This is a genomic window from Actinocorallia sp. A-T 12471, from assembly GCF_033875155.1.
Classification (GTDB): Bacteria; Actinomycetota; Actinomycetes; order Streptosporangiales; family Streptosporangiaceae; genus Actinocorallia.
The window spans coordinates 1-57,671 of record NZ_JAWZTE010000019.1; the positions used below are offsets into that span (position 1 = coordinate 1).

General features: G+C 71.6%; 49 protein-coding genes and 1 pseudogene (1 of these 50 running past the window's edge). 25 read left to right on the forward strand and 25 right to left on the reverse strand.

The window, feature by feature from the left end; genetic code table 11:
* Positions 1-490 precede the first annotated feature (490 nt).
* Positions 491-1,189 (forward strand): hypothetical protein, encoded by a 699-nt coding sequence (locus R9X44_RS33565; protein WP_319818403.1) that lies wholly within the window; start codon positions 491-493, stop codon positions 1,187-1,189.
* A 70-nt stretch (positions 1,190-1,259) separates the two neighbouring features.
* On the opposite strand, the gene R9X44_RS33570 is transcribed toward R9X44_RS33565, so the two are convergent.
* The 3 genes from R9X44_RS33570 to trxA all read right to left on the reverse strand — a co-directional run bounded on the left by R9X44_RS33570 (position 1,260) and on the right by trxA (position 3,088).
* Positions 1,260-1,748 (reverse strand): HAD domain-containing protein, encoded by a 489-nt coding sequence (locus R9X44_RS33570; RefSeq protein ID WP_319818404.1) that lies wholly within the window; start codon positions 1,746-1,748, stop codon positions 1,260-1,262.
* Positions 1,749-1,779: 31 nt separating this feature from the next.
* Complete coding sequence (locus tag R9X44_RS33575; protein ID WP_319818405.1) at positions 1,780-2,607, reverse strand: putative RNA methyltransferase; 828 nt, start codon at positions 2,605-2,607, stop codon at positions 1,780-1,782.
* Positions 2,608-2,680: 73 nt separating this feature from the next.
* Positions 2,681-3,088 (reverse strand): thioredoxin, encoded by a 408-nt coding sequence (gene trxA, locus R9X44_RS33580; protein WP_413775004.1) that lies wholly within the window; start codon positions 3,086-3,088, stop codon positions 2,681-2,683.
* Between the two features lie 109 nt (positions 3,089-3,197).
* Between trxA and R9X44_RS33585 the strand changes: the two genes are divergently transcribed.
* Both R9X44_RS33585 and R9X44_RS33590 read left to right on the forward strand, forming a co-directional pair.
* Positions 3,198-4,175 carry an RNA polymerase sigma factor RpoD/SigA gene (locus R9X44_RS33585; protein ID WP_319818407.1) on the forward strand — a complete coding sequence of 326 codons (978 nt, stop codon included), beginning with the start codon at positions 3,198-3,200 and terminating at the stop codon, positions 4,173-4,175.
* Between the two features lie 43 nt (positions 4,176-4,218).
* Positions 4,219-5,565: a class II 3-deoxy-7-phosphoheptulonate synthase gene (locus R9X44_RS33590; protein ID WP_319818408.1), complete on the forward strand. Its 1,347-nt coding sequence runs from the start codon at positions 4,219-4,221 to the stop codon at positions 5,563-5,565.
* Between the two features lie 4 nt (positions 5,566-5,569).
* Here R9X44_RS33590 and R9X44_RS33595 read toward each other — a convergent pair whose 3' ends face one another.
* The 3 genes from R9X44_RS33595 to R9X44_RS33605 are packed head-to-tail and all read right to left on the reverse strand — an operon-like array spanning position 5,570 to position 7,498.
* Positions 5,570-5,971: an ATP-binding protein gene (locus R9X44_RS33595; RefSeq protein ID WP_319818409.1), complete on the reverse strand. Its 402-nt coding sequence runs from the start codon at positions 5,969-5,971 to the stop codon at positions 5,570-5,572.
* Positions 5,972-5,987: 16 nt separating this feature from the next.
* Positions 5,988-6,299: an STAS domain-containing protein gene (locus tag R9X44_RS33600; RefSeq protein ID WP_319818410.1), complete on the reverse strand. Its 312-nt coding sequence runs from the start codon at positions 6,297-6,299 to the stop codon at positions 5,988-5,990.
* A 17-nt stretch (positions 6,300-6,316) separates the two neighbouring features.
* Complete coding sequence (locus R9X44_RS33605) at positions 6,317-7,498, reverse strand: GAF domain-containing SpoIIE family protein phosphatase (RefSeq protein WP_319818411.1); 1,182 nt, start codon at positions 7,496-7,498, stop codon at positions 6,317-6,319.
* A gap of 68 nt (positions 7,499-7,566) precedes the next feature.
* Between R9X44_RS33605 and R9X44_RS33610 the strand changes: the two genes are divergently transcribed.
* The 5 genes and pseudogenes from R9X44_RS33610 to R9X44_RS33630 all read left to right on the forward strand — a co-directional run bounded on the left by R9X44_RS33610 (position 7,567) and on the right by R9X44_RS33630 (position 16,163).
* Positions 7,567-11,682, forward strand: a complete 4,116-nt coding sequence (locus R9X44_RS33610) for a HAMP domain-containing protein (protein ID WP_319818412.1) — start codon at positions 7,567-7,569, stop codon at positions 11,680-11,682.
* An 8-nt stretch (positions 11,683-11,690) separates the two neighbouring features.
* Positions 11,691-12,164: pseudogene (locus tag R9X44_RS33615) on the forward strand (two-component system response regulator); the annotation flags it as partial.
* 49 nt (positions 12,165-12,213) lie between these two features.
* Positions 12,214-13,263 (forward strand): DUF3616 domain-containing protein, encoded by a 1,050-nt coding sequence (locus R9X44_RS33620; protein ID WP_319818413.1) that lies wholly within the window; start codon positions 12,214-12,216, stop codon positions 13,261-13,263.
* Between the two features lie 111 nt (positions 13,264-13,374).
* The gene (locus tag R9X44_RS33625) at positions 13,375-14,298 is read left to right on the forward strand and encodes a sulfite exporter TauE/SafE family protein (RefSeq protein ID WP_319818414.1); all 924 of its coding nucleotides are present in this window, start codon (positions 13,375-13,377) and stop codon (positions 14,296-14,298) included.
* A gap of 122 nt (positions 14,299-14,420) precedes the next feature.
* Positions 14,421-16,163, forward strand: coding sequence for a pyruvate dehydrogenase (locus R9X44_RS33630; RefSeq protein WP_319818415.1), 1,743 nt, complete (start codon positions 14,421-14,423; stop codon positions 16,161-16,163).
* A gap of 51 nt (positions 16,164-16,214) precedes the next feature.
* On the opposite strand, the gene R9X44_RS33635 is transcribed toward R9X44_RS33630, so the two are convergent.
* The 7 genes from R9X44_RS33635 to R9X44_RS33665 all read right to left on the reverse strand — a co-directional run bounded on the left by R9X44_RS33635 (position 16,215) and on the right by R9X44_RS33665 (position 21,920).
* Positions 16,215-17,267: a phosphotransferase gene (locus tag R9X44_RS33635; RefSeq protein WP_319818416.1), complete on the reverse strand. Its 1,053-nt coding sequence runs from the start codon at positions 17,265-17,267 to the stop codon at positions 16,215-16,217.
* Positions 17,264-18,187 (reverse strand): hypothetical protein, encoded by a 924-nt coding sequence (locus tag R9X44_RS33640; RefSeq protein ID WP_319818417.1) that lies wholly within the window; start codon positions 18,185-18,187, stop codon positions 17,264-17,266. The genes R9X44_RS33635 and R9X44_RS33640 overlap by 4 nt, the downstream gene beginning before the upstream one ends.
* Before the next feature lie 160 nt (positions 18,188-18,347).
* On the reverse strand, positions 18,348-19,595 hold the full coding sequence (locus R9X44_RS33645) for a styrene monooxygenase/indole monooxygenase family protein (protein ID WP_319818418.1): 1,248 nt from the start codon (positions 19,593-19,595) through the stop codon (positions 18,348-18,350).
* Between the two features lie 25 nt (positions 19,596-19,620).
* Positions 19,621-20,193: a GTP-binding protein gene (locus tag R9X44_RS33650; protein WP_319818419.1), complete on the reverse strand. Its 573-nt coding sequence runs from the start codon at positions 20,191-20,193 to the stop codon at positions 19,621-19,623.
* A complete protein-coding gene (locus tag R9X44_RS33655; RefSeq protein WP_319818420.1) occupies positions 20,174-20,518 on the reverse strand; it encodes a DUF742 domain-containing protein in 345 nt (114 codons plus the stop codon). The genes R9X44_RS33650 and R9X44_RS33655 overlap by 20 nt, the downstream gene beginning before the upstream one ends.
* Positions 20,515-20,898 (reverse strand): roadblock/LC7 domain-containing protein, encoded by a 384-nt coding sequence (locus tag R9X44_RS33660; RefSeq protein ID WP_319818421.1) that lies wholly within the window; start codon positions 20,896-20,898, stop codon positions 20,515-20,517. Before R9X44_RS33660 ends, R9X44_RS33655 begins: the two co-directional genes overlap by 4 nt.
* 47 nt (positions 20,899-20,945) lie before the next feature.
* Positions 20,946-21,920: an ATP-binding protein gene (locus R9X44_RS33665; protein WP_319818422.1), complete on the reverse strand. Its 975-nt coding sequence runs from the start codon at positions 21,918-21,920 to the stop codon at positions 20,946-20,948.
* 196 nt (positions 21,921-22,116) lie between these two features.
* Between R9X44_RS33665 and R9X44_RS33670 the strand changes: the two genes are divergently transcribed.
* From R9X44_RS33670 to R9X44_RS33680, 3 genes are all read left to right on the forward strand, one after another.
* Positions 22,117-23,490, forward strand: coding sequence for a helix-turn-helix transcriptional regulator (locus R9X44_RS33670; protein WP_319818423.1), 1,374 nt, complete (start codon positions 22,117-22,119; stop codon positions 23,488-23,490).
* A gap of 266 nt (positions 23,491-23,756) precedes the next feature.
* Entirely contained in the window at positions 23,757-24,197 is a 441-nt protein-coding gene (locus tag R9X44_RS33675; protein WP_319818424.1) for a cold shock domain-containing protein, read from the forward strand.
* A 640-nt stretch (positions 24,198-24,837) separates the two neighbouring features.
* On the forward strand, positions 24,838-26,241 hold the full coding sequence (locus tag R9X44_RS33680; RefSeq protein ID WP_319818425.1) for an MFS transporter: 1,404 nt from the start codon (positions 24,838-24,840) through the stop codon (positions 26,239-26,241).
* Positions 26,242-26,278: 37 nt separating this feature from the next.
* Here R9X44_RS33680 and R9X44_RS33685 read toward each other — a convergent pair whose 3' ends face one another.
* Genes R9X44_RS33685 through R9X44_RS33700 form a run of 4 tightly spaced genes read right to left on the reverse strand, consistent with a single transcriptional unit; the run spans position 26,279 to position 30,069 of the window.
* Positions 26,279-27,313: an ABC transporter ATP-binding protein gene (locus R9X44_RS33685; RefSeq protein WP_319818426.1), complete on the reverse strand. Its 1,035-nt coding sequence runs from the start codon at positions 27,311-27,313 to the stop codon at positions 26,279-26,281.
* Positions 27,314-27,345: 32 nt separating this feature from the next.
* A complete protein-coding gene (locus R9X44_RS33690; RefSeq protein WP_319818427.1) occupies positions 27,346-28,116 on the reverse strand; it encodes an ABC transporter permease in 771 nt (256 codons plus the stop codon).
* Complete coding sequence (locus tag R9X44_RS33695) at positions 28,109-28,981, reverse strand: ABC transporter permease (RefSeq protein ID WP_319818428.1); 873 nt, start codon at positions 28,979-28,981, stop codon at positions 28,109-28,111. Before R9X44_RS33695 ends, R9X44_RS33690 begins: the two co-directional genes overlap by 8 nt.
* Entirely contained in the window at positions 28,978-30,069 is a 1,092-nt protein-coding gene (locus tag R9X44_RS33700) for a spermidine/putrescine ABC transporter substrate-binding protein (protein ID WP_319818429.1), read from the reverse strand. The genes R9X44_RS33695 and R9X44_RS33700 overlap by 4 nt, the downstream gene beginning before the upstream one ends.
* Before the next feature lie 137 nt (positions 30,070-30,206).
* Between R9X44_RS33700 and R9X44_RS33705 the strand changes: the two genes are divergently transcribed.
* Positions 30,207-31,208, forward strand: a complete 1,002-nt coding sequence (locus R9X44_RS33705; protein ID WP_319818430.1) for a hypothetical protein — start codon at positions 30,207-30,209, stop codon at positions 31,206-31,208.
* Positions 31,208-32,137, forward strand: a complete 930-nt coding sequence (locus R9X44_RS33710; RefSeq protein WP_319818431.1) for an SIS domain-containing protein — start codon at positions 31,208-31,210, stop codon at positions 32,135-32,137. The genes R9X44_RS33705 and R9X44_RS33710 overlap by 1 nt, the downstream gene beginning before the upstream one ends.
* Positions 32,138-32,247: 110 nt before the next feature.
* Here R9X44_RS33710 and R9X44_RS33715 read toward each other — a convergent pair whose 3' ends face one another.
* On the reverse strand, positions 32,248-32,919 hold the full coding sequence (locus tag R9X44_RS33715; RefSeq protein ID WP_319818432.1) for a helix-turn-helix domain-containing protein: 672 nt from the start codon (positions 32,917-32,919) through the stop codon (positions 32,248-32,250).
* Between the two features lie 108 nt (positions 32,920-33,027).
* Between R9X44_RS33715 and R9X44_RS33720 the strand changes: the two genes are divergently transcribed.
* From R9X44_RS33720 to R9X44_RS33730, 3 genes are read left to right on the forward strand one after another with little or no spacing between them, the layout of a single operon-like run.
* On the forward strand, positions 33,028-34,326 hold the full coding sequence (locus R9X44_RS33720; RefSeq protein ID WP_319818433.1) for a glycosyltransferase: 1,299 nt from the start codon (positions 33,028-33,030) through the stop codon (positions 34,324-34,326).
* Entirely contained in the window at positions 34,323-35,705 is a 1,383-nt protein-coding gene (locus tag R9X44_RS33725; protein WP_319818434.1) for an FAD-dependent oxidoreductase, read from the forward strand. The genes R9X44_RS33720 and R9X44_RS33725 overlap by 4 nt, the downstream gene beginning before the upstream one ends.
* A gap of 18 nt (positions 35,706-35,723) precedes the next feature.
* Positions 35,724-37,130 (forward strand): aminobutyraldehyde dehydrogenase, encoded by a 1,407-nt coding sequence (locus tag R9X44_RS33730; RefSeq protein WP_319818435.1) that lies wholly within the window; start codon positions 35,724-35,726, stop codon positions 37,128-37,130.
* A gap of 12 nt (positions 37,131-37,142) precedes the next feature.
* Here the strand turns inward: R9X44_RS33730 and R9X44_RS33735 are convergent, their stop codons facing one another.
* A complete protein-coding gene (locus tag R9X44_RS33735; RefSeq protein ID WP_319818436.1) occupies positions 37,143-39,827 on the reverse strand; it encodes an HAD-IC family P-type ATPase in 2,685 nt (894 codons plus the stop codon).
* 255 nt (positions 39,828-40,082) lie between these two features.
* Here R9X44_RS33735 and R9X44_RS33740 point away from each other — a divergent pair, with 255 nt between their 5' ends.
* Positions 40,083-40,976 (forward strand): alpha/beta hydrolase, encoded by an 894-nt coding sequence (locus R9X44_RS33740; RefSeq protein ID WP_319818437.1) that lies wholly within the window; start codon positions 40,083-40,085, stop codon positions 40,974-40,976.
* 12 nt (positions 40,977-40,988) lie between these two features.
* Here R9X44_RS33740 and R9X44_RS33745 read toward each other — a convergent pair whose 3' ends face one another.
* Entirely contained in the window at positions 40,989-41,405 is a 417-nt protein-coding gene (locus tag R9X44_RS33745; protein WP_319818438.1) for a DUF4259 domain-containing protein, read from the reverse strand.
* A 113-nt stretch (positions 41,406-41,518) separates the two neighbouring features.
* Positions 41,519-42,037, reverse strand: coding sequence for a gluconokinase (locus R9X44_RS33750; protein ID WP_319818439.1), 519 nt, complete (start codon positions 42,035-42,037; stop codon positions 41,519-41,521).
* A 215-nt stretch (positions 42,038-42,252) separates the two neighbouring features.
* Here R9X44_RS33750 and speB point away from each other — a divergent pair, with 215 nt between their 5' ends.
* From speB to R9X44_RS33785, 7 genes are all read left to right on the forward strand, one after another.
* Entirely contained in the window at positions 42,253-43,203 is a 951-nt protein-coding gene (gene speB, locus R9X44_RS33755) for an agmatinase (protein ID WP_319818440.1), read from the forward strand.
* A gap of 2 nt (positions 43,204-43,205) precedes the next feature.
* A complete protein-coding gene (locus R9X44_RS33760; RefSeq protein ID WP_319818441.1) occupies positions 43,206-44,822 on the forward strand; it encodes a N,N-dimethylformamidase beta subunit family domain-containing protein in 1,617 nt (538 codons plus the stop codon).
* Positions 44,823-44,863: 41 nt separating this feature from the next.
* Entirely contained in the window at positions 44,864-46,330 is a 1,467-nt protein-coding gene (locus tag R9X44_RS33765; RefSeq protein ID WP_319818442.1) for a PucR family transcriptional regulator, read from the forward strand.
* Between the two features lie 110 nt (positions 46,331-46,440).
* Positions 46,441-47,892 (forward strand): APC family permease, encoded by a 1,452-nt coding sequence (locus R9X44_RS33770; RefSeq protein WP_319818443.1) that lies wholly within the window; start codon positions 46,441-46,443, stop codon positions 47,890-47,892.
* Positions 47,889-50,381: a CehA/McbA family metallohydrolase gene (locus tag R9X44_RS33775; protein ID WP_319818444.1), complete on the forward strand. Its 2,493-nt coding sequence runs from the start codon at positions 47,889-47,891 to the stop codon at positions 50,379-50,381. The genes R9X44_RS33770 and R9X44_RS33775 overlap by 4 nt, the downstream gene beginning before the upstream one ends.
* A gap of 227 nt (positions 50,382-50,608) precedes the next feature.
* Positions 50,609-51,451, forward strand: coding sequence for an undecaprenyl-diphosphate phosphatase (locus R9X44_RS33780; protein WP_319818445.1), 843 nt, complete (start codon positions 50,609-50,611; stop codon positions 51,449-51,451).
* A 185-nt stretch (positions 51,452-51,636) separates the two neighbouring features.
* Entirely contained in the window at positions 51,637-52,122 is a 486-nt protein-coding gene (locus tag R9X44_RS33785) for a DinB family protein (RefSeq protein WP_319818446.1), read from the forward strand.
* Positions 52,123-52,175: 53 nt separating this feature from the next.
* On the opposite strand, the gene R9X44_RS33790 is transcribed toward R9X44_RS33785, so the two are convergent.
* Positions 52,176-52,502 carry a multidrug efflux SMR transporter gene (locus R9X44_RS33790; RefSeq protein ID WP_319818447.1) on the reverse strand — a complete coding sequence of 109 codons (327 nt, stop codon included), beginning with the start codon at positions 52,500-52,502 and terminating at the stop codon, positions 52,176-52,178.
* A gap of 94 nt (positions 52,503-52,596) precedes the next feature.
* Positions 52,597-53,163: a TetR/AcrR family transcriptional regulator gene (locus R9X44_RS33795; protein WP_319818448.1), complete on the reverse strand. Its 567-nt coding sequence runs from the start codon at positions 53,161-53,163 to the stop codon at positions 52,597-52,599.
* Between the two features lie 141 nt (positions 53,164-53,304).
* Here R9X44_RS33795 and R9X44_RS33800 point away from each other — a divergent pair, with 141 nt between their 5' ends.
* The gene (locus tag R9X44_RS33800) at positions 53,305-55,650 is read left to right on the forward strand and encodes a glycoside hydrolase family 3 protein (protein ID WP_319818449.1); all 2,346 of its coding nucleotides are present in this window, start codon (positions 53,305-53,307) and stop codon (positions 55,648-55,650) included.
* Between the two features lie 378 nt (positions 55,651-56,028).
* Here R9X44_RS33800 and R9X44_RS33805 read toward each other — a convergent pair whose 3' ends face one another.
* Both R9X44_RS33805 and R9X44_RS33810 read right to left on the reverse strand, forming a co-directional pair.
* Complete coding sequence (locus R9X44_RS33805) at positions 56,029-56,721, reverse strand: response regulator transcription factor (protein WP_319818450.1); 693 nt, start codon at positions 56,719-56,721, stop codon at positions 56,029-56,031.
* A protein-coding gene (locus R9X44_RS33810) for a sensor histidine kinase (RefSeq protein WP_319818451.1) crosses the window boundary here: on the reverse strand, positions 56,714-57,671 show its 3' portion. The gene runs 1,124 nt beyond the window's last position; 958 of the gene's 2,082 nt are visible here — the last part of the coding sequence; its start codon lies off the right edge, out of view; the stop codon is at positions 56,714-56,716. The genes R9X44_RS33805 and R9X44_RS33810 overlap by 8 nt, the downstream gene beginning before the upstream one ends.

Consider the following 57,671-nt stretch of genomic DNA (forward strand, 5'->3'; position numbering starts at 1 on the left):
GTTCGTTTCGCGCCTTTCGGCGTTTCCCTCGCTGCGATGTCTTTAATTTAGCAGACCCTTTGAGAGTGTCAAACCGGCGCGTTTTCCGTGCTGATTTCACGCTCTCGGCCCATTTCCACACAGCAGTAACCCCGAACTACGAAGAGTTCGCGCTTTCCAGCTGAAGTGGAGTCCCACCGGGGCCGGCCGCCTCTCGGCGTCCTGCATCCCCGCAACGGGCCGACCTGACCAGGGTAACCCGGGAGCACTGACGCTCGCACAGGTTTTTCCGGATCGGCTCGCTGAGCTTACGCACCGGTTCGCGAGGGGTCAAACCGGCGGAGGGTGGCGCCGGACACATCCGATTCTGTACCTTCTGCCCCATCCCATGGGTGCAATACCCGGGGATATGCCGGGAAAGTCGCGATGACCTCGGTGTTCGCGCGGGCCGGTCCGCGCGGGGCCTGTCATCCGGGTCCGTGGGCCACCGCCCGCGGGGAGAGGGGTCGCGGTGCCGTCGGCGGCCGTCGCGGGCGCGCTCAACGAGCGGAACGCAAGCCGATTTGTGGTCGCCGGAGCGCTCGCCCCCGCGCTCCCCGAGATCCGCGGGGCCCGCCTGGTCGCGCTCCCCGGAACCGTGGAGGTCCACGCCGACCGCTCACGCATCCCCGCGACCGGGGACCCCAGGGGCCGCGCCCTCCATCTCAGCGCCGGGGCCGCCCTGGTCAACCTCCGGCTGTCCGCCGCGCAGGTCGGCTGCGAACCCGTCGTCCGCCTCCTGCCGGACCGCACCCACCCGACCCTGCTCGCCTCGGTCCGCCTAACGGGCCCCCACCGCTCCCGCCCAGAGGAACGCCTCCTCTACGCCGCGAGCCTACAACCCCTCCCCACCCGCCACCCCTACGGCGACCAGCGCCCGCCACTCCCCGTCCTCCAGGAACTCACCGAAGCCGCCCGCCTGGAAGGCACCACCCTCCACCTCCTCCCCCAGAGCGGCGGCCCCCAGACCGCCATCCTCACCACCCCTCAGGACGGCCCACCCGCCTGGCTCAGAGCAGGCCAAGCCCTCCAAAGCCTCCTCCTGAACGCCACCCTCCGCGCAGTCTCCCTCTCCTTCGTCCTGGACATCACCCGCATCACCCACCCGCCCACCGCCTCCCCCGGCGAGTCCCCCCAACTCCTCCTAGAACTAGCCCGCACCACCCGCTAACCCCCCGCACCGCGCTCGGCAGCTTCAGACACCTCCCATGGCTTCCGCTGGGGTATGCGTCATGGCGTCTCTACGGATTCGGCAGCGCGTGCAGCCAGGCGGCGACGGCGCGGTAGTCGGCCTGGGCGAGGCCGCGGCGCGGGTCGACCCTGTGCAGGAGAGCCGGGGCGGGGTGGTGGTCTGTCACCCAGGCGACGTCGGGAGGGCGGATCTCGTCGTCCACCCAGACGAAGGGCCTGCCCGCCGCGCGGGCCACGAGGGCGCGGGTCTTCCAGTGGAGTGCGGTGTTCTCGTCGGGATCATCGGGCCAGGCGGCGACGGGCAGTGGCGGGAGGCCGAGGCGCGGAGCCACCGTCGTGTTGGCGTCCTGTCCCCAGGTGGTCGCCCAGACGAGTTCGCAGGGCAGGGCGCGCAGGCGCGGCCCGTGCGCGGGGTCGATCCTGCCGAGCAGGGGGTGCGCGTCCTCGGGGGTGGCCGGTGGATAGGTCCGATAGGGACCGCCGCCGAAGGGGATGAGGGGGCCGTCGACGTCGAGGAAGAGCAGGGGGAGCGCGCTCACGTGGGGAGCCTAACGACGGCGGTGGGTGGGGTTAGGTGGGGAGGTAGGTGGCCAGGCGGATGTGGGCGGTGGTGGTGATCGTGGGGGTGGAGGGGAGGCGGGTTTGGATTTCGGGCTCGGGGATGTGGTGGGCGCTGGGGGTCATGGAGATGAGGGTGACGGCCTCGGGGCGGGTGAGGGTCAGGGGGATGGTGAGGGGGGTGGCGTCGGCGAGGGTGAAGGCGCCCGCCAGGGAGTCGGCGAGGCGGCGGTCCTTGTGGGGGTCCACTGAGAGGAGGCCCAGGGGACCGACTAGTTCGGCGAGGTGGTCGGGGCCGGGGGTGGCGACGAGGAGGCGGCCGCCGGGGCGGAGGACGCGGCGGTACTCGGCGGGGTTCCGTGGCGCGAAGACGTTGAGAACGGTGTCGGCGACGGCGTCGCGTATGGGGAGCGGCTTCCACAGGTCGGCTACCACCGCGCCCACGCGGGGGATGCGGGCGGCTCGGCGGGTCGCGTGTTTGGAGAGGTCGAGGGCCAGCCCGACAGATCCTCTAGAAGAGGCAGAAGAGTCGGCGCGTAGGCAGGCCGCGAGGTAGTGGCCGGTGCCTGCGCCCGCGTCCAGGACGGTGCCGGAGGCGAGGTCGGCGAGGGCGACGGCAAGGGGCGCGTAGTGGCCGGCGTCCAGGAAGGCGGCGCGGGCGGCGACCATGGCGGCGGTGTCGGCGGTGCCGGTGTGGGCGCCTCCGGGCAGGAGGCTTACGTAGCCCTGCTTGGCGACGTCGAAGGAGTGCCGTGACGGGCAGCGCAGCACGGGCCCGTCGAGGGTGAGGCCGTCCGCGCAGATCGGACAGGCGAGAAGGTCAACGACGTCGCTCAGCACGCCCTAAGGCTAGGGCCGTCCTTCGGACGCCTCTCCCACCGGGACGGCGCAGCCCGGACGGCCCAGCGAGAGATCAGCCCTCGGCGAGGCGCTTCTTGACGTCGTCCATGTCGAGGTCGCGCACCTGGCGGATGATGTCCTCGAGGGCGTCCTCGGGGAGCGCGCCGGGCTCGGCGTAGACGATGACGCCGTCGCGCACGGCCATGATCGTGGGGATGGACCGCACCTCGAAGCGGGCGGCGAGGCCCTGCTCTGCCTCGGTGTCGACCTTGCCGAAGGTGATGTCCTCGTGCTTGGCGGACACCTTTTCGTACACTGGGGCGAACCGGACACAGGGGCCGCACCAGGAGGCCCAGAAGTCGATCAACACGATGCCGTCGCTCTGCGCCACCTCGTCAAAGGTGGTCTCGGTCAACGCAACCGTCGCCATGGTGTGGTTCTCCCGTTCTGGGCGGTATTGGAAGGCCCTCTCAGTGGGCACCCCGTAGAGCAGCGGTACGGCACTTGGCTATTCCCTGACGAAAACGGGAATCACAGAGCCGTAATTAACGTTGGCAGTGTAGGGAACCCTCAAGCAGAGAAGGGCCGGGATGGCTGCAACTCGTGGCGCGACAGTGGACACCCCCGACAAGGACCTCGTCGGCGCCTACCTCGACAGGATCGGGCGCCGCCCCCTCCTCGACGCGGTCGAGGAGGTCGAACTGGCCAAGGCCATCGAAGCAGGCTTGTTCGCCCAGCAGTTGGTCGACGCGGTGCTCGTCGACGGTGACACGCTGCCCGAGGGCGTCGTGCTGGAGGAGCTCCAGGAGATCGCCGAGCAGGGCCTCGTCGCCAAGCAGCGGTTCGTGGAGGCGAACCTCCGCCTTGTGGTCTCGATAGCGCGCAAGTACCCCACGGAGTCGCTTCCGCTGATCGACCTCATCCAGGAGGGCAACCTCGGGTTGATGCGCGCGGTGGAGAAGTTCGACTACCAGCGCGGATACAAGTTCTCCACCTACGCCACGTGGTGGATCAGGCAGGCGATCGGGCGGGGCCTGAGCCACACCGCGCGCGCCATCCGGCTGCCCGTGCACGTGGAGGAGGAGCTGTCGCGGTTGCGCCGCGCGGAGCGGACGCTGGGCCGTGAGCTGGGCCGCGACCCGAACCGCGAGGAGCTCGCCGGGGCGCTGGACACCAGCCCCGAGCACGTGGACGAGCTGCTCGGCTGGCGGCGTGATCCGGCGAGCCTCGACGCGAGCGTCGACGAGGAGGGCGAGACCCCGATGGGCACGCTGCTCCAGGACCCCGACGCGATCACCCCGGAGACGGAGGTCGTGGCGGCCGACGATCTCGAGGGGCTGGCGCGGATGCTGGAACGGCTTCCGGCGCGTGAGCAGGCGATCCTGCGGGCGCGGTTCGGGATGGACAACGGGGAGCCGCAGTCGTACGCGCAGATCGGCCAGCGGTACGGGCTCAGCCACAACCGGGTCAGGCAGATCACCGACAGGTCGCTGCGCAGGTTGCGCCAGCTCGTCCTGGACTCGACCGTGGAGCGCCATGTGGACGCCAAGACCCCCGCAGCGGCGTAGCGCCGCCGTGACGAGCACGGCGGGCCTGATCTAACCTGTGTCGGTGAGCACTCAGAGCACCCCGACGCCCGACCTCGACGCGTGGCGGAAACTGACAGCCCTCCAGCAGCCCGAGTGGGCTGACCCGGCAGAACTCGACGCGGTCGTCGCGGAGCTCGCGGCGCAGCCGCCGCTGGTGTTCGCCGGCGAGTGCGACCAGCTCAAGGAGCGGCTGGCCGCGGTGACGCGGGGCGAGGCGTTCGTGCTCCAGGGCGGTGACTGCGCGGAGACCTTCGAGGGCTCGAACGCCGACGCCGTCCGCAACAAGATCAAGACGCTGCTCCAGATGGCGGTCGTCCTGACGTATGCCGGGCGTGTCCCGGTGGTGAAGATCGGCCGGATGGCCGGCCAGTTCGCCAAGCCGCGCTCCAAGCCGACCGAGACCCGGGGCGACGTGACGCTTCCCGCCTACCGGGGCGACATGGTCAACAGCCTGGAGTTCACCCCTGAGGCGCGGCGCAACGACGCGCGCAGGCTGCTGCGCGCCTACTACTCGGCGGCCACGACGCTGAACCTCACCCGCGCGTTCACCAAGGGCGGCTACGCCGACCTGCGGCAGGTGCACGCCTGGAACCAGGACTTCGTGGCGGCGAGCCCGGCGGGCCGGCGGTACGACCTGCTGGCCGCGGAGATCGACCGGGCGCTGGCGTTCATGAAGGCGTGCGGGATCGAGCCCGAGGAGTTCTCCGAGGTCGATTTCTTCTCCAGCCACGAGGCGCTGCTGCTGGACTACGAGCGGGCGCTGACCAGGATCGACGCGCGCACCGGCAACCCGTACGACGTGTCCGCGCACTACCTGTGGATCGGCGAGCGGACCCGGCAGATCGACGGCGCGCACGTCGAGTTCCTGCGGCACATCAAGAACCCGATCGGCGTGAAGCTCGGCCCGACGACCACGGCCGACGACGCGCTCGCGCTGATCGACCGGCTGAACCCCGACGGCGAGCCCGGCAGGCTGTCGTTCATCACCCGGATGGGCGCGGGCAAGATCCGCGAGGTGCTTCCCGAGCTCGTGGAGAAGGTCACCAGGTCCGGCGCGCCGATCGCGTGGATCTGCGACCCGATGCACGGCAACACCTTCGAGGCGCCTTCCGGCCACAAGACGCGGCACCTGAACGACGTCGTGGACGAGGTCGCGGGCTTCTTCGAGGTGCACCGCGCGCTGGGCACCCACCCGGGCGGCGTCCACCTGGAGTTCACCGGCGACGACGTCACCGAGTGCGTGGGCGGCGCGTTCGAGATCGCCGAGAGCGACCTGCACGAGCGTTACGAGACTGCCTGCGACCCGCGCCTGAACCGGCAGCAGTCGCTGGACCTGGCGTTCATGGTCGCGGAGATGTACCGGGGCTGACGCCTCAGCCGTGCCGGCCGGGGTCGGCTTCGACGTCGACCTCGGCCCACACGACCTTGCCGCCGCCCGGCGCGCCCTCGGCCCCCCAGCGGGTGGAGTAGACCTCGACGAGGAACATGCCGCGGCCGCCTTCGGCGAGGATGTCGGCGGTCCTGGGGACCGGCAGGCGGTCGTCGCGGTCGCGGACCTCGATGCGCACCCTGCCGTCGAGCAGGGCGAGGCGCAGCTCGAGCGGGGTGCAGGCGTGCTGCACGACGTTGGCGACGAGTTCGGCGACGATCGCGGTCACCGCCTCCTCGGCCTTGAGCAGGTTCCACGAGCGCATGGTGCGGGCCGCGAGGCGGCGGGTGAGTTCGACGGCCTCGGTGCTCGGTGCGGCGCGGAGGCTGGTCTCCGTCGTCGGCATAGGACGCCTCCCCGGGCTAGCTCTGACGGATGAGGAAGCGGTCCAGGCCGGTGGTGCGCAGGACGTTCTCAACGCGCCCGTAAGCGCCTGTGACGGTCAGCACGGCATTGACGGCGCGGGCGTGCTTGTAGGCCCGCACCAGCACGTTCAGGCCCGAGGAGTCACAGAAGTCGACCGCGGTGAGGTCGAGGGTGATCTCGGTGTGGCCGGAGTCGACGAGCTCGACCAGGCAGCCGCGGAGGCTCTCCGAGGAGTGCAGGTCGATGGAGCCGCGCGCGGTCACCACTGCCCGGTCGTCGGTACGTGTCGTCTGCAAGGCCAAACCCACGGGACCAACATATCCCGTCATCGGTTGGCCCGCAGAACCACGATCGCCATATCGTCGTGGCCGGGTTCGGAGGAGAAGCCGTCCACGGCCCTTTCGACGGCGGCGGCGACCGCCCCGGCGCTGAGGCCCGCGCAGGAGGCCAGGAGGCGTTCCAGGCCGTCTCCGTCGCCCAGCAGGACGTCTCCGTCGCGGCGTTCGGTGACGCCGTCGGTGCAGGAGAAGAGCACGTGGCCGGGTTTGAGCGCGAGGACGTCGGCGGTGAACTCGATGTCGTCTATCACGCCGAGCAGGGGCTGCGGGGTGGCCGGGTCGGTGATGGAGCCGTCGGGGGCGAGGATCAGGGGCGGCGGGTGCCCGGCGCACACGAGGGTGAGCGCGCCTGACTCGGTGATCTCGCCGTGCAGGAGGGTGAGGAGCTTGCCGCGGCTGCCCTCGTCGATGATCAGCTGGTTGAGCCGCTCCACGACGTCGGGCAGCGGCATTCCCTCGCCGCCGAGGATGCGCAGGGCGTGGCGGGCGAGGCCGGTGACGGCGGCGGCCTCGGGGCCGGTGCCGCACACGTCGCCGATGGCGAAGCGCCAGCGCAGTTCGCCGTCGGGGCCGGGCGGGCAGGAGAACACGTCGTAGAAGTCGCCGCCTACTTCCGCGCCTTCCCCTGCGGGGCGGTACCCGACGGCGAGGTCGAAGCCCGGCAGATCGGGCAGTTCCGGCGGCAGCAGGCTGCGCTGCAGAGCGAGGCTCGTCGCCTTCTGCTCCGCGTACAGCAGCGCGTTGTCGAGGGACAGGGCCGCCCTGCGGACGATCTCCTCGGCGAGCTCGTAATGGTCGGGCGGGAACTTGACGGCCCTGCCGACGCAGATCGCGCCGAGGGTCCTGCCGCGCGCGACCAGGGGTATCGTGCAGGCGAGATCCGTGTTCCCCCAGGGCACGGGCGGGCCCTCCGAGGGGCGGCCTTCGGCGGCCAGGAGCTCCTTCAGGGCATCGGACTGGTCTTCGTCGGTATGCCAGACGTACACCGGGGACGTACTTTCGGTGGTATAGGCGACACACCAGTCGGCCAGGCGTGGCACGACGATCTGCGCCGTGAGGGCGACGATTCCGCCGGGGTCGAGGGTCCCGGCGAGCAGTTCGCTGGCCTCGGCGACGTAGGTCATCCACCCGCGCCAGGTCCGGTCGGCGAGTTCCGCCGAAGTCGTCATGGTTCGGTCCCGTCGTCGACTCGATCAGTGGCAGACTGCCTAACTGGACTTCTTAGGAGCTTCAGCCTATGCCTCGGACCACCGCTTTGGACTCACGGCTCGACCGGAGCCCCCGGTACAGTGACGCGGATCTGGAGCCGTTGCTTCTCGCGCTGACCCGGCTGCGGGACGGGGACTTCCGGGAGCACGCGGCGGCGCCCGCAGCCGAGGGCGCGATCGCGGCCGGGATGCGGCTCGCCGACCAGATCCGGGAGCGCGCCGCGCACCAGAACCACGAGTTGGTACGGGTGCGCAAGGAGGTCTCGCGTGAGGGCCGCATCGAAGAGCGGCTCGCGCAAGGCCCCGGCGTGGGTTCGTGGGCGGCCTCGGTGGACGCCACCAACGCTCTCCTGGACACCCTGACGGGCCAGTCGACGGCGATGGCCAGGGTCGTGGAGGCCGTCGCGGCCGGCGACCTGTCGCAGAAGGTGGAGCTGCGCTGGGGCGGCCGTCAGCTGCGCGGCGAGCTGCTGCGGATGGCGCGCTCGGTGAACCTGATGGTGGACCAGCTCGACGAGTTCACCTCCGAGGTCACGCAGGTGGCCCGCGAGGTCGGGATCGAGGGCAGGCTGGGCGGCCAGGCGTCGCTGCGCGGCATGTCGGGCCGCTGGCGCGACGTCACCAGCGCGGTGAACACGATGGCGGGCCGCCTCACCGCGCAGGTCCGCGACATCGCGGTGGTGACGACGGCGGTCGCCAAGGGCGACCTGACCCGTCAGGTGACGGTCGAGGCGGCGGGCGAGCTGCAGGAGCTGAAGCTCACGGTCAACACGATGGTCGACCAGCTCTCGGCGTTCGCAGACGAGGTCACCCGCGTCGCCCGAGAGGTCGGCACCGAGGGTCGGCTGGGAGGGCAGGCGAACGTACGCGGCGTGTCGGGCGTGTGGAAGGACCTCACCGACAACGTCAACAACATGGCGTCCAACCTGACGAGCCAGGTGCGCGGGATCGCGGGCGTGGCGACGGCGGTCGCCAAGGGCGACCTGAGCCGGAAGATCACCGTAGACGCCCAGGGCGAGATCCTGGAACTGAAGCTCACCCTGAACACGATGGTCGACCAGCTGTCGGCGTTCGCAGACGAGGTCACCCGCGTCGCCCGAGAAGTCGGCACCGAAGGCAACCTGGGCGGACAGGCTCAGGTACGCGGCGTGTCCGGCGTGTGGAAGGACCTCACCGACAACGTCAACTTCATGGCGACGAACCTGACCTACCAGGTGCGCAACATCGCCCAGGTCACCAAGGCGGTCGCGTACGGCGACCTGTCCAAGAAGATCACGGTGAACGCGCAGGGCGAGATCCTCGAGCTGAAGGACACCGTGAACACCATGGTGGACACGCTCTCGGCGTTCGCGGACGAGGTCACCCGCGTGGCCCGAGAGGTCGGCACGGAAGGCAACCTCGGCGGGCAGGCCAACGTACGCGGCGTCTCGGGGGTCTGGAAGGACCTCACCGAGAACGTCAACAACATGGCGACGAACCTGACGGGCCAGGTCCGCAGCATCGCCCAGGTCGCCACCGCGGTCGCACAGGGCGACCTCACCCGCAAGATCGACGTCGACGCCCAGGGCGAGATCCTCCAGCTCAAGCTGACGCTGAACACCATGGTCGACCAGCTCTCGGCGTTCGCAGACGAGGTCACCCGTGTGGCCCGAGAGGTCGGCACCGAGGGACGGCTCGGCGGACAGGCCCAGGTACGCGGCGTCTCCGGGGTCTGGAAGGACCTGACGGAGAACGTCAACAACATGGCCACGAACCTCACCGGCCAGGTCCGCAACATCGCCCAGGTCACCACGGCCGTCGCGCACGGCGACCTCACCCGCAAGATCGACGTCGACGCGCGCGGGGAGATCCTCGAGCTGAAGACGACGATCAACACGATGGTGGACACGCTGTCGTCGTTCGCGTCCGAGGTCACCCGCGTGGCCCGTGAGGTCGGCTCCGAGGGGCGGCTCGGCGGCCAGGCCGAGGTCGCGGGCGTGTCGGGGACGTGGAAGCGGCTCACCGAGAGCGTCAACGAGCTCGCGTCCAACCTGACCACCCAGGTCCGCGCGATCGCCGAGGTCGCGTCCGGCGTGGCGAGCGGCGACCTGACCCGCGAGATCGACGTGGCGGCGCGCGGCGAGGTCGCGGAGCTGAAGGACAACGTCAACCTCATGGTGGCGAACCTCCGGGAGACCACGCGCGCCAACAAGGAACAGGACTGGCTGAAGACCAACCTGGCCCGCATCACGGGCCTCATGCAGGGCCACCGCGACCTGCTCCAGGTCGCGCAGCTGATCGTCAACGAGCTGACGCCGACCGTCGGGGCCCAGTACGGGGCGCTGTACCTGGCCAAGGACGCCGAACTCGTGCTGACCGCCGGGTACGGGCTTCCCTCGGGCAGTGAGGGACGCGGCCGCTTCCAGGTCGGGGAAGGTCTCGTAGGACAGGTCGCCGAGGAGCGGCGCGCGATCCTCGTGCACAAGGTGCCGCGCGGCTACCTGCGGATCGAGTCGGGTCTGGGCGCCGCGCCTCCGGCGAGCGTGATCGTCATGCCCGTGGTGTTCGAGACCCAGCTGCTCGGCGTGATCGAGCTCGCGACGTTCGGCGGGTTCACCGACGTCCACCTCGACTTCTTCGAGCAGTTCACCGAGACGATGGGCGTCACCATCAACGCCATCATCGCCACGACGCGCACGGCGGCGCTGCTTGAGGAGTCGCAGCGGCTCACCCGCGAGCTGCAGGAGCGTTCCGACGAGCTGCAGCGCCAGCAGGCCGAGCTGCGCCGCTCCAACACCGAGCTCGAGGAGAAGGCGGCGCTGCTGGCCAAGCAGAACCGCGCGATCGAGATCCAGAACTTCGAGATCGAGCAGGCGCGCCGGACCCTCGAGGAGCGCGCCGAGCAGCTTGCCGTGTCGTCGCGTTACAAGTCGGAGTTCCTGGCGAACATGAGCCACGAGCTGCGCACGCCGTTGAACAGCCTGCTGGTGCTTGCCAAGCTGCTGTCGGAGAACGGCGAGGGCAACCTGACGGCCAAGCAGGTGGAGTTCGCGCGGACGATCCACGACTCGGGCACCGACCTGCTCCAGCTCATCAACGACATCCTCGACCTGGAGAAGGTCGAGGCGGGCAAGATGGACGTGCATCCGCAGCCGCTCGAGCTGAGCAAGCTCGTGGAGTACGTGGACGCGACGTTCCGGCCGCTGGCGGTGGACCAGGGACTCGGCTTCGACGTCCGGATAAACCCGGGCACGCCGCAGATGCTGGTGGCCGACGAGCAGCGGCTCCAGCAGGTGCTGCGCAACCTGCTGTCCAACGCGGTGAAGTTCACCGAGGACGGCGAGGTCAGCCTCGTCATCGAGGAGGCCGACACGTCCGAGGTCGCCTCCCCTGCGTTGCAGGGCGCGGAGGCGCTCGTGGCGTTCCGCATCTCCGACACCGGCATCGGCATCAGCGAGGACAAGCTCCAGCTCATCTTCGAGGCGTTCCAGCAGGCCGACGGCACCACGAGCCGCAGGTACGGCGGCACGGGACTCGGGCTGTCGATCAGCCGGAACATCGCGCGGCTGCTCAGCGGCGAGATCCGGGTGGTGAGCAGGCCGGGCGAGGGCTCGACGTTCTCGCTGTACCTGCCCGTGGAGTTCGACGGGCAGATCCCCGAGGCGCTGCCGCCGCTGCCGCCCGCGCCGCAGCCGACGTCGAGCGCGCCGACCGGGATCCCCGTGCTCACCGGCCTGCCGGACGACGAGGCCCCGGCCGACTACACCGACGTGGTCCTCACCGGCCGCAAGGTGCTGATCGTCGACGACGACGTCCGCAACGTCTTCGCGCTGACGAGCGTCCTCGAGGGCTACGGGATGGACGTCCTGTACGCCGAGGACGGGCAGGCGGGCATCGACGTGCTCCAGCACAACCCGGATGTCTCGTTGGTGCTGATGGACGTGATGATGCCGGGTCTGGATGGTTATGCCACAACCGCCGCGATCCGGGAGATGCCGCAGTTCGCCGACTTGCCGATCGTCATCATCACCGCCAAGGTGATGCAGGGGGACCGGGAGGACAGCCTGGCCTCCGGCGCGTCGGACTATGTGCCCAAACCCGTCGACGTCGACCATCTGCTGGGCGTGATGCGCACGTGGCTCCAGCGCACGGAGGCGAGCGAGTGACCGACCGCTTGAACGAGAAGGTCAAGATCCTGCTGGTCGACGACCGGGAGGAGAACCTGATCGCGCTCGAGGCGATCCTGTCGTCCCTCGACCAGGACCTCGTGCGGGCGAGATCGGGCGAGGAGGCGCTGAAGGCGCTGCTCACCGACGAGTACGCGGTGATCCTGCTCGACGTCGTGATGCCCGGGATGGACGGGTTCGAGACCGCCCGCGACATCAAGCGCCGCAAGCGCACCCGCGACGTGCCGATCATCTTCCTCACCGCGGTCAACAGCGACCCCGACTACGCGTTCCGCGGCTACCAGGCGGGCGCGGTGGACTTCATCTCCAAGCCGTTCGACCCGTGGGTGCTGCGCGCGAAGGTCTCGGTGTTCGTGGAGCTGCACAACAAGAACCGGCAGCTCGAGCGCCAGGCGGCGCAGCTGCGGGAGCAGGCGGCGCTGCTGCGGGGGCGGCTCGGTGACGAAGGACGCGCGGGCAGATAGCCCAAACGGGTTGTTCGCGTACTTTTCCGCATGGAAGCATCGCAAGGTGATAGCAGCACGTCAGATCGAGCTTGTCTTCGGCGCTGAGAGCCGGGCGGCCGAGACCCATGTCAACCTTTCCGCGGTGCGCCACGACGGCCCCTGCCTGTGGCTCGCCGGCGACGAGACCGCGACGATCGAGCGGCTGACGGAGGTGCGCGGCCCCGACGGACACGTCACGGGCTACTCCGGGCAGGTCACCTACCGGCTCGCCGACTTCGTCGAACTTCCCGCGGGGCCCGACGAGGAGGCCGACCTCGAGGGCCTGGCCAGCGGGGACGGCTGGCTGTGGGCGGTCGGGTCGCACAGCCTGAAGCGCAAACGCGTCAAACCCGAGCACTCCCCCGCGAAGTCCCGCAGACGCCTCGGCACCCTCGTGCGCGAGGAGAACCGGTACATCCTCGTGCGGATCCCCCTCGAGGTCGGGCCTGACGGGCTGCCGACGCCGGTCCGCGAGGCCGTCGACGGGCGGCGCGCGGAGGTGCTGGGCGGACGCGGCGACTCGCTCGCCGAGGTGCTGGCCGACGACCCGCATCTCGGGCCTTTCTTCGCTATCCCGTCGAAGGACAACGGGGTGGACGTCGAGGGCGTCGCCCTGCACGGCGACCGGATCTACGTCGGGTTCCGCGGGCCCGTGCTGCGCGGGTGGGCGGCGCTTGTGGAGATCTGGCCCGAGTCCGACCCCGCCGCCCCCGGACGGATGCGGCTGCGCGCGCTGAACGGCGCGCGGTACCACTCCCACTTCCTCGACCTCGACGGCCTCGGCATCCGCGACCTGTGCCCCGAGGGCGACGACCTGCTCGTGCTGGCGGGCCCGTCGATGGCGCTGAGCGGGCCCGTGCGGCTCTACCGGTGGCCCGACGCGGTCAGGGCCTCGGCCCCGGCCTTCGTGGCCGACCTGGAGCGGCTGGGCGACCTCCCCCACGGCCAGGGCGAAGACCACGCCGAAGGCATCGCCCTCGTGGACGGCTCCCTCCTCGTCGTCTACGACAGCCCCGCCCCCACCCGCCACACCCCCAACGACGGCATGCTCGCCGACCTCTTCCCCTGGCCCTGACCACCCTCGCCTCAACCCCGTGCCCGCGTAGCGCGCGGGCGGGGGGTGGCTTGGGGGTGAGAGCGGGGTGGCTTTGGGCTTGGCGGGGCGGGGGCGGGGCAGATACGGCGCGTGAGCGCTGCCGTCCTGTTCGTCACCGGGGCGGGTGCGGGGATGCTCGCGGGGGTGACCACGTGCGGGGTGCTGCACACGGGGTTGTTGGCGGGGGTGGTGCGTGAGGGCGGGTCGCCTGCGCGGCATGTCGGGGAGTTCCTGGCGGCCAAGCTCGTGGTGCACACCCTGCTCGGGGCGCTGCTCGGGCTCGTCGGGCGGGCGGTGCGGCCGAGCGCAGAGGTGCGCGGGGTGCTGCTCGTCGTGTCCGGGCTGCTCGTGCTGTACTTCGCGCTCGACTTCCTCGGGGTGCCGGTGCGGCGGCGCAGGTCGTGCGAGGAGCCGTCGCGGCTGCGCAGCGCGTGGCTGGTCGGCGCGGCGACGGTGTTCGTGCCGTGCGGGCTGACGGTCTCGGCGGAGCTGCTGGCGGTCGCGTCAGGCTCGGCGGTCCAGGGCGCGGCGGTGATGGCCGGGTTCGTGCTCGGCACCGCGCCCGTCACCGGCGTGCTCGGGCTCAGCGCGGGCCTGCTGCGCGGCCGGCTGGCCCGTGTGCTGGGCGTGGCGCTGCTGGTCGTCGCGGGGTGGACCGTCGTGGGCGGGGTGCGGCTCGGCGGCTGGCTCGACGGGCAGGGGCCGCCGCAGGCGATCGACGCGCGGTTCGTCGCCCAGGCGCCGGGAGGCGGCCAGACCATCACGGTCCACGCGCTCGACCGCGGGTACCGTCCCGCGCTGCTCGCGGCCCGCGCGGGCGTGCCGACGGTCCTCGTGCTGCGCACGGACGGGACGCGCGGCTGCACGCGCGCGTTCGAGATCCCCGACCGAGGCGTCTCGCTGCTGCTGCCGGAAAAGGGAGAACTGCGGGTCGACCTCGGCGTTCCCCGGGCCGGGCGGCTGAGGTTCGTGTGCGCGGCGGGCCACTACCCGGGCGCGATCACCTTCCGCTGACGTCCCCACGCGGCACAGGAAACACGCCGACCAGGGATCGGCCCGTCGCCGCTCCCACACGCATAGGAAAGCCGCGAAAGGGCAGGAAAGCGACGAAGGCTTTGACGATCGGGGGACGTCGCATGGCCAGGCAGACCGTCGCCGAGCAGTTCATCGCGATCCTCGTCCAGGCGGGCGTCGAGCGCGTCTACGGGGTGGTGGGCGACAGCCTGAACCCGATCACCGACGCGATCCGCAGGACCGACGGGATCGAGTGGGTCCAGGTCAGGCACGAGGAGGCCGCCGCGTTCGCCGCCTGCGCCGAAGCCCAGATCACCGGGAAGCTGACGGCCTGCGCGGGAAGCTGCGGCCCCGGCAACCTCCACCTGATCAACGGCCTGTACGACGCGCAGCGCAGCATGGCCCCCGTCCTGGCGATCGCCGCGCAGATCCCCAGCAGCGAGATCGGCACCGGCTACTTCCAGGAGACCCACCCCGACAGGCTGTTCACCGAATGCAGCCACTACTGCGAGCTGATAGCGCACCCGTCGCAGATGCCGCGGGTGCTGCAGACGGCGATCCAGCACGCGGTCGGCGAGGGCGGCGTGGCCGTCGTCGCCCTTCCCGGCGACGTCGCGGAGCAGCCCACGCCGACCAAGGGCGCGGAGCTCGCCCTGGTGACGCGCAGGCCCGCGATCCGTCCCGCCGACGAGGAGCTCGACGCGCTCGCCGGACGCGTCGACGCCGCCCGGCGCGTCACCCTGTTCTGCGGAAGCGGGACGGCCGGGGCGCACGCGGAGGTGATGGAGTTCGCCCGCCGCGTGAAGGCCCCGGTGGCGCACGCGCTGCGCGGCAAGGAGTGGATCCAGTACGACAACCCGTTCGACGTCGGCATGACCGGCCTGCTCGGATACGGGGCCGCCTACGAGGCGATGCACGAGGCCGACCTTCTGCTCCTGCTGGGCACCGACTTCCCTTACAACGCCTTCCTTCCCGACGACGTACGCATCGTGCAGGTCGACGTACGCCCGGAACGCCTGGGCCGCCGCTCGAAGCTCGACCTCGCCGTATGGGGGGACGTCAGGGAGACCCTGCGCGCGCTCATCCCGCGCGTCGCGGAGAAGGCCGACCCGTCGTTCCTGCACGGGATGCTGCGCAAGCACGCCGAAGCGCTCGGCTCTGTGGTGGACGCCTACACGCGCGACGTGCAGGACCACATGCCCATCCACCCCGAGTACGTCGCGTCGGTCATCGACGAGGAGGCGGCCGAGGACGCCGTCTTCACCGTCGACACCGGCATGTGCAATGTGTGGGCCGCGCGCTATCTGACGCCCAATGGCCGCCGCCGCGTCATCGGGTCGTTCACGCACGGGTCGATGGCCAACGCGATGCCGCACGCGCTCGGCGCGCAGTGCGCGGACCGGGGCCGTCAGGTGGTGTCGCTGTCGGGCGACGGCGGCCTGTCGATGCTGCTCGGCGATCTGCTGTCGCTGGTGCAGCACGACCTTCCGGTGAAGATCGTGCTGTTCGACAACTCCGCGCTCGGCATGGTCGACCTGGAGATGATGGTCGCGGGACTGCGGCCGCATGGCACGACCTACCAACACACGGACTACGCGGCGATAGCGCGCGCGGCCGGGCTGTTCGGGGTCCGGGTGGAACGGCCGGGCGACGTGCGGGGCGCGCTGCGCGAGGCGTTCGCGCACCCGGGCCCCGCGCTGGTCGACGTCGTCACCGACCCCGCCGCGCTCTCCCTTCCGCCCAAGATCACCGCCGACCAGCTGACCGGCTTCGCGCTGTCGGCGAGCAAGCTCGTCCTCAACGGCGGCGTCGGGCGGATGCTGCACATGGCGCGCAGCAACCTCCGCAACATCCCGCGCCCCTGACGCCGCGCCGGGCCGGGCGCGACGTCGGGCGCAGGGGTCGGGCGTGCGGGATCAGGGCAGCAGGGACAGGGCGTCGAGGTCAGCCGCGTGTGCGGCGTGGCGTGCGGTCATCGTGCAGAACATGTCGTCGCCGCGCGCGGTGCGCTCCACGAGCATCGACGCGCCTATCGCCATGACGACGCCGGTGAAGGCATGCCGTCGGTAGGCGGTCCAGCACGCCTCCCAGGGGTAGTCGACGCCCTCGGCGGCAAGGGTCGCGTGGTAGAGCCGGACCAGGGACTCCTCCTCAGCTCTGCGCACGGGGGTGGGCAGGCTGGAGGACAGGAAGTACGCGAGGTCGGCTACGGCCGCGCCGCGTGAGCACGTCTGCCAGTCGAGGATCGCCGGGCGGGGAGGGCCGAACAGCAGGTTGTCGGCCCTGAAGTCGCCGTGGACGAGGGAGCTCGGTGCGTCGTAGGGGGCGAGGTACTTCTCCAGGGAGGGCAGGAACTCCTCGATGAGGGCGAGGCCGTCGGCGGGTATGCGGTCGGCGTACCGCTCGCGGAAGCCCTCGTACATGGAGGTGACGAGGGCGGCGGTGAAGGAGCGGGAGTCGGCGTCGTCGCGGTTCAGCCACGTGAGCCCCTCGAGGAAGGGGTCCTCCCAGACGGCGGCGTGCAGGACGGCCATCTCCTTGACGGCCGAGGCCGCCTCCGCCGTCGTCAGGCCGGACAGCTGGTCGCCCGGCCTGGCGGAGGCGAAGTCCTCGAGCAGGACGGTGTAGTCGTCGGTCTCTGGGTCGTGGGCGGCGAAGTGGCAGGCCGGGACGCTCGCGGCGGGAAGGCGCGGCGCGAGCGTGCTGTAGAAGCCCGCCTCGACCTCATAGGTGCGGATCAGCTTGGCCGCCGAGCGGCTCGCCGGATCCGGTGACGGGATCTTCGCGATGAGCGTTCGCGGACCGCCGCCCGGGCGGTCGTAGGCGAGGGTGAGCCGCAGCGTCTGGGAGACCTGGCCCGTGCCGATCGGCGCGGCCCCGACCGAGACGACGGCGCGGCCTTCGAGGCCGAGCGCCCGCGTGAGGTAGTCGGGCGTGAGGTCGGCGGCGGTGGCCGCGGGCGGGGTCACTCGGACTCCCCGAGGAACGTCCAGCCGTGGTCCTTCCAGCCGGGGGGCTGGTGCCACTCGGTCCAGCCGTGGCCGACGCGTCCGTCGTCGGCCGTGAAGCGGCACAGGGCGCGCGGGAAGTGCGCCTCCTGCCCTGTGGGCGAGGTGACGTCCACGGAGGCGAACGCCAGAGGGACCGCGGTGAGCGGGGCTCCGGGTACGCGCAGCCGGGAGGAGGCGGGAAGGTCGTCGTCTCCGAATTTCGTCTCGGCGCTGAAGCCGTCGAGGTGGTACAGGTTGCCCGAGGGCGGCACCTCGAAGCAGGGCCAAGGCAGCGGGATGCCTATGTTGGCCTGCATGCCGTGGAAGAACGTGCCGTCATCGAGGCGTCCGGACGTCCACAGCCAGCTGACGTTCCACCAGTCGCGCTCACCCCAGGAGTGGTCGCGCTCGCCGAACGCCTCCACGGCGATGACCTCCTCCCCCGCCGTCACGGTGCCCGTCACCCGGCAGGGGACCTCGTAGCGCGGCAGGTCCTTGTAGGGGTAGGCGCCGCCCGCCGTCGTCCACTCGAGGTCGAACGCCAGCGGTGTGCCTGAGTCCGTGACGCCGTCGAGGACGAGGTGCGCCTTGGCGAAGTCCGCGGAGAGCGTCTGCGTCGCCCGGTAGCGGTCGGTCTTGAGCTCGGTCCCCTCGGTCGGCAAGGGCGCGAAGTTGTCGGTGAGGATGAGGGGTTCGCGGTCGGGGCCGACGAGGCAGGCCCAGTACCAGGCGCGGTCCCAGTTCGGGTAGAGGCCGAGCCGTACGTAGCCCCCGTAAGAGCCGTCGGGGGCGGCGAAGTCGTAGTAGTAGGACTCGTTCCACAGGAGTTCTGCGCCGGGGGTGTGCAGGGACTCGTCGGCAGGGGTGAGCGGCCAGGTGCCGTGGTCGACGATCTTCAATGCGGGGGCTCCTCAGGATGAATCCGAATTCGGTTCAGTCCGCGGTCCGGCATGAGTCTAGGTTCGGGGCGGCGATGTGGTCCAGCACACATTCGCGGCCCTGAGAAAGCCGGAGGGGAGGGCCGGAGCGCCCTGCCGCCCGCCCCTCCCCTCCGGACGCTCAGACGCTCTGCGCGGCGCTGCGGGACGCCAGGTAGGCGTCGGCGGCGTGCGGGTCGAAGAACCACTCGGCGAGGCTCGGCGGCACCGAGTAGCCGCGCGCGAACCGCCGCGCGACGTCGTCGTCCTGGGTGGCCGCGCCGAGGATCCGCTGGACGTGCTCGGGCAGCCCGTCGGAGATGAGCGCGTTGGTCAGCGCGGTGGACCACTGCGCGTAGTCCCAGTACCGCTCGAAGGTCTCGTGCATCCACTGCTCGTCGAAGGGCAGGTCGCCGCGCGCGACGATCGCGTCGCGGTAGACGCGGGCGCAGTGCGCGGCGTTGTTCGCGCCCTGCCCGGCGGCCGGGTCGTTGAGGACGACGACGTCGGCCATGCCGAGCACCTTCTGGGACCCGACCCTCCCGACGGGACGCCGTACCGAGGGCGTGTACGAGCCGTAGAGGGTCGACCTCGCGTCGGTCGGGACCGCCTTGGTGAACAGCTCGTGCTCCCACGGCATCCACTCCGCGAGCAACGCGCGCAGGCGCGTCAGGTGCTCGTCGGGGGTGATGCGGCGGTCGGTGAACGCGTCGAGGGGGCTGCCCGGCACCGCCTCGATCAGGACGGCGTCGCACGGCCCGGTGTTGGTGTAGGCGGGCATCAGGTACATCTCGCCCACCCCGGGCACCGCGTTGATGCGGACCTGCGGCACCGGACGCGACGGCCACGGCTCCACGCCGTGCAGGTACACCGCCGCCAGGCTGCGGCGCGGATGGTCGTAAGGCGAGCGCGCTTCGTCGCGCTCGAACAGCTCGACGAGCGGGCCCCTGCCCGCGGCGATGACGACGAGGTCGTACATCGCCGCCAGGGATTCGAGCTCGCTCGTCGCGACAGGGTGCAGCACCACCTTGCCGCCCGAACGCTCGAGCCGCTCAAGCCAGCCCGCCATCTTCACCCGCTGGTCGACGGACTGGGCTGGGGCGTCCCAGACGCCGTAGAAGTCGAGCACCTTCTGGCCGCCGGGAGCCGCGAGGGTGACGCGCTGGCCCTCGAGCCAGGGCGTCTTGTCCTCCCAGTCGTTCAGGCCGGCGTCCCGCTCGATCTGGAGGGCGGGGAAGAACATGCACTGCGTCGAGAGGACCCGGCCGTTCCGGATCTCCTCGGGCGTCTGCGCCGTCATGAGGGTGACGTCGTAGCCGCCGTGGTCTACCAGCGTCAGGGCGAGCTGGAGCCCTGCCTGGCCCGCTCCGACGATGAGGATCTTGCGCAATGGGGTCTCCGTAGGGGAACGAGGGTTACCTCGGGCGTGTACGGGTCGTGTGCAGCGTGTGCTGTACCGCCTTGACCAGCGCGCCGACGGTCTGGCCGCGCACCCGCACGTCGGCGGCCATCAGCGGCACGTCCGGGGAGATCTGGAGCGCCTCCCTGACCTTGTCCATCGGGTGCGTCGCGACGCCGTCGAAGAGGTTCACCACGACGACGAACGGCAGCGCGCGGTCGCGTTCGAAGTAGTCGACCGCCGCGAAGGACGACTCGAGGTCGCGGGTGTCGACAAGGACGACGGCCGCGCTCGCGCCGCGCGCCACGTCGTCCCACATGTGCCAGAAACGCGGCTGGCCCGGCGTGCCGAACAGGTACAGGACGAGGCCGGTCGACAGCGACAGGCGGCCGAAGTCCATCGCGACCGTCGTGCGCACCTTGCCCGGCCTGCCGGGGTCCACTCCGCGCGCCTCGGCGGTCATCCACGCGTCGGTGTTCACCGGGTCGATCTCGCTGACCGCGCCCACGAACGTGGTCTTGCCGACGCCGAAGCCGCCCGCCACCACGATCTTCGCCGAGGCGGGGGCGTCAAAGCGCGCGGAGGCCATCGAGCAGCCTTTCCAGGATGAGCGGGTCGAACGGGTCGAGGTCGGCGTGGACGGCGACGAGGCCACGGCCCGCGAGATCGCCGAGCAGGACCCGGGTGAGGCCGAGGGGCACCCCGCACGCCGCCGACAGCTCAGCGACCGTCTGAGGGCCTGCACAGACCCGCTGGTACAGCGCGCGCGCCTCCGGCTGCGGGCCGGCGGCGGCCGCCGGGAGCCGGTTGGCGGCGCTGACGAGGGTGTGCATGAGCATCCGCCACTGCGTGCCCGTCCTGCCGCCGGACAGGACGTAGGGGCGGACCCAAGGGTGACGCGGGGGCGGGCTCACGCGATCCCGCCCCCGGCCATCAGCGGCGACGGAGCGAGCCGCGCGCCCACCGCGCCGATCAGCCGCTGAAGCTCTCCCACGACCCCGGGCAGCGACGCGCCGGGCTCCACCGCGACGCCGATGCCCGCGGTGAGCCCCACCGCGCCGACCACGAAGTGGCCGCCGGAGGGGAACTGGCAGATGAGCTGGCCGCCGCGCCCGTCGCGTTCGCCGACCTCCTTGGCCAGCGCCCTGCCGGTGCCGAGCGCGGTGCAGGTGAGCGCGGCGAGGCGTTCGGCCGTGTCGCGCTCGAGCCCGGCCGACCACAGCATCGCCAGGCCGTCCATGGACAGCAGCACCACGTGACGCACGCCCGGCACCCGGGCGAAGTCGTCGATCATGAAGCTCAGGTCGGCGCCTGCTTGTCCGGGCAGAGGGGACGGTCCTGTCACTGTGGGCGCTCCCGGGGGTCGGTGGAGAAGGCGGCGGCCAGGTCGGCCAAGGTGGCTCCTTGCGTGAACGGCTCGTACGGGGGCGTGGACTCGGCGGGCCGCCCGGGGTCTTCCGCGCCCGTGTAGGCGGCCCCCGGTGTCCGGCGCGGGAGGTCGGCGGCCCCGGCGAACGCGTCGGGCGGCGTGACGGGCTCGCCGGGAGGCGGCGTCATGGCGGCCGGTATCGGGGCCGTGGGCGCGGGCTGGAGGAGGTGGGCGGGGACGAACACCGTGACGACGGTCCCCGGGGCGTCCTGTCCGGGCGGCGCTACGGACACGTTGACCTGGACGCCGTGCCGCCGCGCGAGGTGGTGGACGATGGTCAGCCCGCCGTGCCTGCCGTTCTCGGCGATGACGGGCTGGACCGTTCCCGCGAGCCAGGAGTTGACCCGTGCCATCCACTCAGGCGGACAGCCGGTACCGGTGTCGCGTACGTAGACCGCGAACGACCCGTCTTCCAGCCGGTAGACGCCTGTCGTGACGGCCCCGCCGTAGCGGGTTCCGTTGTCGAGCAGTTCGGCGAGCAGCAGGGCGAGGTCCTCCGCGAGGTGCGGCGGCGCGACGTAAGCGGCGAGATCTCCCGTCTCGTCGGTGGTGACGCGCTGGTACTGGCCGACCATCCCCGTCGCCATCGCCAGGACGTCCTGGAGCGTCGCTGCGGGGCCGCCGTAGCCGTCGGAGGAGCCGCTCAGCACCTGGAGGCCGCGCACGAGCCTGCGGGCGCGCGCGTTGCCGTGGTCGAGCCGGTAGAGCCGCTCGAGGACCTTGGGGTCGTCCTCGTCGCGCTGGAGGGTGTCGAGCGTCTCGCGCTGCTCCTCCACGACGCCGAGCAGCCGGAGCGCGAGCGCCCCCGCCACCTCGGGCGGCCAGGGGGCCGCGCCGGGCGACGCCGCCTCGGGGACAGGCTTCGCGCGCCGGTTCCACCACGCCAAGAGCGGTCCACCTCCGTTCCGAAGATCGCGCCCTAGCCCACCGCCGCGTCAGGCGGATGTGAAGAGCGTTCGGACGGGCGTTCGCGCGGCACTGGGCGTTTACCCGGCGTTTTTCGGCAAAGCGCCGGGTACCCGTGCGGGACGGCATCAGAATCAGAACCGGAAATCTCAAGAAGCGACATACGGCGGGGCGGGTGTGGACGCCAAGCAGGGACCGAGCCCCAGGCGGGCTCTGAAGGCCGCCAGGGAGCGGTTCGGCTGGGGGCAGGAGGAGGCCGCAGAAGCCGTCCGGGTATCGGTCTCCACCTGGTCGCGCTGGGAGCGCGGGGTACAGGACGTGCGTCCCGCGCACCGGGCGCGGCTCGCGGAGGTCTTCAACGCCGGGCCCGAGGAGGTCGCCAGGTGGGTGGGCGCGCAGGCGTCCGGGGAGCCTACTGCCGACCCCGCGCCCGCGTCCCCGGGCGCGACCGTCGCCGACGCCGTCTCGCTGTGGAGGGCCGACGCCGACCTCACCCGGCGCGCCGACCTCGCCGACCTCGCCGTGGACGCCTCAGCGTGGCCCGAGTGGCTGCTGCACTGGACCCTCGACCCCGGGCCTGGCCCCCTCGCCCGCGCCGGACGGCGGGTGCGCGTCGGCCCGTCGGACATCGCGCGGATCGAGGAGGCGACGCGCGCGTTCGCCGCCATGGACCGCAGGTACGGGGGCGGCATGGTGCGTCCGGCTGTCGTGGACTTCCTGCACGCCAAGGTCACCCCGCTTCTGGCGGGCACCTACGACGACGCCGTGGGCGCGTCGCTGATGTCGGCGGCGGCGACCATGACGGGCCTCGCCGGGTGGGAGGCGTACGACCTGCGGCACGACGGGCTCGCCCAGCGCCTGTACGGGCACGCCCTGGGCCTCGCCAAGGCGGCGGGCGACGCCATGACCGCCGCCTGGGTGCTGACCGTCATGGCGCAGCAGGCGATCGACCTCGCCCAGCCCGTCTGGGCGATCAGGCTCGCGCGGGCCGCGCGCGAGGCGGGCCGCGCTGCGGGCGCTCCCCCGCGCGTGCGTGCGGCGCTCGCCCTTCGCGAGGCGCGTGCGACGGCAGTACGCGCCGCCCTGTGCGACACCCCGGACAGGCACGCGGTACGCAGGGTCGAGCGGCTGCTCGGCGAGGTGGACAGGACCTTCGCCGGGGCCGCGCCCGGCGACCCCGAGCCGCACTGGATCAGCAACCTCGGCCACGCCGAGATCGCCGCCGAGGCCGGATGCGCCTGGCGGCTGATCGGCGAGCACGTACGCGCGGCGGACTGCGCGCGCACGGCGCTCGCCGGATTCGGGGCCGCCTACCCGCGCTCCGCCCAGTTCAACGTGGTCCACCACGCCCAGGCGCTGCACGGCCAGGGCGCGCTGGACGAGGCGCTGTCGGTGGCACGGCCCGCCGTGCCCATGGCCAACGGCCTGTCCTCACACCGCTCGCTGAGCCTCCTGCGCTCCTTCACCAGGTCCCTGACGCCGCACCGGGGCCACCCCCTCGTGCGCGAGTGGCGCGACTATCTCGCCGCCGAACTCGCCCCCGCCGCCTGATCCCGCCGCTTGATCGTCGGGCTCCGGAGGGGACACGCCGGGCGGCGGGTGTCCGATGCGCTCCGCGGAGCGGGTATCGTCAAAAGGTCAAGGTAGGCGCGTGCCGCGATCACGACCGACGACCACGGCCGAGAGGATCTTCCGGGCACATCACCCGGGATCATCTCAAGGGCGACCACACAGGTTCGCCACGGGGTGGGGGATTTGGCCATCGCGGGAGGTTGGCGGCGGGGCGTCTCAAGTGGGTTGGTGCTCGGGGAGTTTCTGTGGCGCTGTCGGGAAGAATCCTGCGTTTCGACGATGTGCGTGGTTATGGCTTCATCGCCCCTGATGGGGGCGGCGCTGACGTTTTTGTCCACGCCAACGAGCTGAACGCCGACAAGGGCACGTTCAAGGCCGGTACGCCGGTGGAATTCGAGGTCATGGACGGGGAGCGTGGGCCGAAAGCCTTCTCCGTCCGGCTCCTCGACCGGCCGAAGGGCAACGGATCGTATGCGCACGACATCGAGGGGCCGTTCGACTTGCCAGATCGTGACTGGTCCAGCGACGACGACAGCCTGTGCGACGTGTTGACGCCGGGAGAGCTGAACCGTGAGCTGACCGAGCTGTTCCTCAGCTCGGTCCCCGAGCTCACGGGCGCGCAGATCGTCAAGCTGCGCGAAAGCATCCTCACCGTCGCCAAGAAGCACGGCTGGGTCGAGGACTGACAACGGGCCGCCCGGACTCCGGGCGGCCTTCGACATTTCTCCATACGCCGCGCAGACGGCCGCGATCCCGGAAGTTCAACGGGTCAGGCCGTCGGCGGCTGCCCGTGCGCGATTTTCGCGCGCGCGGCGACCGGGAGCGACCGGGGCCGCGCGGTGGTCACACCGCGCCTCCCCGCCACCGCTCCATGTCGCGCTGACCGTCTCCATGTCGAGCTGACCATCTCCATGTCGCGCTGACCGTCGGGTCCGATGGCGGCCGACGTGGGCTGCCCCGCCGTCCGACCCGGCTCGCGACTGAGCCCAGCGCGCTCGCTGTGCGCCAAGAGCGCCCTTCGACGTCGCCGCCCGCTGTGCCGGGCGTGCGAGAGCCCGATCCGGGCCTCGCCGACGCCTCGGCGAGAGACGTGCCGCCCTTCTGAGGGCCCGCCGTCCTGTTTCCCGGTGTCTCATGTTCCCGGTGTCTCATGTTTCCCGGTGTCCCGTGCCGGGACTTTCGCCCGTGGATCACGGGACTTCCCGACATGTTCGGCTGCCGTGTGGTGATTTTCCGGGGATTTACATACTCGTGCTTGCCCCCGTGACGGCCCATGCCCGATGCTCCCTAGGGAAACATCGTTTCCTTCTGTAGAACGGGATGTGCATGAGCGCCGTCAGCGACCCTCCCCAGCCCGGAACCCGAACCGTCGAGATCACGGCCTATCCGGGCCGGCCGCCCGTCGCCGTCGACCCCGACCGCACGGCTCCGTTCGGCTGGTGGCCCGCCATAGTCATCGCGCTCGTCGCGCTCATCGACCGGGTCGAGGCCAACCTCATGGCCGGGGCACTGCCCAAGATCCAGGAGGAGTTCGGCTTCTCCGACACCGCGGGAGGCGCGATCGCCACCGCCGCCGCCGTGGCGGGCGTGGTGCTCCTCATCCCCGCGGGACGGCTCGCCGACCGCGGCCGCCGCAACTGGACGGTCGCGCTGGTCGTCGCGATCTGGTCGCTGCTCACGGTCGGCTCGGGACTGGTCCACTCCTACGCGATGCTGTTCGCGGTCCGGGTACTGCTCGGAGGAGCGGGCCTGCTCTACAACCCCTCCGGATCCAGCCTTCTCGCCGACTACTACCCGGGCCGTAGCCGCGCCCGGGCTTACGGGCTCGAGCGGTTCGCCTACTTCTCCGGTCTGCCTCTGGGCATCATGGCGGGCGGTCTGCTTTCGCAGACCATCGGCTGGCGTGCCATGTTCTTCGTCGTCGCCATCCCCGGCGTCCTCATCGCCCTCGCCTGCCTGACCGTCCGCGAGCCGGTCCGTGGGCTCGGCGACCGGATCGAGGCGGCCAGGACCGTCAAGTCCGAGCCAGAGCCCGAGGAGGCCCCCAAGGGGCCGCAGGAGCCGCTGCTCGACCAGCTGCGCGGCCTCCTGCAGATCAAGACGCTGCGTTCGGTCGTGCTCGGCCTGTCCGTGCTGTTCTTCGGCCTCGGCGGCCTCTACTACTGGATGCCGAGCTACTACGAGCGCACCCACGGCCTTGCCGAAGGCGCGGCCGCGGGCATCTCCGGCGGCGTCGGCCTGCTCGGCATGATCATCGGCACCCTGCTCGGCGCGCGCTACGGCGACCGGCTGCACGGCAGGTCGAGCGGCTGGCGGGTGCACTTCGGCGCGATCGGCGTCGCCATCGGCACCATCGGGCTCGCCGGGACCGTCCTGCTGTCCGACTTCCTCATCGTGCAGACCGTCTTCTACTGCGTGTCGAACATCGGGTTCAGCATCGCGATCCCCAACCTGACCGCCGCCAACGCCGACGTCGTCCCGACCGACCGGCGCGGCCTCGGCTTCGCCGTCCTGCAGTTCCTGGTCACCCTCAGCGGCTCGACGGGGCCGCTCCTGGTCGGCGCGGCCTCCGACCTCACCGGGTCGCTGCGCGGCGCGTTCGGGGTCCTGCTCATCCCGCTGGTGATCGGCACCGCCATCACCTTCACCGGACGCCGCCACTACGACGGCGACGCCGCGGCGGCCGTCGCACGGCAGCAGACGGCTCCGCAGGAGCCGGGCAAGGACTGACGCGCCGGAGAGCCCGGCCCGCGCGTCCGTCGGCCGCTCAGCCGACCAGGACGGCCTTGCCGGGCTCCCAGCCGAGTCTGACCTCCGCGCCCTGCGTGACGGGGGCCGCGCCCGCCGCCGACACCTCGACCGGACGCTCAAGGCCCTCGACCGCGACCGCCACCCGCGACCGTCCGCCGAAGAAGCTGCTGTCCACGACGGTGCCCGAGAGCGTCCCGGAATCGCCGAGGACGAGGTGTTCCGGGCGGATCGCCAGGTCGGCGGGCCCGCCCGTGGGCGCGTCCTTCGGGACCTCGCACGGCAGCACGCCGACGCCGGGCACCGCGACGCCGCCGTCGGTGAGGGTGCCGTGGAACAGGTTGTTCGCCCCGACGAAGTCGGCGGTGAACCGGGTCCTCGGCCGCTCGTACAGGTCGACGGGCGCGTCGATCTGCTCGACGCCGCCGTCGTTCAGGACGGCGATCCTGTCGGCGAGCGACATCGCCTCCTCCTGGTCGTGCGTGACGACCACGAAGGTGATGCCGACCTCGTTCTGCAGCCTCTTCAGCTCGATCTGCATCTCCGCCCTCACCTTCTTGTCGAGCGCGGAGAGCGGCTCGTCGAGGAGGAGCAGGCGAGGGCGCTTCACGATCGCGCGGGCCAAGGCGACCCGCTGCCTCTGCCCTCCCGACAGCTGGTCAGGGCGGCGCTTGGCCGCGCCGCTGAGGCCGATGGTCTCCAGGACGTCGGCTACACGCTCGCGTATCTCGGCCTTGGGCAGCTTCTCCCGCTCAAGCCCATAGGCGATGTTCTTCTCCACGCTCATGTGCGGGAACAGCGCGTAGCTCTGGAACATCAGGTTCACCGGACGGCGGTGCGGCGGCAGCGCGAGCAGGTCGGCGCCGTCGAGCAGCACCTCGCCGGAGTCGGGCCGCTCAAATCCGGCGAGGATGCGCAGCAGCGTGGTCTTGCCGCAGCCGGACGGGCCGAGCAGCGCGAAGAACTCGCCCTGGGCGATGTCGAGGCTGACGCCGTCGAGCGCGGTGACGTCGCCGAACCGGCGGGTCACGCCGCGGACGCTGACGAGGGTCATCGGGGGCTCCTTAGCGCGGGGAGAGGCGGGTTTCATCGCAGGGCGTCGGTCAGGCGGGTGACGCGCTGGACGGCGACGACCGCGGTGAAGCTCACCACGAGCAGGACCGTCGCGAGCGCGTTGATCTCGGGGGTGACGCCGAAGCGGACCATCGAGTAGATGACGATCGGCAGGGTCGGGTCCTTGGGACCCGCGGTGAAGAACGCGATGACGAACTCGTCGATCGACAGGGTGAAGGCGAGCAGCGCGCCCGCGACGATGCCGGGCATCAGGCCGGGCAGGGTGACGCGGACGAACGTGGTGAAAGCGCCCGCGCCGAGGTCGCGGGACGCCTCCTCGAGCGAGGTGTCGGCGTGGCTGAGCCTGGTCCGCACGACCGTCGCGACGAACGCCATCCCGAAGACGGTGTGCGCGGCGAGGATCGAGTGCAGGCCGAGCGTCGCCTTGACCGCCGAGTAGAACGCGAGAAGGCCGATCGCGAGGACGAGGTCGGGCAGGATCGCGGGCAGCGTCGCCAGCGCGCCGAGCGCCTTGGAGCGGGTGTGCCTGGCGATCCCGACGGCGAGCAGAGTGCCGAGGACCGTCGCGAGCACCGTCGAGCCGGCCGCGACGATCAGGGTGTTGACGAGCCCTTCGCGGATCTTCTCGTCGCGCGCCAGCTCGCCGTACCAGGACGTGGTGAAACCGCCCCACGTGTAGGGCGTGTCGGCGGCGTTGAACGACATGACGACGAGCACCGCGATGGGCGCGTACAGGAACAGGTAGGTCAGCCAGAACGGCGCGAACGCCAAGCGACTACGCACGGTCGCCCTCCCCCGAGTAGCGGCGCGACGCCCACGCCTGCGCCATCAGCAGCACGACGAGGACCGCGACGACGCACAGGACGAGCACCGAGCCGAACGGCCAGTCGCGCGCCTTGAGGAACTGGTCGCGGATCAGGGTGCCGACCATCGCCGACTGGCCTCCGCCGAGCAGTTCGGGCACGACGAAGTTGCCGAGGCTCGGCACGAACACGAACACGCAGCCGGTGAGGACGCCCGGCAGCGTCAGCGGGAGCGTCACCGACACGAACGTGCGGACGGGTCCCGCGCCGAGGTTGGCCGACGCCTCGCCGAGCTGCGGGTCGAGCCGCTCGATCGCCGAGTACAGCGGCAGGATCATCAGCGGCAGGTAGGCGTACAGCAGGCCGGTGATCACCGCGCCGTCGGTGTAGAGCAGCTCGAGCGGCTTGTCGATCAGGCCGAGGTCGCCGAGCGCGGAGTTCACCACGCCCTGCGAGTTCAGCAGCACGATCCACGCGTAGGTGCGGATCAGGAAGTTCGTCCAGAACGGCAGGACGACGGCGATGAGCGCGAGCGTCTTCCACTTGGGCGGCAGCTTCGCGATCACGTACGCCGTCGGGTAGCCGAGCAGCAGTGCCGCGACCGTGGTGAGCGCGGCGACCTGGACCGAGTGGACGAGGACGTCGACGTAGAGCGGGTCGGCGACGCGGGTGAAGTTCTCGGCGGTGGCCTCGTACACGATCCCGCCGAACCGCCCGCGCTGGAAGATCGTGTAGCTGAGGATCAGGCCGAGCGGGACGACCATGAACACGAGCAGGTAGGCCAGCCCGGGGCCGAGCAGCACGAGCGGCTCGGCCCTGGGACGGACACGGCGGAGCGACCTCACCGCGCGGTGACCTCGGTGACGATCCTGGTGTAGACGGGGGCGGCCTCGCCCAGGTCCACGAGGCTCTCCTGCTTGAGCAGGTCGGCCGGGCTCATCTCCAGGTGCGGGTAGTCGGCGACGAGCTTGGCGTCAAGGGACTCCATCGCGGCCTTGTTGGGGACCTTGTACATGATGTTCTGCGCGGCCCAGGCGTGCACCTCGGGGTCGAGGATGTAGTCGATCAGGGCGTGCGCGGCCTCCTTGTTCTTGGAGGACTTGAGGATCACCATCGTGTCGACCCAGAGGTCGCTGCCCTCCTTGGGCACGGTGAAGGCGATGTTCTTCTCGGTGGTCGGGCACCAGCCGTCCCACGCCTCGACGAGCGCGGCCTCACCGGACTTGAGCCGGTCGCCGAACGTGGTGTCGTCGAAGGCCAGGAGGTTCGGCTTGGCCTTGACGAGCAGTTCCTTGGCCTTGGCCAGCTCGCCCTCGTCCTGGGTGTTGGCGGAGAAGCCGAGCGACTTCTGGGCCGGGAGCAGCATCCACCGCTCGGTGCCCAGCATGGTGATCTTCTTCTTCAGCTCGGGCTTGGGCTGGAGCAGGTCGTTCCAGCTGTCGGGCTCGTAGCCGGTCAGGTCCTTGCGGTAGCACAGGCCCGTGGTGCCCCAGGTGTAGGGCACGGAGATCTTGTTGCCCGGGTCGTAGGCGAGCTTCGTCGCCTCCGGGTACAGGTTCTTCAGGTTCGGGACGAGATCGGCGTGGATCGGCTCGAGCAGGCCCTGTTCGGCGAGGGCCTGGGCGAACTGGCCGGAGACGAAGGCGACGTCGACGCCGCTGTCACCGCCCGCGGTGAGCTTGGCGATGATCTCCTCGTTCGTGGCGTGCTCGGTCACGGTGACCTCGGCGCCGGTCTTGTCCTTGAACTTCGCGGGCAGGTCCTCGGGCATGTACCCGGCCCAGTTCGACAGCGTCAGCGTCTGCTTGCTGAGGTCGGCGTTCGCGTCGAGGGCGTCGGGCGCGGCGGGCCCGTCGGCGGAGCCGCCGCCGCACGCGGCGGCTGAGAACAGGGCGAGGGCAGCGGTGATCGTGACGGCCGACAGGCGCAGCATGGCCGTACCACCTTCCGGTTCGGGGGTCATCGGATGGGGGGCGAGTCTTGCATCTGAACTCAACATGGACAAGACTCAAAGACCGCAGATGACGTTTAATTCTTGTTACGGGTTTGAAGTTGGATTCAGTAGAACTGATGAAACGGCTCGGGCTCGACGGGCCCTTCGGCACCGCCGACTTCGGCCCGCTGCCGCCCCTTCCCGACCCTCCCGAGGGCCTTGCCGAGCGGGCGATCACCGTCGACCAGACCAACCGGTCGGTGGTCGTCGGTGAGCGCCTCGTCGTCAAGTGGTTCACGCCGCCCGCGCCGCCGCCCCAGCCGGGGCTCGCGGTGCTGCGGCACCTCGCCGAGGCGGGGTTCACCAGGACGGCGCGGCCCTACACGGCGGTCTTCGACCCCTCCGGGGCGCTGCTGGCGCTGGTCATGGACTACCTGCCGGACGCCGAAGACGGGTGGGACTGGTGTGTGGACGCGGCCGTCGCGGGAGAGGCCGTCGGGGAACTGCTCGGAGAGCTGATCGCTGATCTGCACGCGGCTTTGGCGACGCCCACGGCGTCGGCTCCCGAACCCGTCACCACGGGGGCGCCTTCGGGGCTGCATGCGCGCGCGCTTGAGGCCCTGGAGGAGGCGCGGGGCCTGACCGGGGAAGACTGGTCGGAGTCCTGGACGGGTCCGCTGCGCGAGGCGTTGGAGCCGTTGAGGGAACCGTCGGAGACGGTCCTCATGGGCATCCACGGGGACCTCCACGTGGGGCAGGTCCTGCGCTGGCGCGATGGGCACGCGGTGATCGACTTCGACGGCAACCCCGTCGTGGCGGCCGACGGAGGGGCGGGGCATCCCGCCGCACGTGACGTCGCCCAGTTCCTGCTGAGCCTTGAGCACGTGGGACAGGTCGCGTCCTACCGGCGCGGCCACGACGCCTCGGCCTGGGTGCGCGACAACGTCGCGGCCTTCCGCGCCGCCTACACCGGGCGTCTTGCGGCCCTCGGACAGTCCCGGCTCTTCGACGAGCGGCTCGTCGCGCCGTTCTCCGTCGAGCAGGAGTGCCGTGAGCTCGTGTACGCGGCGCGGTTCCTGCCGCGCTGGCGGTACGCCCCGCTGGGCGTGCTGCGTTCCTGGTTTCCCGAAGGAGAGTGATGTACCCCGATCTGTTCCGCGCCGACCTTGCGGCCAAGCCCTCGGCGCTCGCGGACCTCGCCGCGTCCCTGCGCGCGGAGAACCCGTTCGCAGGGCTCGGCGACGTACGGCGTGTGGTGTTCCTCGGCATGGGGAGCTCCCGGTACGCCGCAGGGGTCGCCGCGTTGCGGCTGCGCAGGGCGGGGATCGACGCGGTCGCCGAGTACGCGTCGGCGCTCCCGTACCGTCCCGGGCCCGGCACCGTCGTCGTGGCGATCTCCGCGACGGGCGGGAGCCGCGAGGTCCTTGACGCGCTCGCCGAACACGAGGGGCACGTCGCGCTGACGAACGTCGAGGGCTCGCCGGTCACCGAGGGCGCGCGCCTCGTCGTCCCGATGCTGGCCGGGCCGGAGAAGGGCGGGGTGGCGTGCCGGTCGTTCCAGCACACCCTCGGTCTGCTCCTCGCGCTCGAGGAGCACCTGACGGGACGGCCCCTGAACGTCCCTGAGCTGCTGCTGAGGGCCGCCGACGCCTCGGCCGACCTCCTTGAGCGGCGCTGGCTCGACGCGGCCCTCGAGCTGCTTGACGGCCCGGACGGCCTGTACGCGATCGCGCCCGCCGAGCGGCTGTCGTCGGCCGAGCAGTCGGCGCTGATGGTCCGCGAGGGGCCGCGCAGGGTCGCCGACGCGTGCGAGACGGGCGACTGGGCGCACGTCGACGTCTACCTCACCAAGACCCGCGACTACCGCGCGCTGCTCTTCCCCGGCTCCCGGTACGACGCCCAGGCGATGGAGTGGGTCACCCAGCGGAACTCGACGGTGCTCGCCGTGGGCGGCGAGGTCGAGGGCGCGCGGGCGTCGGTGCGTTACCCCGGCGACGCCGACCCTGACGTGGCGCTGCTGACCGAGACCCTCGTCGCGGAGCTGATCGCCGCCGCCTGGTGGAACTGACGCGCGGCCGACGTCGCGTGCAGCGGTAACGATGGAGCCCTCCCCAGGTCCCGGGGAGGGCTCCATCGTTAAATCGACGTTAATTGAATCTTGCTTCAAAAACGGGTGGATCAGCTAGGCGCGGGATCGGCCTTCGGCGCGCGCTGACGGGTCCGTCGCACGGGCGGCTTGGCGAGCGCTCCCGGCAGCGGGTGCCCGGTCGCCTGGCGCGCGTAGTCGAGGATCAGCTCGGTCGCCTCATCGGTGCCGATCATGGGGTGGCGCGCGACGATCCGGTAGCCGTAGGCGTCCTCGAGGGCGACGAGGTTGCGCGAGATCGTCTGGGAGTCGCCGCTCAGGGTGAACACGCCCTGGGCCGCGCCGGTCTCCAGGATCAGCTGGTACATCGTCACCTGGCGGTCGAACAGCGTGGTCAGCAGCGTCGCGTAGACCCGGTTGCGGCCCGCCGAGCCGCCGAGCTCGCACAGCAGCCGCACGTCGGCGTCGTCGGGGCCGGACGGCAGGCCCGAGCGCACCGTGACCACGAGTTTCTCGGCGGGGTCGGCGATGCCCGCGATCTTCTTCATGCGCTGGTCGTAGAAGCGCTCCATGCCCGCGTGGTGCGCCTCGAGCAGCAGATCGCTCAGTTCCGGGTAGTGATAGAGCACGGCGCCCGACGTCAGGCCCGCCTCCTCGGCCACCTGGCTGAGATGGACCGCGTCGGTGCCGTACTGCACCATCGCCCGCCGGGCGGCCTCGATGAGGTCAAGCCGTCGCTCGGTCTTCCTCTTACGCGTGACCATGGTCCTCATTCTCGGTCGTCCCAGGTGTTGACGGACTGCCCCTGATGCTATTTGAATCAACCTTCAGAAAGAACCCCTCCCCCGCACCTCCGTCTCCAGGGAGTCCGCATGGCCGAGAACACCGGGACCGAGCAGAAGCTGACGGTCCTGTTCATGCCGGAGAGCGCCTACGGGCCCACCAACAACTGCGTGGGCATAGGCGCGGTCCTGCGCGCCCGTGGCCACCGCGTCGTCTTCGCCGCCGAGGCGTCCTGGGCGGGCAAGCTCGCCCCGCTCGGCTTCGAGGAGGACCTCGTGGACCTCGCGCCGCCGCCCGAGGAGGAGGTGGAGCTCGACGCCGGGCAGTTCTGGAAGGACTTCATCCGCGACTCCGCGCCGGAGTTCCGCAAGAGCACCTTCGAGCAGCTCGACACCTCGGTCCGGCCGATCTGGGAGGAGCTGATCGCCGGCGCGAAGTACTGCGAGCCGCAGCTCAAGGAGATCATCGCGCGGGTCAAGCCGGACGTCATCATCGAGGACAACGTCATCACGTTCCCCGCGCTGGAGACGGCGGGCGTCCCGTTCGTCCGGATCGTCTCGTGCAACCCGCTCGAGGTCCCCGACGCGGGCATCCCGCCGGTCTTCTCCGGCCTCCCCCAGGACGACACGTCCGAGTGGGCCGCCTTCCGCGCCGAGTACGACCGCACCCACCGCGAGATCTGGGAGTCCTACAACGCGTGGGTGATCGAGCAGGGCGCGGAGCCGCTGCCCGACCTCGAGTTCATCCACGAGGGCGCGCTGAACCTGTACGTCTACCCCGAGATCGCCGACTACCCGCGTGAGCTCGGCCCGACCTGGCACCGGCTCGACTCCTCGGTGCGCGGCACCGACGAGCCCTTCGAGCTGCCCGACGGCCTCAAGGACGGCGAAGGCTCCCTCATCTACTTCTCCCTCGGCTCCCTCGGCAGCGCCGACGTCGACCTGATGCGGCGGGTCATCTCCGTCCTCGGCCGGACACCGCACCGCTACATCGTCTCCAAGGGCCCGCTGCACGCCGAGATCGACCTTCCCGCCAACATGTGGGGCGCGGAGTTCGTCCCGCAGACGAAGGTCATCCCGCTGGTCGACCTCGTCATCACCCACGGCGGCAACAACACGACGACCGAGAGCCTGCACTTCGGCAAGCCGATGGTCCTGCTCCCGCTGTTCTGGGACCAGTACGACAACGCCCAGCGCGTCCACGAGCTCGGCCTCGGCGTCCGGCTCGACACCTACAAGTTCACCGACGCCGAACTCTCCGGCGCGATCGACCGGCTGCTCGGCGACGCCGCGCTGCGCGAGAGGCTGGCCGCCGAGGGCGCGCGCATCCGCGAACGCGACGGACTCGCCCTGGCCGCCGACCTCATCGAACGCACGGGCCTGGCATGACCGTCAGCGCGCTCACCCCGACCGTCTTCTGGACCGACAGGCCCGGCAGGCCCGGACCGTTCCCCGCGCTCACCGGGTCGGCGACCGCCGACCTCGTGGTCGTCGGCGGCGGCTACACCGGCCTGTGGGCCGCGATCCTCGCCAAGGAGGAGAACCCCGGCTGCGACGTGCTGCTGCTCGAGTCGGCGACGCTCGGCTTCGGCGGCAGCGGCCGCAACGGCGGCTTCATCTCCGACTCCCTCACCCACGGGCTCTCGCACGGCGTGTCCCTGTGGGAGAAGGAGATGCCCGAGCTCATCAGGCTCGGCCGCGAGAACCTCGCGGAGTTCGCCGCGACCCTCGACCGGCACGGCCTCGACGCCGGGCTGCACCTCAGCGGCAAGACCACCATCGCGGTCGCCCCGCACCAGGTCGGCGAGCTCCGGGCGCTGGAGAAGCTGCACCTCGACTACGGCGACGACGCGGTCTGGCTCGACGCCGCGGAGATGCGCGCCGACGTGGACTCCCCCACGTACCTCGGGGGCCTGCGCGTCCGCAACACCGGAGGGCTGGTCGACCCGGGCAGGCTCGTGGACGCCCTCACAGAACTCGCCATACGTCTTGGCGTACGCGTCCACGAGCGGACCGCCGTACTGGACTTCACCCGGACGCCGTCCGGCGTCGCCGTCACGACGGACAAGGGGTCGGTGCTCGCGGGGCAGGCGCTCATCGCCACCAACGCCTATCCCGCTCCGCTGCGCCGCCTGCGCCACCTGGTACTGCCGGTGTGGGACTACGTCCTGGTGACCGAGCCTTTGACGCCGTCGCAGCTCGCCTCCCTCGGCTGGCGTGAACGGCAGGGCCTCACCGACGCGGGCAACCAGTTCCACTACTACCGGCTCACCTCCGACGACCGGATCCTGTGGGGCGGCTACGACGCCATCTACCACCGGGGCGGCGGCACCGGCGAGGAACTCGCGTCCCGCGACTCCTCCCACGAGCTGCTGGCACGCCACTTCTTCACGACGTTCCCGCAGCTCGAAGGGCTGAAGTTCACCCACCGGTGGGGCGGCGCGATCGACTCGACGAGCCGGTTCACCGCGACGTTCGGGACCGCGCTCGGCGGACGCGTCGGCTACGCCGTCGGGTACACCGGCCTCGGCGTCGGCGCGTCGCGGTTCGGCGCGGCCACCGCGCTCGACCTGCTCGCCAGACGCGACACGCCGCGCACGCGGCTGGAGATGGTGCGCAGGCCGCCCATACCGTTCCCGCCGGAGCCGCTGCGCTGGCCCGTCGTGGAGTACACCCGGCGGCAGATCGCCCGCGCCGACGAACGCGAGGGCAGACGCGGCCCCTGGCTCGCCCTGCTCGACCGCTTCGGCGTCGGCTTCAACTCCTGACCAGCGAAAGACATACCTGTGCGTACCCTGATCAACCCGGCGACCGGCGAGTCCTTCGCCGAGCTCGCCGACACACCAGTCGCCGCCATCCCCGCGATCGTCCGACGGGCCCGCGCCGCCTACGAGACATGGCGTGACAAGACGCCGGGCGAACGCGCCCTCGTCCTGCTGCGCCTCGCGGACCTGCTCGAGGCGAACGGCGAGGAGCTGACCCGCCTCGAGGTCGCCGACACCGGCAAGCCCGCGCCGGTCTTCGCCGACGGCGAGCTGCCGTTCTCCGCCGACAACCTGCGCTTCTTCGCCGGGGCCGCGCGCTCCGTCGACGGGACCGGCGCGGGCGTCTTCAGCGCCGGATACACCTCGATGATGGTGCGGCGGCCCGTCGGCGTCGTCGCGTCGATCGCGCCGTGGAACTTCCCGCTCGTCATGGCGGTGTGGAAGCTCGGACCCGCGCTCGCGGCGGGCAACGCCGTCGTCATCAAGCCCGCGCCCGCGACCCCGCGCAGCACGCTGCGGCTCGCGGAGCTGATCGCCGAGGCCGGCGCGCCCGAGGACCTCGTGCAGGTCGTGCTGGGCGACGCCGAGGTCGGCGCGGCGCTCGTCGCCGACCCCGGCGTCGACATGGTGAGCGTCACCGGCTCCACCACGACGGGCAAAGCGGTCATGGCGGGCGCGGTCGACGGCGTCAAGCGCGTGCACCTCGAGCTCGGCGGCAAGGCCCCCGGCCTTGTGTTCCCCGACGCCGACCTCACCGCGATGGCGCACGGCCTCGCCATGGGCACCACCTACAACACCGGCCAGGACTGCACCGCCGCGACCCGCGTCTACGTGCACCGCGACGTGTACGGCGACGCCGTCGACGCGCTGCGCGCCGCGATGGACTCCGTCCGGCCCGGCGACCCGTGGGCCGACGGCACCGACATCGGACCGCTCATCTCCGGCGCGCACCGCGACCGCGTCGACGGGTTCGTCTCCCGGGCGGTCGCCGCGGGCGCGCAGGCGCTCACCGGCGGCTCGCGCGTGGACGGCCCCGGGTTCTACTACCGGCCGACCCTCCTTGTCGGAGCCGCGCAGGACAGCGAGATCGTCCAGGGCGAGGTGTTCGGGCCCGTCCTCGTCGTGCTGCCGTTCGACGACGAGGACCACGCCGTCACGCTGGCCAACGACACCCCCTACGGCCTCGCCTCCTCGGTGTGGACCGCGGACGTGTCACGCGCCCTGCGCGTCACCCACCGGCTCGACGTCGGCGTCACCTGGATCAACGACCACCTGCCGATCGCGTCGGAGGCGCCGCACGGCGGCGTCAAGGGCAGCGGGTTCGGCAAGGACATGAGCCAGGAGTCGCTCGCCGACTACGCCGTCACCCGGCACATCATGATCAAGCACGCGGCGCCCGAGCCGCACAGCTCGTTCCGACCCGCGTGAAATCCGGACCGCTCACGCCCCCGGTTCCGAGGGCGTGAGCGGTCGTGGTCGTTGCGCGAGTTTGAGCAGTTCCACCGCGCCGTAGGCGAGCAGCGCGACGGCGACGGCGTGCAGCCAGTGCGCCGGCGTCAGGGGCGCGGAGCGGAAGACCGTGTTCATGAACGGCACGTAGGTGTAGGCGAGCTGGATCGCCACGAGGGCGACGGCTCCCACGCCCACCCAGGGATTGCGGCGCACACCTCCCCACAGGACGGGCCTGTGCAGCGACAGGCAGGCGAACAGATAGGTCAGCAGGGTCAGGGCGAAGACGTTCACCACGACAGTCCGCGCGACCGGCAGTGACGCGCCCTGGGCCTGCTCCAGGTGGAACAGGCCGTAGGAGCCCGCGAGCAGGATCAGCGAGACCAGCAGGATCCGCAGCACATAGGGCCGCTCGATGAGGGGCGCGGTGGGAGGGCGCGGCGGCCGCAGCATCACGTCGGGATCGCGGGGCTCGACCGCGAACGGAAGGCCGAGGATGAGCACCGCGGTCATGTTCAGCCAGAGCACCTGCAACGGCTCGATCGGCAGTTCCGCGCCGAGGATCACCGCGGCCACGAGCAGCAGGCCGAGGCCGAGGTTGGCGGGCAGCGCCCAGATCATGAACTTGACGATGTTGTCGAAGACGCCGCGACCCTCCTCGACCGCTGCCTCGACGGTGGCGAAGTCGTCGTCGGTGAGGATCATGTCGGCGGACTCCTTGGCCACCTCGGTCCCGGTGACGCCCATCGCCACCCCGATGTCGGCCTGCTTCAGCGCGGGCGCGTCGTTGACGCCGTCGCCCGTCATCGCCACCACCTCGGCGTCGGCGCGCAGCGCGTTCACCAGGCGGAGCTTGTCCTCGGGCGAGACCCTGGCGAACACCGAGGTCCGCGCGGCGAGGGCGGGCAGCTCATGGTCCGGGCACGCGGCGAGCGCCGCGCCGCTCACCGCCTCGCCGCCGCCGAGGCCGATCTCGCCCCCGATCGCGCGGGCCGTCGCCAGATTGTCGCCGGTGATCATCTTCACCTCGATCCCGGCGGTCCGGCACGCCGCGACCGCCGAGACCGCCTCGGGGCGCGGCGGGTCCTGCATCGCCTGGAGGCCGAGGAACGTGAGCGGCGGCGGCTCCTCCCCCAGCGGTCCCTCGTGCCCCAGCGCGCGGGCGAAAGCCAGGACACGCAACGCGCGCCCGCCCAGCGCGGACGCAAGCCGCTCGACCTTCTGCCGGTCCAACGGGACGGTCTGTCCCTTGGCGTCGAGCGCGTCGGCGCAGCGCGCCATGACGCGTTCGGCCGAGCCCTTCACGTAGACCGTCCCGTCGGCGTGCAGGGTCGCCATGTACTGGGCGCGGGAGGAGAACGGGATCACGCCGGTCCGCTCCGGCGGCTCAGGGACCCCTGCCTTGGCGGCGCTCACCAGGAGCGCGCCCTCGGTCGGGTCGCCGATGATCCGCCAGACGCCGTCACCGTCGCGCGCGAGCCCCGCGTCGTTGCAGGCCGCGCCCGCGAGGAACACCGCCTCGAGCGCGGGCAGCGCGGCGGCGTCCACCGGGCTGTCGTGGGCGTCGCGGACCTCGCCTTCCGGGTCGTAGCCGCCGCCCGACAGCGTGTAGGACTCTCCGCCCGCCACCGCGGCGACGACGGTCATCTCGTTGCGGGTGAGCGTGCCCGTCTTGTCCGTGCAGACGACGGTGGTGCCGCCAAGGGTCTCCACCGCCGGCAGCCGCCGCACGATCGCGCCGCGCGCCGCCATCCGCGCCACCCCGAACGCCAGCGTCACCGTGACGATCGCGGGCAGCCCCTCGGGGATCGCGCCCACCGCGAGCGCCACGGCCGTGGTGACCATCCTGGCGACGTCCTGGCCGCGCAGCACCCCGACGGCGAACGTGAACACCGCGAGCACGAGGATCGCGACGGTGACCGCCTTGGTGAAGGCGTCGATCTTGCGGGTGAGCGGGGTGCGCACCGCGGTGGCCGAGCCGACGAGCCGGTTCACCTTGCCGAGCTCGGTGTCGTCTCCCGTGGCCGTGACGACGCCGGTGCCGCTCCCGGAGGTGACGAGCGTCCCGGAGAAGGCCATGTTCCTTCGGTCGCCCAGTCCTTCGCCCGCCGACGCGTCAGGGTCCTTGCCGACCGCGACGGACTCGCCGGTGAGCGCGGACTCGTCCACCGACAGCCGATGCGCCTCGGCTACCCGCAGGTCGGCGGGGACCTTGTCGCCCTCCCCGAGCACCACGAGGTCGCCGCGCACCAGCTCCGCCGACGGCACCCGCACCCGTTCGCCGTCCCGGACCGCGACGGCCTCCTCGGGGGCCATCGCCGCGAGCGCCGCGAGCGCCTTCTCCGCCTTGGCCTCCTGGAGGTACCCGACGAACGCGTTCACCAGCACCACCGCGCAGATGACGACGGTGTCGACGACCTCGCCGAGCAGCGCGGTCACCACCGCCGACGCCAGCAGCACGTAAATGAGCGCGTTGTTGAACTGCTCGGCGAACCGCCGCAGCGCCCCCTTGCCGCGCCCGGCGGAGAGCCGGTTCTCGCCTTCCTCGGCTCGCCGCCGCACGGCCTCGGCACCGCTCAGCCCCACCGCGAGATCCGTCTCGAGCCCCGCGACCACCTCCCCCACCGCGGCGCGGTAAGCCTCGTCCACTTCCACCTCCTGCCCCTCCACTTCCATCCGCCCGTCTCCCGCAGCCCCAAGCCGCCGCAAAACCTCCACCGAGCCCCGACCCTCCGCATCCCGCCACCGGCGACGCGGACCCACGCCGCGCATCCCCGTGACAGGTGTGCAAAAAGGGGTTGAATGTAATGAAAGGGGCGCGCAGGAGGTTAGGGTTGCCTGAGTTCTCGCGGGCTCGGCGAAGCGGAGGTGGCGTGGCCTCCGCGCGGCGGGTCCGCGGAACGCTCCCACGGCTCGGCAGGACGGTGGCGCATGACGCGGCAGGAGCACACGCTCGGCGTGAGCCGGTTCACCGACGTCGGCGGACGGCGGCTGCACCACATGGAACGCGGCTCCGGCGACGTCACCGTGGTGTTCGAGTCCGGGATGGGGTTCTCGCGGTCCTGCTGGGGCCTCGTCGTGCCGGACGTCGCCGCGCACGCCAGGACCGTCGTCTACGACAGGGCGGGCCTCGGCCGCAGCGACGCCGACCCCGAGCCGCGCACCCTGGCCAGGCTCGCCTCCGACCTCTCCGCGCTCCTCGACGCGCTCGACCCGGGCCCCGCGGAGCCTCCGCCTTCGGGCGAAGTCGGACAAGGCAGGTTCGTGCTGGTCGGCCACAGCTGGGGCGGCCTCGTCGTGCGGACCGTCGCGGCGGCAAGGCCCGAGCGGATACGCGGCATCGTGCTGGTGGACCCGACCGACGAGAACTGCGCGCTGTACTTCACGCCCGCCGCCGAACGCAGGTTCAGCAAGGGCGGCGCGGTCACCGTCGCACTCGCGCGGCTCGGCCTCTACCGGCTGGTCGGCGCGCTGTCGCCCGGCAGGGCACAGCCCGCCGACGTGGCCGCCGACCACCGCGCCGAGGACTTCACCGTGCGCGCGGCGCGCGGCCTGCGCGCGGAGGGCACGAGCGGCCTCGCCGACCTGCGCGCGGTCCGCGACGCCCCTCCCCCGCTCGGCGACCTCGACGTGTGCGTCATCTCCGGCACCAAGGCGACAAGGGCCGACCGGGCCAACCGCGCCGCGCTCACCGCCGCCCACCGCGTGACCGCCGCCGCCCACCCGGGCGGGCGGTTCGTGGAGTCGCCGATCTCGGGCCACATGGTGATGTTCAGCGACCCCGCGACGGTGACCGCCGAGATCCTGCGGACCGCCGGGCTCTGACGCCGTCCCCCTTCAAGGCACCGCCGCGCGCAGCACCGCCTCGACCGCCGCGTGTTCGGCGCGGACCTTGTTCAGCGCCCCGCCCTCGTCCCACAGACAGGCCCACTCGTTGTCGCGCACATCGAAGGCCCGGTCGAAGACGGCGACCGCGAGAGCGACGAGCTCCGGCGACGGCGTGAAGTCGAGGCCCGCCGCGTGATGGCGGCCGTTGCCGTTCTCGATCGTGCCAGGCGCGATCCGCTCGGCCACAAAACACGCGCCGACCAGCGCCGCGGATACCTCGTCGGTGTCCAGATACTCCGTGCCGCGCACGACCGACTCCATCGCCGCGCGGATCGTCTCGGCCGCGGCCTGCGGCGCGCCGCTGACCGCGGCCGCGAAGTCGAGCGCGTCGTCGTTGCCGAACGGCCCGAAATCCCAAGCTCCCATCGTGTTCCCCTCCCCACCGCTGATGCCTGACAGGACACTACGCGCGGCCACCGACATTTTTTCAGCCAGCCCGGAACGCCCTGATTCGTCCCCTGGTCTCGTGCGTCGGCGGGTCAGTCCGTCGCGGGGGCGAGGCCGAGCGCGACGAGCGAGCGGTGGGTGAGGACCGACGGGCTCGGCCCGACCGTGAGGGTCGCGCCCGCCTCGTCGGGGCCGAGCGGTTCCAGGACGGCCAGCTGGGAGTCGAGCAGCGACGGCGGCATGAAGTGCGAGGTCCGGTCCTGGAGGCGCAGGGCGAGCAGCTCCCTCGGCCCGTGCAGGTGCAGGAAGGACGCCGTCGGGGCGAAGGAGCGCAGGCGGTCGCGGTAAGCGCGCTTGAGCGCCGAGCAGGACATGACGCCGCCGTGCCCCGAGTGGTCGCGCAGCCAGTGGCCGAGGATGTCGAGCCAGGGCGCGCGGTCGGCGTCGGTCAGCGCCGCGCCGGTGGTCATCTTGGCGATGTTCTCCGGCGTGTGGAAGGCGTCGCCCTCGGCGAAGGGCACGCCGAGCGCCTCGGCGAGCAGAACCCCGACCGTGGTCTTGCCGGAACCTGAGACGCCCATGACGACGACGAGTGGCGCGGGTCGGTGCATGGTGCAAAGCCTCCGTCCTGTGCGGTCCGGCCGCAAGGGGGCGCGAGCGGGCGCGGCGATATCCGCGCGCCAAGACTGCACGGCCTTGGGACGGCCGACGCGTTGGGCGGTTAGTACAAGGCGGGAAGCCCCCGCAGTAGTGTTTGCACAGGTCCGCGCGGGGGTCGCCGTCCCTAACATTGCGGGAGCCGCCCCACCCCTGGAGGTTCCCGCCGATGACGGACGCACCGAAGACCGGTCCCGTGGACGCCACGAAGATCCCCCGCTACGGGGAGCCCTCGACGTTCGCGAGGCTGCCGCGCACCGACCAGGTCGACCAGGTCGACGTGGCGATCGTCGGGGTGCCGTTCGACACCGGGGTCTCCTACCGGCCCGGCGCGCGGTTCGGCCCCGGGCACGTCAGGGCGTCGTCGAAGCTGCTGCGGCCCTACCACCCGGGCCTCGACGTCGAACCCTTCGGCGTCCAGCAGGTCGCCGACGCGGGCGACATCGCGGTGAACCCGTTCGACATCGGCGAGGCGATCGACGCGGTCGAGCGCGCGGCGAGCGACCTTCGCGCGGACGGGGCCAGGCTGCTCACCATCGGCGGCGACCACACGATCGCACTGCCGCTGCTGCGCTCGGTGGCGCGCGACCACGGGCCCGTCGCGGTGCTGCACTTCGACGCCCACCTGGACACGTGGGACACCTACTTCGGCGCGCCCTACACGCACGGCACGCCGTTCCGCCGGGCGTCCGAAGAGGGGCTGCTCGACCCCGAACACTGCCTCCACATGGGCATCCGCGGCCCCCTGTACTCGCGTGAGGACCTCACCGAGGACGGTGTGCTCGGCTTCCAGATCATCCGCGCCGACGACTACGAGACCGAGGGCACCGCCACCGCCATCGAACGGATGCGGGCGCGCCTCGGCGACCGGCCCGTTTACGTCTCGGTGGACATCGACGTCCTCGACCCCGCGCACGCGCCGGGCACAGGAACCCCCGAGGCGGGCGGCCTGACCAGCCGGGAGCTGCTGCACACGCTGCGCGCCCTGGCCGGGCTGAACATCGTCGGGGCCGACATCGTCGAGGTCGCGCCCGCCTACGACCACGCGGAGATCACCGGGATCGCCGCCGCGCACGTCGCCTACGAGTTGCTCGGCGTCCTCGCGACGGGAAGGGCATGACCATGGAACGCACCAAGGTGAACGAGCTGAAGCCGGCCTTCGCGTGGTCGCCCAAGGGCTGGCCGTCAGAGCGGGCGTACGTCGAGCCGGACGCGGAGGAGGTCTGGTGCTACACCGACCGCTTCTCCTACTTCCCCGGCGAGACCGTGCAGTTCCACCTGAGCGCGAGCGTCCCCGCGTTCACCCTTGAGATCACCCGGGACGGCCGCAAGCCGGAGACCGTATGGACGCGCGACGACGTCACCGCGGGCCGCTTCGAAGCCCCCGAGGACGCCTACGCGAACGGATGCGGCTGGCCCGTGGGCCTCACCCTGGAGATCCCGCAGGACTGGCGTCCCGGCTTCTACGTCATCGCGGTGAGGGCGGTCCTCAGCAACGGGGAGCTGTGGGAGAGACACCACTTCTTCGTCGTGAAGGCCGCCCCCTCCCGGCGTCCCAAGGCCGCGCTCGTACTGACGACGAGCACGATGCTCGCCTACAACGACTGGGGCGGGGCCAACCACTACCGGGGCATGGGCGACGACCCGCGCGCCGACGCGGGGAGCCCGCTCTCCTCCACCCAGAGGCCGATCGCGCGGGGCATGATCAGCAAGCCCGAAGGCGTCCCCCGCGAAGCCAACCACCTGACTCCGCCGATCAACGGCGCGCCCCGGTACCCGTCCTATGAGTGGGCCCGGCTGAACGGGTACAGCCGCCACCACGGCGACGCCTTCTGGGCGAGCTACGAGCGCCTGTTCGTCCGGTGGGCGGAGGCCGAGGGCTACGAGCTGGACTACCTCACCCAGCACGACCTGCACGTGGACGAGACCGTCCTCGACCCCTACCGCTGCGTGATCGTCGTCGGCCACGACGAGTACTGGAGCTGGGCCATGCGCGACGCCGTCGACAGGTTCGTCGACGGCGGGGGCGGCCTCGCCCGCTTCGGCGGCAACTACCAGTGGCAGGTGCGGCTGAGCGACGACCTCACGACCCAGTACTGCTACCGGCTGCCCTCCCTCGACCCCGACGCGGCACGCTCGCCGAGGACCGCCACGACGGTCTGGGAGGCCAAGTCCGTCGGCAGGCCCGGCGCGACCACCATCGGGCTCAACGGCCTCGGCGGCATCTACACCAGGTACGGCGCCGCCACGCCCCGCTCGTCGGGCGGCTTCACCGTCTACCGGCCGCACCACTGGGCGTTCGAAGGCACCGACCTGTACTACGGCGACCAGCTGGGGGCCGCCCCGACGTTCCTCGCGGCCTTCGAGGTGGACTCGGTGGAGTACACGTTCCGGCGCGGCCTGCCTTACCCGACCTTCGAGGACGGCGCTCCCGAGACGCTGGAGATCCTCGCCATGACCCCGGCCGTCCGGGGCGAGGAGGACCGCTTCGGCGGCCTCGTTCCCATCGGCGGCCCTGAGGAGGAGGTCTACGCCTACAACCGGGAGCTCGGAGACGACCTGCCCGATTACGTCCACGAGGGCGGCATGTACGGGGCGGGCATGATCGCGGCGTTCACGCGCGGCGAAGGAGAGGTCTTCAACGGAGGCTGTACGGAGTGGGCGTACGCGCTCCAGACGGGCGACCCGTTCGTGGCGAGGATCGTGCGCAACGTCCTCGACCGCTTCCTCGGCCGGTGACCGTGACCTGGGCATACGCCGCGTACGGCTAGCTTGGTCGCGTGGTACCTCTCCGGCTCTTCGTGGACCGGTTCGGCCTCCGCGTCCTGGGCGGCGCGGACCCGTCCGACCGGCGGGTCCGCTGGGTCCATGTCAGTGAGCTCGCCGACCCCGCGCCCTACCTTTCCGGTGGGGAACTGCTGCTCACCGCCGGGATCGACTTCCGGCCCAAGGACAGCGCCGCCTACGTGGGCCGTCTCGCGTCGGCCGGGATCGCCGCCCTCGGGTTCGGGGTGACGCCCGTCTTCGACGAGGTGCCTTCCGAGCTCGTCTCCGCCTGCGAGGCGCACCGAATGACGCTGCTGGAGATCCCTCCGCAGGTGCCGTTCGCCGCGCTCTCGCAGGCGCACCACGCCGAGATCGTCCGCGCCGAGACCCTTGCCCTGCGCAGGCTGTCCGACGGCCAAGGCGTCCTCATCCGGGCGGCCGGAGGGCCCGGCCCGCTGCGCGCCGTCGTGGACCGGCTCGCCGAACTGCTCGAAGGCTGGGTCCTGGTCGTGGACCACAACCGGGACCGCACCTGGGCGGCGGGGCCCGTGCGCGCCGACCGCAGGGTGAGCGAGGCGCTGAACCGCGCCTGCGCAAGCCGCACGCCCCTCAGCGCCGCCCTGAACACCGCGGACCAGCACGTGGAGATCCAGCGGCTGATGGGCCCCTCACCGTCGGGCTACGCCATGGCGGTGGCCCGCGAGGCGCCCTTCGCCGTCGCCGACCGTGGCCTGATCGCGGTCGCGGCGTCCGCCCTGTCCCTGTTGTTCACCGCGCCCGCCGAGACCGCGGCTCCCGACACCCTGGGGGCTGCGGCCGTCGCGGCGCTCCTCCGGCCGCCGGCGTGGGAGGCGGCCCTCGCCGCCCCCTTCGACCTGCCGGAGAACACCGGCTGGCGGGTCGTCCGCGCCCTGCCCTCGAACCTGCCGGGCCCGCCGGGAGCCGTCGCCCACACGCTCGCCGAACTCCTCGCGACGCCCTACGTGGCCTCCGACGGCGAGGCGTTCACCGCCCTGGTGCCCGGCGACAGGCCCGTCGCCGAACTCACCCGCGCGCTGGACGAGGCGGGCATCCTCGCCGGGATCAGCCGCCCCCGACGCCCCGACGACCTCGGCGAGGCCCGCGACGAGGCCGAGGCCGCCCTGAACGGCTCACGGATCCGGGGCGAGGCGGTGGTCGCGGGCGACGCCGCGGAGGGCCTCCTGGGGCTCCTGGACCCCGCGGACGCCGCCCGGCACTCCACCGGGCTGCTCGCCCCGCTGGAGGCCGCCAGGGACTCGTCGGCGCTGCTGGGGACGCTGCGCGCCTGGCTCGCCCACCACGGCAACTGGGACCGCACCGCCGCCGACCTCGGCGTGCACCGCAACACAGTCCGGCACCGGATGCGCCAGGCGTCCCGGCTGCTCGACCGCGACCTCGCCGACCCCGACGTCCGCATGGAGCTGTGGTTCGCGCTCCGCTGGCGGGCCAGGGGAACGTGACAGGATGATCCGCACAATCCGGCGGAGCCACGGGGCCTTTTCATCCACTTCATTCCCCACGGACCGGTCCATAGCGTGTCGGCATCACGCGAGACCCCCGGAGGAATGACATGGCAGACAGTTCAGGCGACGGCCGCCTGGCCGCCGACGCGATGGGGACGAGAGACCTCGTCTTCACCGTCCTGGCGGCCCTCGCGCCGCTCACGCTCGTCGTCGCGCTCGCCCCGCTGCACTTCCTCAAGGGCGGCGCGGCCGTCCCCGGCGGCTACATCGTCGCCGGCGTGGTGATGGCGCTCTTCGCCGTCGGCTTCATGACCATGAGCCGCTACGTGCGCAACGCCGGAGCCTTCTACGCCATGATCGCCAAGGGACTCGGCAAGCCCCTCGGCTCAGGCGCGGCCACCCTCGCCCTGCTCGCTTACAACGCCCTGCAGATCAGCACCTACGGCGCGCTCGGCCTCTACTCGGCCGACTCCTTCTCCCGCTACACAGGCGTCGACCTGCCTTGGTGGCTGTTCGCGCTGGTCGGGGCCGCGCTCGTCGGGTACCTCGGCTTCCGCGGCATCCAGACCAGCGCGCGCATCCTCGGCGTCCTGCTCGTCCTGGAGATCGCGATCCTCGCCGTCATGGCGGTGTTCGTCCTCGCCAAGGGCGGCGCGGGCGAGACCACCTTCACCTCGTTCTCGCCGAGCGAGGTCCTCACCCCGGCCAACGGGGCGATGTTCGCGCTCGTCTTCGGCGCGTTCATGGGCTTCGAGGCGACCGCGATCTTCAGCGAGGAGGCGCGCGGCGGCATCCGCACGGTCCGGCGCGCGACCTACATCGCGGTGGCGTTCATCGCGGTGTTCTACGCCTTCATCACCTGGACGATCGTGCAGGCGATCGGCGCGGACGGCGTCTCGGCCGCCGCCGAAGCCGACCTCGAGGGCATGGTCGTCGGCGTCTTCGAGTCCTACACGCCGGGCGCGGTCACCGCGGTCATGGAGATCCTGCTCCTGACCAGCGCCTTCGCCGCGCTCCTCGCGCTGCATAACGCCGCCAACCGCTACCTGTTCTCGCTGGGCCGCGAGGGCCTCGTGCCCGCCGCGTTCGGCCGCACCCACCCCCGTACCCGCGCCCCGTACCTCGCGGGCTTCCTCCAGACCGCCGTCGCGATGCTCGTCCTGATCGTCTGGGCGGTGTTCGGACTCGACCCCTACCTCGGCCTGCTCCTGTGGGGCAGCTCCATCGGCTTCCTCGGCATCATCGCCCTGTGGGCCCTGTGCGCGGTCGCCGTCGTCGTCTACCTGCGCCGCAACCACCCCGAGACGGGACTGTGGCGCAGCCTCATCGCCCCGGGACTCAGCTTCGTCGGGCTCGTGGTGGTGCTCAGCCTCGTCCTCGCCAACTTCGGCCTCCTGACCGGCGGCGGCACGACCACCAACACGATCCTGCTGGTCATGTGCGTCGTGGCCTTCATCAGCGGCATCGTCTCCGCGGTCTCCCTGCGCTCCCGCTCCCCCGAGCGTTACGCGCGGCTGACGGAGACCCGTGTCGACGACGCCGTTCCGGAGCCCGCGTGACGTGGGAGCGGGGGTACCGCCCTCTTGACCTCCCCTGGAACGCGCCCCTGACGCTCCTGGACGACCCCGATCCCGCCTTCACCGGCGACCGCAGCCTCTACGGCCTGCCTTTCCGGTTCGGCCCCGACCTGGAGGGAGCCTCGCTCCTCCGGGTCGGGCCGGAGCCCGTGGAGATCCCCGTCGAGCACGGCTGCCAGTGGATCGTGTTCGCGCACGCGCTGGAGGAACCCGGGATCTTCGAGGGCTCCCCCGTCGGCGAGACGGCCGCCGTCTACACCGTCCGTTACGCCGACGGCACGGCCGTCCAGGTACCCGTCCGGCAGAGGTTCGAGATAGGTCCGACCCCTCGGCTGTGGCGGGGCCGTCCCCTTCCGCTCGACTGGGGACAGACGCCCTTCCTCGCGCTGCCCGACGCCCAGCACCGGCTGATGCACCGGACCTGCGGGAGGTTCGACGCGGCGGGCGCGCGCCTGGTGGACATCGACGACCCCCAGGCGCGCTCCCCCTACGTGCTGCCCTACCGCTTCTACCTGTGGCCGTGGCGCAACCCCCGCCCTGCGGAGCCGATCGAGTCCGTGGAGGTCTCCTCGGCGGGACCCGCCATCCTCATCGGGGCCGTGACGCTGAGCCGTCTGGCGGAAGACCCGTTCGGCCGTACGGTCGCCCGTGAAGTGGTCTTCACGCTCGCCGAAGGGCAGGTGGACGAGGACGTCTCCGTCATGGTCGACAGGGGCACCGCCACGTACGCCTACCAGACGGTGGACTCCGCCAGCGTCTCCGAGCCTCCCGGCTTCGGCGGCGCGGCCGACCCCTCGCGCGGCTACGTGCGGATCGCGGCGACGCCGTCGGCTGCGGTGTCCCTCGAGGTGGGCGGGACTGTGCGGACGGCCCTGACCTGGGGCGACCTCCTCGACCGGGGCGAACTGACTACGTCCGACGGGACGGTGTGGCGGCTCCCGCCCGCCGACCGCTCATGGGTGCGCGGCACCGTCGTGGACGACGAGACCGGCGAGCCGCTGACCTGCCGCCTGCACTTCCACACCGCCGACGGCGTGCCGCTCGCCCCCTACGGGCACCACGCGCACCTCAACTCCGACGGCAACACCTGGAACCTCGACGTCGGCGGCGACGTCCGCCTCGGCCGCCGCACCTACGCGTACGTGGACGGCGAGTTCGAACTGTGGCTCCCGCACGGAACCGTCACGGTCGAGGCGGCGCGCGGGTTCGACTACCTACCGCTGCGCGAGGAGCTGACGATCCTGCCGGGCCAACGGACCCTCGAACTGCGCCTGCGCCGCCTCTACGACCCGGAGGCCGACGGGTACGTCGCGGGCGACACCCATGTCCACTTCGTGTCCACGCACGGCGCGGAGCTCGAGGCGCGCGGCGAGGGCGTCCGGGTGACGAACCTGCTGCTCAGCCAGTGGGGCCACCTGCACACCAACGCCGAGGACTTCCGGGGCCGCCCGCACACCTCGCACGACGGCCACACGCATGTGTTCACCGGCCAGGAGAACCGGACCGCGATGCTCGGGCACATCAACCTGCTCGGCTTGCGCGAGCCGGTACGGCCGTGGTGTACGGGCGGCGCGGAGGAGTCGGAACTCGGCGGCGGCATGGAGACGACGCTGTCGCGCTGGGCCGACGAGTGCCACGCGCAGGGCGGAACCGTCGTCCTCGCGCACTTCCCCGTACCGAACGGGGAGGCGGCGGCGCTCATCGCGACGGGCAGGCTCGACGGCGTGGAGATGATCGCCTACGACGACTACAACATCGGCCAGTACTACCGGTACCTCAACGCCGGGTACAGGCTGACGCTCGTAGGCGGCACCGACAAGATGAGCGCGGAGGTCCCGATCGGCCTCCTGCGGACGTACGCGCGCGTGCCCGACCCGGAGGAGATGGACTACTGGGACTGGTGCGCCGGGGTCCGCTCGGGCGACACGGTCGTCACCAGCGGCCCGCACCTGCGGCTCGACGTCGACGGCGCGGCCCCTGGCGGCCTCCTCCTCGGCCGGGGCGGCCGGAGCGTCCCCGGCTCTGCCTCGTTCCGGTCGCTGTTCCCGGTGGACCGGCTGGAGATCGTCGTCAACGGCGAGGTCGCGGCCTCACGCCGCTGGGACGAGCCGGTCACCGAAGGCGACCTGTCGTTCGCCGTGACGGTCGAGGAGTCTTCGTGGGTCGTGGCGCGCTGCTACGGCCCCGGTGAGGGCGTCGCCCGTCACATGGACGTGTGGGAGCGCCCGATCATGGCGCACACCTCGCCCGTCTACCTCGCGGACGGCGACGTCTACGCGCGCACGGATCGTGCCGTACTCGAGGAGATGCTCCAGCTCATCGGGGGCGTCGAAGAGCATCTGCGCGAGAGGGCGCGCACCCAGTGGCCGGGAAGGGCGCTGCACCGTCACGGCACGGAAGACCACCTGGCGTTCCTTCTCGCGCCTCTCGCCGAAGGCAGGACCGCCGTCCTCGACCGCCTGTCTTCGTGACGCGTCCGCGCGGCCTCCTGCGGGCGGCCGCGCGGTCCCGTCCACGACGCGAAGGGAGCCCGGTTCCCTTCTACCGCCAAGACAGGGCGAAGAGGAAAAGAAGGACAGATGAACGATAGGCGACTACTCAATCCAACGGCCGCGTTGGGAGTAACATCTCGGCGGGCGGGGTCATGATCGGCTTCGCGGTCGTCCTCCCGTCGTCTCCGAATCGGAGCGCTTGATCCATGTCGTGGTTCGAAGCCGTCGTCCTCGGGCTGATCCAGGGGCTCACCGAGTTCCTGCCGATCTCCTCCAGCGCGCACCTGCGCGTCTTCTCAGCGCTGTTCGGCTGGGAGGATCCCGGCGCCGCGTTCACCGCGGTCACCCAACTGGGCACCGAGACCGCGGTCCTCATCTACTTCCGCAAGGACATCGCGTCGATCATCCACGCGTGGACGCTCGCGCTGTTCCGCAAGGAGATGCGGGGCGACCCCAACGCCCGCATGGGCTGGTTCATCATCGCCGGATCCCTCCCGATCTGCATCCTCGGGCTCGCCTTCCAGCACACCATCGAGACCGCCCTGCGCGACCTGCGCATCATCGGCACGACGCTCATCGTCTTCGGCGTCATCCTCGCGATCGCCGACCGGACCCGGCTGCGCTCGCCGGGCAAGCCGATCAGCGAGCTGACGCTGCCGCACGCGCTCGGCTACGGCTTCGCCCAGTCCCTCGCCCTGATCCCCGGCGTGTCCCGCTCCGGCGGAACGATCAGCGCGGGCCTGTTCCTCGGGTACAGCCGTGAGGCCGCCGCCCGGTTCTCGTTCCTGCTCGCCATCCCTGCCGTCCTGGCCTCGGGTGTGCTCGAACTGTTCGACATCGGCGAGGGCCCCGCGCCTTCGTGGGGGCCGACGATCGTCGCGACGCTCATCGCCTTCGTCGTCGGGTACGCGGCGGTGGCGTGGTTCCTGAAGTACATCACCACGCACACGTTCCTCCCGTTCGTCGTCTACCGGATCGCGCTCGGCGTGCTGATCATCGTGCTGGTCGCGGTGGGCGTGCTCGCCCCGAACGAGGGCGGGCTCGGCTAACACCCTGACCAACCCGCGCAAAGGCCCCGGCGCACCGCGTCGGGGCCTTTGTCGTGCGCCGCGTCGGACCGCGCCGGCCTTTCCCATCACACAGCAAGAAATCGCCCATTTTTCCTGTTCAGCGGCATAGCGGAATGTCCACAGGGCGGTCAGAAAATGTCGGCGCGGCGATTTACAGTGAGCGCATGAACACGGAACGAGCGGATTTCCTCGCCGCACTCGACCAGCACCGCACCTTCCTGCGCTTCGCCGTGCAGGGGGTCACCGACGCACAGGCCAGGGCGCGTCCCACGGTCAGCGAACTGTCCCTGGGCGGACTCGTGAAACACGTGGCGGCCACCGAACACGGCTGGATGCGCTTCGCGGTCTTCGGGCCCGGCGCGTCGCCGGAGGATCCGGCGGGGCGCGCGCTGGAGTTCACGATGGGCGAGAACGAGACACTGCAATCGCTGCTGGACTCCTACGCCAAGGTCGCCGAGGAGACCAACGCGCTGATCGCCGAACTCGACCTCGACACCGCCCAGCCACTGCCGGAAGCGCCCTGGTTCGAGCCCGGAGCCACCTGGACCGTCCGGCGCGTCCTGCTGCACATCATCGCCGAGACCGCCCAGCACGCGGGGCACGCCGACATCCTGCGCGAGACCATCGACGGGCAGAAGACCATGGGTTGAAGAGCACGGGCGCGCGCGGCCGGCCCGCGCACGCGACCCGCGGCGCGGCGGCGTCAGTGCGCGCCGGAGAGGTTCAGCGTCACCACGCCGCCGATGACCAGGGCCACGCCCGCGACCTTCGCGGCGGACACCGGCTCGTTCAGGAACAGCACGCCGATCGCGGCGATGAGGGCGGTGCCGGCGCCCGCCCAGATCGCGTACGCGACCCCCACCTGCAGGCCGCGCGCGATCCCCTGGGCGAGCAGCACGAACGACAGCCCGTACCCGGCGAGGCAGACGAGGGTGGGCAGCAGCTTGCTGAACCCGTCGGTGCTCTTCAGCAGGCTCGTCGCGACGACCTCGCTGACGATCGCTCCGGCCAGGTACAGGTACATCACCATCGGGACCTCCGCTGTCCACACGCTTGTCGGCACGAGTACCCAAGCACACGGCGGCGGGCGCGGCGTCCGGGGAGCCCTGGCGGGGCTCGTCCGCTCATTCCGGCTTCGGGGCCGCGCCGAGCAGGGCGAGGAAGGCGCGGAAGAGCGCGGGCATGTCGATCTCGTCGGGGGCGAGCAGCCACTGGAGCTGCAGGCCGTCCATCGCCGCGAACAGCAGGGGGGCGGCCTGCTCGGGCGTCACCCCGCCCGGAAGCGCGTCGCCGAGTTCGGCGCGGATGACCTCGGCCATCCAGGCGCGGGCGCTGCCGTAGCGCTCACGGAAGAACTCCGCGGCCGGATGGCCCTCCAGCACGCTCTCGGCGGACAGCACGGTGAACGACTGCACGATGCCGCGCCGCTCGGTGTTCCACTCCACGATCGAGGCGACGGTGTCGAGGGTGATGCGGCCCTGCTCGCCGGGCAGCGCGATCACGTCGAGGCCGCGCTCGTCGCGCAGCCGCAGCACCTCGGCGAGCAGCCTGTCCTTGCTCGGGAAGTAGTGCAGGACGCCCTGCTGGCTGAGCCCCACCCGGTCGGCGACCGCCGCGATGGACGCCCCGGTGTAGCCGCGTTCGGCGAACACGTCGAGGGCGGCGAGCAGGATCTCCTCGCGTCGGTTCATGGGCCCCCACCCTACTGGAATAACGGAAAGGTAACAGTACCTACCGATTACTCGGTAGGTGTGCCTATCCTGCCGGAACGGGACGCCGCGCACCATCCGTCCGCACCCGCCCGCCCCCCGGAGCCGAACGAGGAGACACCCATGACCGCGCAAGACGACGAAGCCCTACTCGACGCCAAGGCGAGCATCCTCACGGGAGCCGACATGTGGTCGCTGCCCGCCGCGCCCGATCTCGGCTTCCCGGGGCTCACCATGTCCGACGGGCCCATCGGCGTCCGCGGCGTGCGCTGGACGGGCGACCCGTCGGTGGCGCTGCCGAGCCCCACCGCGCTCGCCGCGACCTGGGACGTCTCGCTGGTGCAGCGCGTCGGCGCCCTGCTCGCCCAGGAGGCGCGGCGCAAGGACGTCCGGGTGCTCCTCGCCCCCACGGTGAACCTCCAGCGCTCGCCCCTCGGCGGACGGCATTTCGAGTGCTTCTCCGAAGATCCCCTGCTCACCGGGCTCCTCGCGGCCGCGTATGTGCGGGGCGTCCAGGGCGGGAACGTCGCCGTCACCGTGAAGCACTTCGTCGCCAACGACTTCGAGACCGAACGGATGACCGCCAGCGTCACCGTGTCCGAACGCGCCCTGCGCGAGCTGTACCTGCTGCCGTTCGAGATCGTCGTCCGCGAGGCGGGCCCGTGGGGGATCATGTCCGCCTACAACGCGGTCAACGGCGTCCGGATGAGCGAGAACGACGCGCTGATCAACGGCGTCCTGCGCGAGGAGTGGGGCTTCGACGGCTTCGTCGTCTCCGACTGGTTCGGCGCGCACGACACCGTCGCGGCCGCGCTCGGCGGCCTCGACGTGGCGATGCCCGGCATGCTCTCCCCCTTCGGGCCCCCGCTCGCCGCCGCAGTACGCGAGGGCAAGGTGCCGCCAGAGGTGGTCGACGCCAAGGCCGCGCGGGTGCTCGACCTGGCCAGGCGCACCTCGGCGCCCGCGCCCGCGACCCGGTACGACGGCGCGGCGATCGCGCGTGAGGTCTCCGCCCGCGCGATGACGCTGCTGCGCAACGACGGCGTGCTGCCCCTGGCCGGAGCGCCGCGGATCGCGCTGATCGGCGGCCTCGCCAAGGAGTCGCGGATCATGGGCGGCGGCAGCGCCCAGGTCACGCCGGAGCGCGCGGTCTCGGCGTTCGACGGGCTCACCGCCGCCGGGCTCGACGTCGGCTACGCGCGCGGCGCGGACCCGAGCGAACGCCTCTTGCCCGCGACAGTCCCCGTCAGCGTCATCGCGAAGGTCGCCGACGGGTCCGTCCTCGCCGAACTCGACCAGCCCGAGGCGGTGATCCAGTGGGTCGGCCAGCTGCCCGAGGGCATCGACCCAGGGGCGCTGGACACCGTGGTGCTGCGCGGCACGCTCACCCCGGGTGAATCCGGCGAGCACCTCCTCGGGTTGGAGGGCACCGGGCCGTTCCGGCTCACCGTGGACGGCGAGACGCTCTTCGACGGCGTCGTCGCCCCCGAGAGCGCCGACCCCTTCGCCTCGGTGTTCTTTCCACCCCAGACCGTCTTCGCCCGCGCGCTCGAGGCGGGCCGTCCCGTCACCGTCGAGGTCGCGCACCGGGCGGGAGCCGCCGCGGGACCCGTGCCGTTCCTCGGCTTCGCGCTGCTGCACCGCGAGCCGCGTCCGGACGCCGACAGCCTGCTGGCCGAGGCGGTCCGGGCGGCGGCCGAGGCCGACGTCGCGGTGGTGGTCGTCGGCACGTCCAAGGAGGTCGAGAGCGAGGGGTTCGACCGGACGTCGCTGCGCCTGCCCGGCCGTCAGGACGAGCTCGTCGCCCGCGTCGCTGCCGCGAACCCGCGCACCGTGGTCGTGGTCAACGCCGGGTCGCCGGTCGAGATGCCCTGGCGCGACGAGGTCGCCGCGCTCCTGCTCACCTGGTTCCCCGGCCAGGAGGGCGGCCACGCCCTCGCCGACGTGCTCACCGGCGCGGCCGAGCCAGGGGGACGGCTGCCCACCACCTGGCCCACGGTCCTTGAGGACTGCCCGGTCGTGGACGTCACCCCCAAGGACGGGGTGCTGGAGTACGGCGAAGGGATCTTCGTCGGCTACCCGGCGTGGCAGCGCGCCGGAACGGCCCCCGCGTTCGAGTTCGGCTCAGGGCTCGGATACACCACATGGTCCTACGAGAGCGCCGAGCACACCGAAGGCGTCCTCACCGTGACCGTACGGAACACCGGCGCCCGGCCGGGCCGCGAGGTGGTGCAGGTCTACCTCTCCCCGGCCGTCCCCGACCCCGAGCGTCCGGCCCGACGCCTCGTCGGCTTCGCCGTCGCCGAAGCCGGCCCCGGCGAGTCCACGACCGTCACGGTCCCCGTCCCCGACCGCGCCTACGCGACCTGGCACGACGGCGCATGGCGTCCGAACCCGGGCCCATACCTCCTCCACACGGGCCACTCCCTCACCGACACCCGCCTCACCACCCCCGTCGAACACACCTGACCCCCGGGCCTGCGCCGCCCGGCCGGACCGAAGGCGACGCAGGCCCTCAACACCCGCTCACCCACCGACCACAACCAGAACATGTGCGCCCACTCCGCCAGGCCACCCGGGCTTCCGGCCGTCCTGAGAGCCCATCCGCACCGCACCGCAACAGCCAACGTCAACAGCGGCGACCAAAGCCCACAACTTCTCCTCGGAGGACCACCATGAGCATATGAACCTGACGCCGAGCGCGACACCTGACGCCGTCAACGACGGACCGGGCTTGCGGCCCGGCCCAAGAAGTTCCTCGGCAGCTCACCTCGGCACCACAAGCACGGGAGGCGGTCGGCGACGGCCAGGCCCGCAGCGCGGTTCTGGGATCGGCGGGGGCGCGGGTCAGGGGCGGCCCAGACCCGCGTCGCGGGCGCGGATGATGGCTTCGGCGCGGTCTGCCACGTGGAGCTTGGTGAAGATGTTCGAGACGTTGTTGCGGACCGTCTTCTGGGACAGGAAGAGGGTCGCGGCGATCTGGGCGTTGGAGCGGCCCGCGGCGACGAGCTCGATGATGTCGCGCTCGCGCGGCGTGAGCTGCGGGAACACGTACTCGCCGGGCCGCGGCGACGCGGCGGGCGTCGGCTCGGCGGCTCCCGGGCCGCCGAAGAAGTCGGCGACCCGGCGCGCCATCGACGGGCCGAAGATGACGTCCCCGGCGGCGACGCCGCGGATCGCGCGGACGATCTCCGCCTGGTTCGCGCCCTTGAGCAGGTAGCCGCGCGCCCCGGCGCGCATCGCCGCGAACAGGGTGGCGTCCTCCTCGGCCATGGTCAGGACGACCACGCCGATGTGGGGGCTCGCGGCGGTGACCCGGCGGGTCGCCTCGATCCCGTCCATGCCGGGCATTCCGACGTCCATCACCACGATGTCGGGCTGGAGTTCGGCCGCGCCCGTGACGGCCTCGGCCCCCGAGGCCGCCGTGCCGACCACGTCGATGCCGGGGACCGAGCCGAGCAGCATGGCCAGTCCGTCGCGGTAGACGGGGTGGTCGTCGGCGAGCAGGATCCGCAGGGGCTCGTCGGGTCGCTCAGGCAACTGCGGTCTCCATCTCCAGGGGCAGTCTCGCGCGCACAAGTGTGCCACCGCCGTCCGGGCAGGTGACGGCGCAGTCGCCGCCCAGCTCGGCGGCGCGCTCGCGCAGCGACAGCATGCCGACGCCCGCGGCGGTGTCGCGGCCGATTCCCGAGCCGTCGTCGTGCACCTCGACCTCAAGGACGTGGCCGCGCGCGGCGAGGGTGACCTCGCAGCGACCGGCTCCCGAGTGCCGTACGACGTTCGCCAGCGCCTCCGACACGATCCGGTAGGCGGCGACCTCGACGGCGGCGGGCAGCCCGTCAAGGCCGTCTCCGCCGACCACGACGATCTGCAGGGAGGTCGAGCGCAGCCTGTCGGCGTGCTGTTCGACGGCGCGCAGCACGCCCAGCTCGTCAAGCGCGGGCGGGCGCAGGTCATGGACGAGGCGGCGCACGTCGGCCATGACGCCGGAGACCTCCGCGGCGGTCTGCTCAAGGATCGCGTCGGACCGCTCCGGGGCGCTCACGGCGAGGTTGCGGGCGAGTTCGATGCGCAGCGCGACCGCGCCGAGGCTCGGCCCGAGCCCGTCGTGCAGGTCGCGGCGGAGCCTGCGGCGCTCCTCCTCGCGGGCCGCGACGAGCTTGGCGCGGATGCGCTGGAGGTCGGCGCTCAGCTCGCTCGCCCGCGCCGCGGCCGCGGCCTGGCGCACCAGGTCGCCGAGCAGGCGCTGGTCGCGGTCGGTGAGTTCGGCACGGCACAGCACGAGCCTGCCGACGGCGTCGGTGGAGTAGACGACGGGCAGCGACACCGAGGGACCGCGCGCGACGCCGTGTTCGACGACCGAGCGGGTCCCGTCGGGCCGTTCGATCTCGACCCGCACGTACGGGAGGGCGAACGCGTCGGCGACGGTCCTGGCGAGCGCGCCGAGCTGCTCTTCCGGGCCGCTCGCCTGGTCGAGCCGTGCCGCGAGC

Coding starts and splice junctions, on each gene's coding strand:
- R9X44_RS33630 (WP_319818415.1), top strand. CDS start 14,421: ATGGCCAGGCAGACCGTCGCCGAGCAGTTCATCGCGATCCTCGTCCAG.
- R9X44_RS33750 (WP_319818439.1), bottom strand. CDS start 42,037: ATGCACCGACCCGCGCCACTCGTCGTCGTCATGGGCGTCTCAGGTTCC.
- R9X44_RS33780 (WP_319818445.1), top strand. CDS start 50,609: ATGTCGTGGTTCGAAGCCGTCGTCCTCGGGCTGATCCAGGGGCTCACC.
- R9X44_RS33760 (WP_319818441.1), top strand. CDS start 43,206: ATGGAACGCACCAAGGTGAACGAGCTGAAGCCGGCCTTCGCGTGGTCG.
- R9X44_RS33680 (WP_319818425.1), top strand. CDS start 24,838: ATGAGCGCCGTCAGCGACCCTCCCCAGCCCGGAACCCGAACCGTCGAG.
- R9X44_RS33700 (WP_319818429.1), bottom strand. CDS start 30,069: ATGCTGCGCCTGTCGGCCGTCACGATCACCGCTGCCCTCGCCCTGTTC.
- R9X44_RS33790 (WP_319818447.1), bottom strand. CDS start 52,502: ATGGTGATGTACCTGTACCTGGCCGGAGCGATCGTCAGCGAGGTCGTC.
- R9X44_RS33745 (WP_319818438.1), bottom strand. CDS start 41,405: ATGGGAGCTTGGGATTTCGGGCCGTTCGGCAACGACGACGCGCTCGAC.
- speB (WP_319818440.1), top strand. CDS start 42,253: ATGACGGACGCACCGAAGACCGGTCCCGTGGACGCCACGAAGATCCCC.
- R9X44_RS33725 (WP_319818434.1), top strand. CDS start 34,323: ATGACCGTCAGCGCGCTCACCCCGACCGTCTTCTGGACCGACAGGCCC.
- R9X44_RS33585 (WP_319818407.1), top strand. CDS start 3,198: ATGGCTGCAACTCGTGGCGCGACAGTGGACACCCCCGACAAGGACCTC.
- R9X44_RS33800 (WP_319818449.1), top strand. CDS start 53,305: ATGACCGCGCAAGACGACGAAGCCCTACTCGACGCCAAGGCGAGCATC.
- R9X44_RS33660 (WP_319818421.1), bottom strand. CDS start 20,898: ATGATCGACGACTTCGCCCGGGTGCCGGGCGTGCGTCACGTGGTGCTG.
- R9X44_RS33605 (WP_319818411.1), bottom strand. CDS start 7,498: ATGACGACTTCGGCGGAACTCGCCGACCGGACCTGGCGCGGGTGGATG.
- R9X44_RS33720 (WP_319818433.1), top strand. CDS start 33,028: ATGGCCGAGAACACCGGGACCGAGCAGAAGCTGACGGTCCTGTTCATG.
- R9X44_RS33710 (WP_319818431.1), top strand. CDS start 31,208: ATGTACCCCGATCTGTTCCGCGCCGACCTTGCGGCCAAGCCCTCGGCG.
- R9X44_RS33735 (WP_319818436.1), bottom strand. CDS start 39,827: ATGGAAGTGGAGGGGCAGGAGGTGGAAGTGGACGAGGCTTACCGCGCC.
- R9X44_RS33610 (WP_319818412.1), top strand. CDS start 7,567: ATGCCTCGGACCACCGCTTTGGACTCACGGCTCGACCGGAGCCCCCGG.
- R9X44_RS33795 (WP_319818448.1), bottom strand. CDS start 53,163: ATGAACCGACGCGAGGAGATCCTGCTCGCCGCCCTCGACGTGTTCGCC.
- R9X44_RS33650 (WP_319818419.1), bottom strand. CDS start 20,193: ATGGCCTCCGCGCGCTTTGACGCCCCCGCCTCGGCGAAGATCGTGGTG.
- R9X44_RS33705 (WP_319818430.1), top strand. CDS start 30,207: ATGAAACGGCTCGGGCTCGACGGGCCCTTCGGCACCGCCGACTTCGGC.
- R9X44_RS33785 (WP_319818446.1), top strand. CDS start 51,637: ATGAACACGGAACGAGCGGATTTCCTCGCCGCACTCGACCAGCACCGC.
- R9X44_RS33715 (WP_319818432.1), bottom strand. CDS start 32,919: ATGGTCACGCGTAAGAGGAAGACCGAGCGACGGCTTGACCTCATCGAG.
- R9X44_RS33685 (WP_319818426.1), bottom strand. CDS start 27,313: ATGACCCTCGTCAGCGTCCGCGGCGTGACCCGCCGGTTCGGCGACGTC.
- R9X44_RS33770 (WP_319818443.1), top strand. CDS start 46,441: ATGGCAGACAGTTCAGGCGACGGCCGCCTGGCCGCCGACGCGATGGGG.
- R9X44_RS33740 (WP_319818437.1), top strand. CDS start 40,083: ATGACGCGGCAGGAGCACACGCTCGGCGTGAGCCGGTTCACCGACGTC.
- R9X44_RS33595 (WP_319818409.1), bottom strand. CDS start 5,971: ATGCCGACGACGGAGACCAGCCTCCGCGCCGCACCGAGCACCGAGGCC.